At 71.3% G+C, this 56421-nt stretch carries 56 protein-coding genes and 1 pseudogene (2 of these 57 running past the window's edge); 34 read left to right on the top strand and 23 right to left on the bottom strand.

Annotated elements, in window-relative coordinates; translation table 11 throughout:
* A protein-coding gene (locus BM339_RS07380) for a HelD family protein (RefSeq protein ID WP_075020321.1) crosses the window boundary here: on the top strand, positions 1 to 653 show its end. It extends 1756 nt beyond the left edge of the window; the window shows 653 of its 2409 coding nt (coding positions 1757-2409); its start codon lies off the left edge, out of view; it ends in the stop codon at positions 651 to 653.
* Here BM339_RS07380 and BM339_RS07375 read toward each other — a convergent pair.
* Positions 650 to 1342 (bottom strand): FadR/GntR family transcriptional regulator, encoded by a 693-nt coding sequence (locus tag BM339_RS07375; RefSeq protein ID WP_075020320.1) that lies wholly within the window; start codon positions 1340 to 1342, stop codon positions 650 to 652. The two genes, BM339_RS07380 and BM339_RS07375, sit on opposite strands and share 4 nt — an antisense overlap.
* A 278-nt stretch (positions 1343 to 1620) precedes the next feature.
* On the opposite strand from BM339_RS07375, the gene leuA reads away from it, so the two are divergent.
* Positions 1621 to 3333: a 2-isopropylmalate synthase gene (leuA, locus tag BM339_RS07370; protein ID WP_143118333.1), complete on the top strand. Its 1713-nt coding sequence runs from the start codon at positions 1621 to 1623 to the stop codon at positions 3331 to 3333.
* Here the strand turns inward: leuA and BM339_RS07365 are convergent.
* Entirely contained in the window at positions 3330 to 3521 is a 192-nt protein-coding gene (locus BM339_RS07365) for a DUF4236 domain-containing protein (RefSeq protein WP_021596869.1), read from the bottom strand. The genes leuA and BM339_RS07365 overlap by 4 nt on opposite strands.
* A gap of 244 nt (positions 3522 to 3765) precedes the next feature.
* On the opposite strand from BM339_RS07365, the gene BM339_RS07360 reads away from it, so the two are divergent.
* Positions 3766 to 5706, top strand: a complete 1941-nt coding sequence (locus BM339_RS07360) for a Xaa-Pro dipeptidyl-peptidase (protein WP_143118312.1) — start codon at positions 3766 to 3768, stop codon at positions 5704 to 5706.
* 66 nt (positions 5707 to 5772) lie between these two features.
* Here BM339_RS07360 and BM339_RS07355 read toward each other — a convergent pair whose 3' ends face one another.
* Together BM339_RS07355 and BM339_RS07350 are read right to left on the bottom strand one after the other, a co-directional pair.
* Positions 5773 to 6543 (bottom strand): MBL fold metallo-hydrolase, encoded by a 771-nt coding sequence (locus BM339_RS07355; protein WP_075020318.1) that lies wholly within the window; start codon positions 6541 to 6543, stop codon positions 5773 to 5775.
* 63 nt (positions 6544 to 6606) lie between these two features.
* Complete coding sequence (locus BM339_RS07350) at positions 6607 to 7689, bottom strand: DNA polymerase domain-containing protein (protein WP_021596872.1); 1083 nt, start codon at positions 7687 to 7689, stop codon at positions 6607 to 6609.
* Positions 7690 to 7739: 50 nt separating this feature from the next.
* On the opposite strand from BM339_RS07350, the gene msrB reads away from it, so the two are divergent.
* On the top strand, positions 7740 to 8141 hold the full coding sequence (gene msrB, locus BM339_RS07345; RefSeq protein WP_075020317.1) for a peptide-methionine (R)-S-oxide reductase MsrB: 402 nt from the start codon (positions 7740 to 7742) through the stop codon (positions 8139 to 8141).
* Positions 8024 to 8785: a TIGR04222 domain-containing membrane protein gene (locus tag BM339_RS07340; protein ID WP_337959900.1), complete on the top strand. Its 762-nt coding sequence runs from the start codon at positions 8024 to 8026 to the stop codon at positions 8783 to 8785. Before msrB ends, BM339_RS07340 begins: the two co-directional genes overlap by 118 nt.
* Here the strand turns inward: BM339_RS07340 and BM339_RS07335 are convergent.
* The 3 genes from BM339_RS07335 to hemG are packed head-to-tail and all read right to left on the bottom strand — an operon-like array spanning position 8782 to position 11541.
* On the bottom strand, positions 8782 to 9357 hold the full coding sequence (locus BM339_RS07335; RefSeq protein ID WP_143118311.1) for a hypothetical protein: 576 nt from the start codon (positions 9355 to 9357) through the stop codon (positions 8782 to 8784). The genes BM339_RS07340 and BM339_RS07335 overlap by 4 nt on opposite strands.
* Before the next feature lie 56 nt (positions 9358 to 9413).
* Positions 9414 to 10112, bottom strand: a complete 699-nt coding sequence (gene hemQ / locus BM339_RS07330) for a hydrogen peroxide-dependent heme synthase (protein ID WP_021596876.1) — start codon at positions 10110 to 10112, stop codon at positions 9414 to 9416.
* Positions 10069 to 11541: a protoporphyrinogen oxidase gene (gene hemG / locus BM339_RS07325; RefSeq protein WP_083597386.1), complete on the bottom strand. Its 1473-nt coding sequence runs from the start codon at positions 11539 to 11541 to the stop codon at positions 10069 to 10071. The genes hemQ and hemG overlap by 44 nt, the downstream gene beginning before the upstream one ends.
* A 198-nt stretch (positions 11542 to 11739) precedes the next feature.
* Here hemG and BM339_RS07320 point away from each other — a divergent pair, with 198 nt between their 5' ends.
* Positions 11740 to 12753, top strand: a complete 1014-nt coding sequence (locus BM339_RS07320) for a DUF4349 domain-containing protein (RefSeq protein WP_075020313.1) — start codon at positions 11740 to 11742, stop codon at positions 12751 to 12753.
* Between the two features lie 23 nt (positions 12754 to 12776).
* Here the strand turns inward: BM339_RS07320 and hemE are convergent, their stop codons facing one another.
* On the bottom strand, positions 12777 to 13799 hold the full coding sequence (gene hemE / locus BM339_RS07315; protein WP_033334241.1) for a uroporphyrinogen decarboxylase: 1023 nt from the start codon (positions 13797 to 13799) through the stop codon (positions 12777 to 12779).
* A gap of 255 nt (positions 13800 to 14054) precedes the next feature.
* On the opposite strand from hemE, the gene BM339_RS48490 reads away from it, so the two are divergent.
* From BM339_RS48490 to efeU, 4 genes are all read left to right on the top strand, one after another.
* Positions 14055 to 14234: a hypothetical protein gene (locus tag BM339_RS48490; protein WP_021600137.1), complete on the top strand. Its 180-nt coding sequence runs from the start codon at positions 14055 to 14057 to the stop codon at positions 14232 to 14234.
* Positions 14235 to 14388: 154 nt separating this feature from the next.
* On the top strand, positions 14389 to 14955 hold the full coding sequence (locus BM339_RS07305) for a DUF3000 domain-containing protein (protein ID WP_021600136.1): 567 nt from the start codon (positions 14389 to 14391) through the stop codon (positions 14953 to 14955).
* Positions 14956 to 15139: 184 nt separating this feature from the next.
* Positions 15140 to 16378, top strand: a complete 1239-nt coding sequence (locus BM339_RS07300; protein ID WP_033334242.1) for a ribonuclease D — start codon at positions 15140 to 15142, stop codon at positions 16376 to 16378.
* Between the two features lie 120 nt (positions 16379 to 16498).
* Positions 16499 to 17356, top strand: coding sequence for an iron uptake transporter permease EfeU (gene efeU, locus BM339_RS07295; protein WP_021597514.1), 858 nt, complete (start codon positions 16499 to 16501; stop codon positions 17354 to 17356).
* Between the two features lie 10 nt (positions 17357 to 17366).
* Here efeU and BM339_RS07290 read toward each other — a convergent pair whose 3' ends face one another.
* The 7 genes from BM339_RS07290 to BM339_RS07260 all read right to left on the bottom strand — a co-directional run bounded on the left by BM339_RS07290 (position 17367) and on the right by BM339_RS07260 (position 24279).
* Positions 17367 to 17729, bottom strand: a complete 363-nt coding sequence (locus BM339_RS07290) for a hypothetical protein (RefSeq protein WP_021597515.1) — start codon at positions 17727 to 17729, stop codon at positions 17367 to 17369.
* Positions 17730 to 17808: 79 nt separating this feature from the next.
* A complete protein-coding gene (locus BM339_RS07285; RefSeq protein WP_075020312.1) occupies positions 17809 to 18993 on the bottom strand; it encodes an ABC transporter permease in 1185 nt (394 codons plus the stop codon).
* Positions 18990 to 19685 carry an ABC transporter ATP-binding protein gene (locus BM339_RS07280; protein WP_075020311.1) on the bottom strand — a complete coding sequence of 232 codons (696 nt, stop codon included), beginning with the start codon at positions 19683 to 19685 and terminating at the stop codon, positions 18990 to 18992. The genes BM339_RS07285 and BM339_RS07280 overlap by 4 nt, the downstream gene beginning before the upstream one ends.
* Complete coding sequence (locus BM339_RS07275) at positions 19682 to 20722, bottom strand: peptidoglycan-binding protein (protein ID WP_083597384.1); 1041 nt, start codon at positions 20720 to 20722, stop codon at positions 19682 to 19684. Before BM339_RS07275 ends, BM339_RS07280 begins: the two co-directional genes overlap by 4 nt.
* Positions 20719 to 21228, bottom strand: coding sequence for a hypothetical protein (locus BM339_RS48485; protein WP_075020309.1), 510 nt, complete (start codon positions 21226 to 21228; stop codon positions 20719 to 20721). Before BM339_RS48485 ends, BM339_RS07275 begins: the two co-directional genes overlap by 4 nt.
* A gap of 232 nt (positions 21229 to 21460) precedes the next feature.
* Positions 21461 to 22294 carry a serine/threonine-protein kinase gene (locus BM339_RS07265; protein ID WP_083597491.1) on the bottom strand — a complete coding sequence of 278 codons (834 nt, stop codon included), beginning with the start codon at positions 22292 to 22294 and terminating at the stop codon, positions 21461 to 21463.
* Entirely contained in the window at positions 22294 to 24279 is a 1986-nt protein-coding gene (locus BM339_RS07260) for a cation:proton antiporter (protein ID WP_075020308.1), read from the bottom strand. Before BM339_RS07260 ends, BM339_RS07265 begins: the two co-directional genes overlap by 1 nt.
* Positions 24280 to 24601: 322 nt before the next feature.
* Between BM339_RS07260 and BM339_RS07255 the strand changes: the two genes are divergently transcribed.
* The 6 genes from BM339_RS07255 to BM339_RS07230 all read left to right on the top strand — a co-directional run bounded on the left by BM339_RS07255 (position 24602) and on the right by BM339_RS07230 (position 29219).
* Positions 24602 to 24802: a hypothetical protein gene (locus tag BM339_RS07255; protein ID WP_075020307.1), complete on the top strand. Its 201-nt coding sequence runs from the start codon at positions 24602 to 24604 to the stop codon at positions 24800 to 24802.
* 126 nt (positions 24803 to 24928) lie between these two features.
* Complete coding sequence (locus tag BM339_RS07250) at positions 24929 to 25828, top strand: NHL repeat-containing protein (protein ID WP_075020306.1); 900 nt, start codon at positions 24929 to 24931, stop codon at positions 25826 to 25828.
* An 86-nt stretch (positions 25829 to 25914) separates the two neighbouring features.
* Positions 25915 to 26721 (top strand): hypothetical protein, encoded by an 807-nt coding sequence (locus tag BM339_RS07245; RefSeq protein WP_075020305.1) that lies wholly within the window; start codon positions 25915 to 25917, stop codon positions 26719 to 26721.
* Between the two features lie 14 nt (positions 26722 to 26735).
* Positions 26736 to 27353 carry a TMEM175 family protein gene (locus BM339_RS07240; RefSeq protein ID WP_075020304.1) on the top strand — a complete coding sequence of 206 codons (618 nt, stop codon included), beginning with the start codon at positions 26736 to 26738 and terminating at the stop codon, positions 27351 to 27353.
* 25 nt (positions 27354 to 27378) lie between these two features.
* Positions 27379 to 28041, top strand: coding sequence for a response regulator transcription factor (locus tag BM339_RS07235; protein WP_024936711.1), 663 nt, complete (start codon positions 27379 to 27381; stop codon positions 28039 to 28041).
* Positions 28038 to 29219 carry a sensor histidine kinase gene (locus tag BM339_RS07230; RefSeq protein WP_235206594.1) on the top strand — a complete coding sequence of 394 codons (1182 nt, stop codon included), beginning with the start codon at positions 28038 to 28040 and terminating at the stop codon, positions 29217 to 29219. Before BM339_RS07235 ends, BM339_RS07230 begins: the two co-directional genes overlap by 4 nt.
* On the opposite strand, the gene BM339_RS07225 is transcribed toward BM339_RS07230, so the two are convergent.
* On the bottom strand, positions 29216 to 31021 hold the full coding sequence (locus BM339_RS07225; RefSeq protein ID WP_075020303.1) for an AMP-binding protein: 1806 nt from the start codon (positions 31019 to 31021) through the stop codon (positions 29216 to 29218). The genes BM339_RS07230 and BM339_RS07225 overlap by 4 nt on opposite strands.
* A 171-nt stretch (positions 31022 to 31192) precedes the next feature.
* On the opposite strand from BM339_RS07225, the gene BM339_RS07220 reads away from it, so the two are divergent.
* The 5 genes from BM339_RS07220 to BM339_RS07200 all read left to right on the top strand — a co-directional run bounded on the left by BM339_RS07220 (position 31193) and on the right by BM339_RS07200 (position 38072).
* Positions 31193 to 32431 carry a thiolase family protein gene (locus BM339_RS07220; protein ID WP_075020302.1) on the top strand — a complete coding sequence of 413 codons (1239 nt, stop codon included), beginning with the start codon at positions 31193 to 31195 and terminating at the stop codon, positions 32429 to 32431.
* A gap of 47 nt (positions 32432 to 32478) precedes the next feature.
* Positions 32479 to 34566 carry a 3-hydroxyacyl-CoA dehydrogenase NAD-binding domain-containing protein gene (locus BM339_RS07215; protein WP_075020301.1) on the top strand — a complete coding sequence of 696 codons (2088 nt, stop codon included), beginning with the start codon at positions 32479 to 32481 and terminating at the stop codon, positions 34564 to 34566.
* A 169-nt stretch (positions 34567 to 34735) separates the two neighbouring features.
* Positions 34736 to 36220 (top strand): amino acid permease, encoded by a 1485-nt coding sequence (locus BM339_RS07210; protein WP_075020300.1) that lies wholly within the window; start codon positions 34736 to 34738, stop codon positions 36218 to 36220.
* Between the two features lie 60 nt (positions 36221 to 36280).
* Entirely contained in the window at positions 36281 to 37636 is a 1356-nt protein-coding gene (locus BM339_RS07205; protein WP_075020299.1) for an FAD-dependent oxidoreductase, read from the top strand.
* 70 nt (positions 37637 to 37706) lie between these two features.
* Positions 37707 to 38072 (top strand): hypothetical protein, encoded by a 366-nt coding sequence (locus tag BM339_RS07200; RefSeq protein WP_021598810.1) that lies wholly within the window; start codon positions 37707 to 37709, stop codon positions 38070 to 38072.
* A gap of 31 nt (positions 38073 to 38103) precedes the next feature.
* Here BM339_RS07200 and dxs read toward each other — a convergent pair whose 3' ends face one another.
* The gene (gene dxs, locus BM339_RS07195) at positions 38104 to 40020 is read right to left on the bottom strand and encodes a 1-deoxy-D-xylulose-5-phosphate synthase (protein ID WP_075020298.1); all 1917 of its coding nucleotides are present in this window, start codon (positions 40018 to 40020) and stop codon (positions 38104 to 38106) included.
* 149 nt (positions 40021 to 40169) lie between these two features.
* Here dxs and idi point away from each other — a divergent pair, with 149 nt between their 5' ends.
* The 5 genes from idi to BM339_RS07170 all read left to right on the top strand — a co-directional run bounded on the left by idi (position 40170) and on the right by BM339_RS07170 (position 44700).
* The gene (gene idi / locus BM339_RS07190) at positions 40170 to 40748 is read left to right on the top strand and encodes an isopentenyl-diphosphate Delta-isomerase (RefSeq protein ID WP_024936648.1); all 579 of its coding nucleotides are present in this window, start codon (positions 40170 to 40172) and stop codon (positions 40746 to 40748) included.
* Positions 40749 to 40901: 153 nt separating this feature from the next.
* Positions 40902 to 42206, top strand: coding sequence for an ABC transporter substrate-binding protein (locus BM339_RS07185; protein WP_235206586.1), 1305 nt, complete (start codon positions 40902 to 40904; stop codon positions 42204 to 42206).
* Complete coding sequence (locus BM339_RS07180) at positions 42203 to 43111, top strand: carbohydrate ABC transporter permease (RefSeq protein ID WP_021596224.1); 909 nt, start codon at positions 42203 to 42205, stop codon at positions 43109 to 43111. The genes BM339_RS07185 and BM339_RS07180 overlap by 4 nt, the downstream gene beginning before the upstream one ends.
* Positions 43108 to 44028, top strand: coding sequence for a carbohydrate ABC transporter permease (locus tag BM339_RS07175; protein WP_021596223.1), 921 nt, complete (start codon positions 43108 to 43110; stop codon positions 44026 to 44028). Before BM339_RS07180 ends, BM339_RS07175 begins: the two co-directional genes overlap by 4 nt.
* 249 nt (positions 44029 to 44277) lie before the next feature.
* Positions 44278 to 44700, top strand: coding sequence for an ASCH domain-containing protein (locus BM339_RS07170; RefSeq protein WP_235206587.1), 423 nt, complete (start codon positions 44278 to 44280; stop codon positions 44698 to 44700).
* Positions 44701 to 44802: 102 nt separating this feature from the next.
* Here BM339_RS07170 and mug read toward each other — a convergent pair whose 3' ends face one another.
* Together mug and BM339_RS07160 are read right to left on the bottom strand one after the other, a co-directional pair.
* Positions 44803 to 45351, bottom strand: coding sequence for a G/U mismatch-specific DNA glycosylase (mug, locus tag BM339_RS07165; protein WP_021596221.1), 549 nt, complete (start codon positions 45349 to 45351; stop codon positions 44803 to 44805).
* Positions 45351 to 46070 (bottom strand): sulfite exporter TauE/SafE family protein, encoded by a 720-nt coding sequence (locus BM339_RS07160; protein WP_021596220.1) that lies wholly within the window; start codon positions 46068 to 46070, stop codon positions 45351 to 45353. Before BM339_RS07160 ends, mug begins: the two co-directional genes overlap by 1 nt.
* A 95-nt stretch (positions 46071 to 46165) precedes the next feature.
* Here BM339_RS07160 and BM339_RS07155 point away from each other — a divergent pair, with 95 nt between their 5' ends.
* Positions 46166 to 46786 (top strand): LysE family translocator, encoded by a 621-nt coding sequence (locus tag BM339_RS07155; RefSeq protein WP_075020297.1) that lies wholly within the window; start codon positions 46166 to 46168, stop codon positions 46784 to 46786.
* A gap of 15 nt (positions 46787 to 46801) precedes the next feature.
* On the opposite strand, the gene BM339_RS07150 is transcribed toward BM339_RS07155, so the two are convergent.
* From BM339_RS07150 to BM339_RS07140, 3 genes are all read right to left on the bottom strand, one after another.
* The gene (locus BM339_RS07150; RefSeq protein ID WP_083597379.1) at positions 46802 to 47293 is read right to left on the bottom strand and encodes an aldo/keto reductase; all 492 of its coding nucleotides are present in this window, start codon (positions 47291 to 47293) and stop codon (positions 46802 to 46804) included.
* On the bottom strand, positions 47226 to 49991 hold the full coding sequence (locus BM339_RS07145; RefSeq protein ID WP_075020596.1) for an aconitate hydratase: 2766 nt from the start codon (positions 49989 to 49991) through the stop codon (positions 47226 to 47228). The genes BM339_RS07150 and BM339_RS07145 overlap by 68 nt, the downstream gene beginning before the upstream one ends.
* Positions 49992 to 50227: 236 nt before the next feature.
* Complete coding sequence (locus tag BM339_RS07140) at positions 50228 to 50629, bottom strand: acyl-CoA thioesterase (RefSeq protein WP_021596216.1); 402 nt, start codon at positions 50627 to 50629, stop codon at positions 50228 to 50230.
* A gap of 641 nt (positions 50630 to 51270) precedes the next feature.
* Between BM339_RS07140 and BM339_RS07135 the strand changes: the two genes are divergently transcribed.
* From BM339_RS07135 to BM339_RS49655, 4 genes and pseudogenes are all read left to right on the top strand, one after another.
* On the top strand, positions 51271 to 52974 hold the full coding sequence (locus BM339_RS07135) for a KOW domain-containing RNA-binding protein (RefSeq protein ID WP_075020296.1): 1704 nt from the start codon (positions 51271 to 51273) through the stop codon (positions 52972 to 52974).
* A gap of 91 nt (positions 52975 to 53065) precedes the next feature.
* On the top strand, positions 53066 to 53236 hold the full coding sequence (locus tag BM339_RS52820) for a hypothetical protein (protein WP_177287639.1): 171 nt from the start codon (positions 53066 to 53068) through the stop codon (positions 53234 to 53236).
* A pseudogene (locus BM339_RS51175) lies at positions 53221 to 53548 on the top strand (transposase); the annotation flags it as partial. The gene BM339_RS52820 and the pseudogene BM339_RS51175, both read left to right, overlap by 16 nt.
* 32 nt (positions 53549 to 53580) lie before the next feature.
* Positions 53581 to 53769, top strand: coding sequence for a hypothetical protein (locus BM339_RS49655; protein ID WP_177287638.1), 189 nt, complete (start codon positions 53581 to 53583; stop codon positions 53767 to 53769).
* A 66-nt stretch (positions 53770 to 53835) separates the two neighbouring features.
* On the opposite strand, the gene BM339_RS07125 is transcribed toward BM339_RS49655, so the two are convergent.
* Positions 53836 to 55038 (bottom strand): HNH endonuclease signature motif containing protein, encoded by a 1203-nt coding sequence (locus tag BM339_RS07125; RefSeq protein WP_075020294.1) that lies wholly within the window; start codon positions 55036 to 55038, stop codon positions 53836 to 53838.
* On the opposite strand from BM339_RS07125, the gene BM339_RS49650 reads away from it, so the two are divergent.
* The 3 genes from BM339_RS49650 to BM339_RS07115 form a co-directional block, all read left to right on the top strand.
* On the top strand, positions 55015 to 55335 hold the full coding sequence (locus tag BM339_RS49650; protein WP_177287637.1) for a hypothetical protein: 321 nt from the start codon (positions 55015 to 55017) through the stop codon (positions 55333 to 55335). The genes BM339_RS07125 and BM339_RS49650 overlap by 24 nt on opposite strands.
* A gap of 125 nt (positions 55336 to 55460) precedes the next feature.
* Entirely contained in the window at positions 55461 to 55952 is a 492-nt protein-coding gene (locus BM339_RS07120) for a hypothetical protein (protein ID WP_075020293.1), read from the top strand.
* Positions 55953 to 56350: 398 nt separating this feature from the next.
* A protein-coding gene (locus BM339_RS07115; protein ID WP_143118310.1) for a hypothetical protein crosses the window boundary here: on the top strand, positions 56351 to 56421 show its beginning. It continues 682 nt past the right edge of the window; only the first 71 of its 753 coding nucleotides appear in the window; it begins with the start codon at positions 56351 to 56353; the stop codon falls past the right edge of the window.

Genomic DNA, 56421 nt, shown 5'->3' with positions numbered 1-56421 from the left:
CCTGGCGCACGGTGATGCGCCGCGTCCCGACCCGCTCCCTCACCGTCGTCGGCGACATCGCCCAGACCGGCAGCGCCGCGGGCGCCTCGTCCTGGGGCCAGATGCTCGACCGCTACGTGCCGGGCCGCTGGCGCGAGCAGCGCCTCCTGGTCAACTACCGCACCCCGGCCGCCATCATGCGGGTCGCCGCCGACGTCCTCGCCGCCGTCGCCCCCGACCAGACCCCGCCCGAACCCGTGCGCGACGACGGCCCGCCGCCCGCCGCGCTCGCGCTGCCGGTCGCCGAGCTACCGTCCCTCGTCCGCTCGGAACTGTCTTTGGTCACGGGCGGCGAGGACATCGGCGGAGCCTTCAAGGAGGGCCGCCTCGCCGTCATCACCTCGGCGGCCCGGCACGCCGCCGCGCTGGACGCCCTCCCGGACGCCGCCGCCGGCGCCACCCCGGAGGCCCTCGACTCTCCCGCCGTCGTGCTGACCACCGAGGAGGCCAAGGGCCTGGAGTTCGACTCGGTGATCGTCGTCGACCCGTCCGGCATCCTCACCGAGTCACCGAAGGGCGGCCAGGACCTCTACGTCGCCATGACCCGCGCCACCCGCCGACTGACCATCGTCCACGACCACGACCTCCCACCCCTCCTGTCAGCCCTGGCCTAACCGCGCTGGATGGCTGCGAGGGTGCGGTGGAGTTCGGTTGTGATGATCTGGCCGGCGGCGGCGGGGTCGCGGGTGCGGATGGCCTCTACCAGGGCGGCGTGGGCGGCCCGGCCGTGGGCGGTGTCGGAGGTGGGGACGTCGACGAGGGCGACCAGGTCGAGGAGGCCGTCGCGCAGGACGGGGACGAACTCGGCGAACAGGTCGGCGAGCACGGGGTTGTGCGCGGCGGCGATCACCGCGGTGTGCAGGGCGATGTCGGCGTCGATGAAGGGTTCGAGGGACGGGCCCGCGAAGGCCTCGTCGCGGGCGGCCAGGGCCGTGTCGAGGGCGGTCAGGTCGGCGTCCGTGCGGCGGGCGGCGGCGAGCTCGGCGGCCCGGACCTCCAGCATCGTGCGGATCTCGTAGATGTCGGCGACGGAGGCGCGGCGGAGCCGGGCGGGCCAGTCCTCGTCCGGCTCGGTCGCGACGACGAAGACGCCGGCGCCCTGGCGGGCCTGGACGAGCCCGGCGCCGGCGAGGGCGCGCAGCGCCTCGCGGACGGTGGAGCGGCCCACGCCGAGTTCCCTGGCGAGCGTCGTCTCGCCGGGGAGCCGCGTCCCGACCGGCCACGAACCGCCGGTGATCTGGTCGCGGAGGCGCTGGGCGGCCTGCTCGACGAGCGGGCTGGGGCGGAGCGGGCCGAGCGGCATGCGGGTTCCTCCGGGACGGTGACGGTCCCAGCCTAGCTTCACCTCAGCTTGTCTGAGGAGCTGAGGTGTGGTTGGGTGGCCGCCATGTCGTGGCGGGTTCTTCTTCTCGGTCGCCGCGGCGGGGCCTGATCCGGACCGGCACCCCGCCGCGGGGTCCGGTGCTGCCGGTCGTCCGGCGATGTAAAGGACAGAGCCCCATGAACTTCTCCACTTTGCGCACCCCGTCCGGCCCGGTGGCGGACGGCGCGCCCTTCTGGAACCCGCAGCGCGGCAGCTCGATGCCGTTCCACCGGTACCGGTCGGTGCACGAGCGCGTGCCGTCGCCCGTGCCGAACATCGAGCGCACCTGGCCGTCGCGGCGCATCGAGAGCGCGCCGCTGTGGGTGCCGGTCGATCTGCGGGACGGCAACCAGGCGCTGGCCGAGCCGATGGACACGCCCCGCAAGCGCCGCATGTTCGACCTCTTCGTGGCGATGGGCTTCAAGGAGATCGAGGTCGGCTACCCGTCGGCCAGCCAGACCGACTTCGACTTCGTCCGCCACCTGGCGGAGGCGGGCGTTCCGGACGATGTGACCCCGGTCGTCTTCACGCCCGCGCGGCGCGAGCTGATCGAGCGGACGTTCGCCTCCATCGAGGGGCTGCCCCGGGCGGTCGTCCACCTGTACACGGCGACGGGCCCGGTGTGGCGGGACGTCGTGCTCGGCTCCGGCAGGGAGGGCGTGCGGCGGCTGATCCTGGACGGGGCGGCGGATGTGGCGCGCCTCGCCCGGCCAGGCGTGCGTTTCGAGTTCTCGCCCGAGACGTTCAACGTCACCGAGCCGGACTACGCGTTGGAGGTCTGCGACGCGGTCACCGGGCTGTGGGACGCCTCGCCCGACCGCCCGGTGATCCTGAACCTGCCGGCGACGGTGGAGATCGCCACGCCGAACGTGTACGCCGACCAGATCGAGTACATGCACCGCAACCTCGCCCGGCGGAACGCGGTGATCCTTTCGGTCCACCCGCACAACGACCGCGGGACGGGCGTCGCCTGCGCGGAGCTGGCGCTGCTCGCGGGCGCGCAGCGGATCGAGGGCTGCCTGTTCGGCAACGGCGAGCGGACCGGGAACGTCGACCTGGTCACGCTCGCGCTGAACCTGCACGCGCAGGGCGTCGACCCGCGGATCGACTTCTCCGACATCGACGAGATCCGCCGGACGGTCGAGTACTGCAACCGGCTGCCCGTCCACGAGCGGCACCCGTACGGCGGCGACCTGGTCTACACGGCCTTCTCGGGGACGCACCAGGACGCGATCGGCAAGGGCATGGCCCGCCACGTCCGGCGCGCGGAGGAACAGGGCATGCCGCCGGAGCGGCTGCCGTGGGACGTCCCGTACCTGCCGATCGACCCCGCCGACGTCGGGCGCGGGTACGAGGCGGTCATCCGGGTCAACAGCCAGTCGGGGAAGGGCGGGATCTCCTACCTGCTGCGGACCGGGTACGGGCTGGACCTGCCGCGCCGCCTGCGGATCGAGTTCTCCCAGGTCGTCCAGCGGGCGACGGACGGCAGCGGCGAGGAGATCACCGCGGCCGATCTGTGGGACCTGTTCCGCGCCGAGTACCTCGACCGGTCCGGGCCGGTCTCGGTGGCGGGATGGCGGACGTCCCACGCCGATCCTCGTGCGGAGGGACGCCCTTCACAGGGGACAGGCCCGGCGCGGCACGACTTCACCGGTGTCATCGCCGTCGACGGGGACGAGCGCGAGTGCACCGGCTCCGGCAACGGCCCCCTGGACGCCCTCACCGGCGCGCTGGCCGCGGCCGGGATCAAGGTGGACGTGCTGCACCACGCCGAGCACTCGACCGAGGCCGGTCCCGACGCCAAGGCCGCCGCCTACGCCGAGTGCCGGGTGGACGGTGTGACGGCGTGGGGCGCGGGCCTAGACACGTCGGTGCTCACCGCGTCGGTGGAGGCCGTCCTGTCGGCGGTGAACCGCGCGAAGCGCGGCTAGCGGCGCCGGCCGAGGGGGCGGCGCCAGGACAGGCCCGTCCCGGGGATGCGGAACGTCATGTGCCGGCGCCCGTCCGCGGAGCGGGTGTAGCGGGCGCCGCGCGTCCCGACGCTGTGCCCGACCCCCTTCTTGGACAGGTTGATCCGGAACGGTCCCTTGCGGAGTGATTTTCGATAGCTCCAACCCATAAAGGCGGGGGTGCCCGGCAGGCACGCCGGGCATCCCTCCCCGCCGTCACGGACGGACCGAGATCAGGGTTACGGACGGACCGTGAGGCGCAACGGCAGGACGTGACCAAATCCGGTCCGAGTTCGTCGTGCGCCGCCCTTTACCCCGCGCCGCCGGGCGAGGAACCTGTGGCCCGACGGAGATCATTTTCATGACCGGAGGTGCGGGTTGGCCAGGCGATCCCTGAGACGAACCCGGCGGACGATGACGGTGGCCGTGCTGACGGGCGTCGCGCTCGCCGGCACCGGCGGCGGCGCGACGGCGCTGGCCCGGACGTCCCCCAAGATCGTGGTGAAGGACGGCGTGACCCAGCCGGTCTTCTCCTACAAGGACGCGATCCGCGAGCACGTCTACGTCGAGTCCGGCGTGGACAGCGACGGGGACGGCAGGAAGGACCGCGTCAACGTCGACATCATCCGGCCCAAGGAGACCGAGAACGGCCTCAAGGTCCCGGTGATCATGGACGAGAGCCCGTACTACGACAACGCCGGGCGCGGCAACGAGAGCGAGCTCAAGACCTACGACGCGAACGGGAACCCGGTGAAGTTCCCGCTCTACTACGACAACTACTTCGTGCCGCGCGGGTACGCGTTCCTCGCCGTGGACATGGTGGGGACGACCCGCTCCGACGGCTGCCCCGTCAGCGGCGGCCCGAGCGACGTCCTCGGCGGCAAGGCCGTGGTCGACTGGCTCAACGGGCGCGCGAAGGCCTACCGGCCGGACGGCAGCCCGGTGAAGGCGACGTGGACGACCGGCCGCACCGGCATGATCGGCAAGTCCTACGACGGGACGCTCGCCAACGGCGTCGCGGCGACCGGCGTGGAGGGGCTGGAGACGATCGTCCCGATCGCGGCGATCAGCAGCTGGTACCAGTACAGCCGCATGAACGGCGTGAAGTACTGGACGGACGAGCAGCCGTGGCTCGCCGACTACGTCGACACCGACCCGCCCGCCAAGTGCGCCGCCGCGAACGCCGGCCTCGACGAGGGCGAGGACGACGCGACCGGCAACTACAACGCCTACTGGAAGACCGCCGACTACCGGAACGGGACGATCGCCGACGCCCGCAAGGTCCGCGCCAGCATCTTCGCCTACCACGGCGTCAACGACCTGAACGTGAAGGACGACCACTTCGCGCTCTGGTGGGAGGCCCTCGCGAAGCGGGGCGTCCAGCGCAAGGTGTGGCTGTCGCAGCGCGGCCACGTCGACCCGTTCGACATCCGGCGGGACGCGTGGGTGCGCACCCTGCACCGGTGGTTCGACCACGAGCTGCAGAAGATCCCCAACGGCGTCATGCGGGAGCCGCGCGCCGACATCGAGGTCGGGCCCGACCAGTGGATCACCCAGCGCGACTGGCCGTCCCGGGACGCGCGGAACATCGTCCTGCGGCCGGGCGCGGACGGCTCGCTCGGCCTGAAGCCCGCGGCCGGGGGCGCGACCGCCGCGTTCACCGACGCGGCCGGCCCGCAGGGCGGCGGCTTCCCGGAGAGCGCGATGGTCGCCGACCCGACGACCGCGCAGCCGTACCGGGCCGCGTTCGTCTCCTCCCCGCTGCCGAAGACCGGGCGCCTGTCGGGCACCCCGGCGGCGCGGCTGCGGATCAAGCTGGACAAGCCGACGACGAACGTCACCGCGCTGCTCGTCGACTACGGCGAGGACACCCGCGTGAACTACCTCGGCGCCGGCTCCGGCATCCGGACGCTCGACACCGAGGACTGCCACGGTGAGAGCACCCCGTCCGACGACGCCTGCTACAAGCAGACGGAGGTCACGACGGTCGCCTCCCCCGCCAACGTCATCGCCCGCGGCTGGCTGGACGCCCAGAACGACCGGTCGCTGAGCCGGCCCCGGCCGCTGCAGCCGGGCCGCTACTACACCGTCGACTGGGAGACTCTCAGCCAGGAGTACGTGCTGAAGAAGGGCCACCGCCTGGCCCTCGTCCTCGCCGGGACGGACGCCGACTACAACACCGAGACGCCCACGGGCGCCCGGGTGACGGTGGATCTGCGCGGAAGCTCCGTCAGCATCCCGGTCGTCGCCGCCGAGGAGGACGTGAACACCCTGGTCGCCCCGCCGCGGACGAGCACGACGTGGCGCGGGCCGTCCAAGGTCGACCTGCCCGTCCAGGAGCGCAAGCTCTACTGACCCGACCATCTCCGCCGACCGTCCTTGAGGCCCGCCGCCCCCGAGCCGGCGGGCCTCAAGCACGTCCTAGAGGGCGATGCCCTCGCCCGGGTCGAGGAGGTGGAGGCGGTCGGTGAGCCCCGCCTTGTCGAAGGCGGGCGGGATCGTGTCGCGGCCCTCGGAGAAGTGCGTCCAGCCTTCGAAGTGCAGCGGGACGACCCGGGCGGCGCCCAGGATCGCGGCGGCCTCGGCCGCGCCCTCACTGGTCAGCGTCAGGTGGGCGTCGCCGACGAGCGGTGTCCGCGCTCCGCCGGCGAAGAGCACGGCGACGTCGATCGGGGCGAACCGCTCGGCGATGGCCCGGACGACGTCGAGCGACGCGTTGTCGCCGCTGACGTAGGTGGTCGGCACGCCTTCGCCGGACAGCACGAACCCGGTGACCGGGCCGGTGAGGTGCTCGGTGCCGTCCGGGCCGTGCCGGGCCGGGACGCCGGTGACGCGGAGGGTTCCGCCGTCAGGTCGCGGCAGGTCGGCGTGCTCCCAGTTCGGCAGGGCGCGGGCGGTGCCGCCGAGGCGTCCGGCGGCGGTCTCCGTCGTCAGCGTCAGCGGGACGTCCGCCAGGTACGCCCGGCCGGCCGTGTCCAGGTTGTCCGGGTGCTGGTCGTGCGAGAGCAGCACCGCGTCGACCGCGCCGATCTCGTCCGGGCCCACGACCGCGCCGATGGTCTTGGTCAGCTTCCGGGACCCGATCGGGTAGTCGCCGGGCGCGTCGAACGTCGGGTCGACGACGAGCCGCACGCCTCCGATCTCCAGGATCGCGCTCGGGCCACCGAGATACCGGACGTTCAACGAGGACATGCTCCCGCCTTCGACTCGACCTTCCGCACGACGGTTCAAGCGAGGCGCGGCGGCGGATATTCCCTACTGGTTGTCGGTGTCCTTGCTGGGCTGGACGCGCTTGGGCTCGCCGGGCATCTTCGGGTAGTTCGGCGGGTACGGCATGTCGCCGAGGCCGTGGTCCTTCTCGTCGCGGTCGGCCAGCTCCAGGAGGCCCTCCAGGGAGAAGGACTCCTCGTCGATGGACGCGTGGAGGTCGCCGATCTCGGCGAACCGGGCCGGCATCGTGGCGATCGTGAAGTCGTGCGGGTCGGCGTCGGCCAGCTCGTCCCAGGTCACGGGCGCGGAGACCGGGGCGTGCGGGGCCGGGCGGACGCTGTAGGCCGACGCGATCGTCCTGTCGCGGGCGTTCTGGTTGAAATCTATGAAAATCTGCTCGCCCCGCTCCTCCTTCCACCACCTGGTGGTGACCTCGGCGGGCGCGCGGCGCTCCACCTCGCGGCCGAAGGCGAGGGCGGCGCGGCGGACCTCGGTGAACGTCCAGCGGGGCTCGATGCGGACGTAGATGTGCACGCCGCCCTTGCCGGACGTCTTGACGTAGCCGGTGTAGCCCAGCTCCGCCAGCAGGTCGCGGGCCGGGCCGAGCGCCACCCGGACGGCGTCGGAGAAGCCGGTGCCGGGCTGCGGGTCGAGGTCGATGCGCAGCTCGTCCGGGTGGTCGACATCGCCCTTGCGGACGGGCCACGGGTGGAACGTCAGCGTGCCGAGGTTCGCCGCCCAGGCGATCACGGCGACCTCGGTCGGGCAGACCTCGTCGGCGGAGCGCCCGCTCGGGAACGCGATCCGGGCCGTCCGCACCCAGTCGGGCGCGCCCTTCGGGATGCGCTTCTGGTAGAACGCGTCGGACTTGCCGGCGCCCATGCCGGCCTGGCCGCGGGCGTAGTCCTCCCGGGTGGCCATCCTGGCGCCCTCGAAGACTCCGGCGGGCCAGCGTTCCAGCGTCGTCGGGCGGTCGCGCGTGGCGCGCAGGATGCCGTCCCCGACGGCCACGTAATACTCCACGAGCTGCCGCTTGGTGTACCCGTGCTCGGGGAAGTAGACCTTGTCGGGATTGGTCACCTTGACGAGCCGATCCCCGACCGGGATCTCGATGAAGGGCGAGGCCATGCCTGCACGCTAACCCACCGGTCGGACACGGTGCCGGGTACGGTCGGGGTATGGAGAAGATCCGCAAGAGCGAGGACGAGTGGCGGGCGCGACTGAGCCCCGAGGAGTTCCACGTGCTGCGCGAAGCGGGCACCGAGAAGCCCTTCACCGGCGAGTACACCGACACCAAGACGGTCGGCGTGTACCGGTGCCGCGCCTGCGGAACCGAGCTGTTCCGGTCGGAGACCAAGTTCGAGAGCCACTGCGGCTGGCCCTCGTTCTACGCCCCGTCCGGCTCCGACGCGGTCACGCTCATCGAGGACCGCTCGCTCGGCATGGTCCGCACGGAGGTGCGGTGCGCCGTGTGCGACTCGCATCTGGGCCACGTCTTCCACGGCGAGGGCTACGACACCCCCACCGACGACCGCTACTGCATCAACTCGATCTCGCTCACCCTCGAACCCGCCGAATAGGCCAACCGGAGCGGGCGCGCGGGCGTCCTCATGGGCGACGGCACGCCGTCCGGAGGGCGCCCATGGAAGAGATCGACCCCTACGAGATGGCGTACCTGTGCGGAGGGCCGAGACGGGTCGTCGAGACCGCGATCTTCGTCCTGTACCGGCAGCGCCGCGTCCGGGTCTCCCGAGGAACGCACCGGATCGACGTGGTGGCGCGCGAAGCGGACGACCCCGTGCAGGAGGCGGTGCTCCGGGAGATCCCGGACGTGGGACGGCTGCTCGGACAGGTGATCGCGGCGGCCGCGGAGTCGCCCGAGATCCGGCCGATCGCGGTGAGGCTGCTCGAGGACGGCCTGCTGCGCCGCGGCCTGCGCCGGCGGACCCGCCGGGGCGTGATGCTCCGCCACTGGTTCACCAGGCACGGAGCGGGCGAGCCGTCCCCCGTCCTCCGAGTCGCCATGATGGGCCCGGCCGGGATCGAGGAGGCCAGGATGCGGGAGATCCTGCAGAGCGACGACCCGGAGCCGATCAGCCTCCCCGGAGGGGTCCCCGGCGGCCGGACGCGCGGCCGGGGACTGGGCCTGGGCGGCGGTGGTGGGTCCGACTCAGAGCACGACGGCTGGGGTTCCGGGGGCGAAACCGGGGGCGGAGGCGACTAGCGGGTCTCGCCGACCTCGCAGTCGTCCTTGTCGCTCTGCTTGTTGGCGAGGACGACGCTGCCGTTGTCGTCGCTCTTGCCGTGGACGAAGACGCGGGGCTCGTCGTCGCCGCCGTCCTCCAGGAACTGGGTCGTCCACTCGCAGAGGTCGAGAGCGGGCCTGGAGTTCTCGTCCTCCTCGCCCAGGTCGGTGTAGACGCGGACGAAGGTGCCGCTGCGCCTGACGTCGGTGACGTGCTTGACGACCTTCTTGTCCGGGTCCTTGGTCTCGAAGTACGGCACCGCGTCGGTGATCTCGTCGGGGTCCCCGACGGCCTCGGCGCTCTCGTGCGGGGACGGCGTGGATCCGGTGCGGGCGGCGACGGTGGCGCGGGAGCCCGGCTCCGAACCGCCGGGCAGCAACAGGAAGCCGGCGACCGCGGCCACCGCGACGACCGCGGTCGCCCCACCGGCGGCGAGCCGTCGCCACCGCGACTTCCGCAGCGCCCTGACCAGCCGGTTCCAGTGGATCGCGAGCTTGGACGGCGGCTTGGCGTGCCGTCCGCGGGAGTGCTTGGCGGGAGACTCGGTCACGGACGGCACTTTACTGCGGATTCGCCCCATCATCCGCCGGGTTGGGGTGATCGGCGTCAGGCGAGGCCGGCGACCAGCTCGGCGACCGGCTTGCGGCGCCCGGTGTAGAACGGCACCTCCTCGCGGGTGTGCAGGCGCGCCTTCGCGCCGCGCAGGTGCCGCATCAGGTCGACGATGCGGTGCAGCTCGTCGGCCTCGAACGCCAGCATCCACTCGTAGTCGCCGAGCGCGAACGCCGACACCGTGTTGGCCCGGACGTCGGGGTAGTCGCGCGCCATCTTGCCGTGCTCGGCGAGCATGGCGCGCCGCTCCTCGTCCGGCAGCAGGTACCACTCGTAGGAGCGGACGAACGGGTACACGCAGACGTAGCCGCGCGGCTCCTCGTCGGCGAGGAACGCGGGGATGTGGCTCTTGTTGAACTCCGCGGGGCGGTGCAGCGCCATCTGCGACCACACCGGCTCGCTCGCGCGGCCGAGGGCCGTCCGGCGGAACCGGGTGTAGACCTCCTGGAGGTCCTCGGACGTGGGCGCGTGCCACCAGAACATGTAGTCGGCGTCCGCGCGCAACCCGGCGACGTCGTAGGCGCCGCGGGTGGTCACGTCCTTTTGGGCCGCCTGGTCGAGCAGGTCCTGCACCTCGGCCGCGTCCCTGTCACCGACCGTGCCGGGCTGGGCGACCCGGAAGACCGACCACATGGTGTAGCGGATGACGTTATTGAGTTCGCGTGCCTTCGGCTTGCCCGCCGGCTCGGTCATGATCTTCTCCTTCTCGACTGCGCAGGTCGTCCAGCACCCGGGTCGCCGCCGCCCGCGCCGAGGCGATGCACGCGGGGATGCCGAGGCCGTCGTAGGCGGCGCCCGCGACGGCCAGCCCCGGCGCCGCGGCGACCGCGACCCGGACCTTGGCCACGCGGTCGGCGTGGCCCACGTTGTACTGCGGGAGGCCGCCGCCCCACCGGGTCACCCGGCTCTCCACGGGCAGCTCGGTGACGCCGCAGGTCGCGGCGAGCTCGGCCATGGCCGAGGCGACCAGCTCCTCGTCGGAGCGCTGGAGGGTGCGCTCCTCACCGAACCGCCCGACGGAGCAGCGGACCGCGACGACGCCGGGGTCGCGCTCGCGCAGGTGAGGCCATTTCACCGAGCTGAACGTGACGGCCTTGACCCCCCGGCCGCCGCTCTCCGGGTCGCTCTCCACGCCCGGGACGAGGTAGCCGCTCCCCTTCGGGAGCCGCGGGAACGCGGTGGCCCGGTAGACGAGCGTGACGATCGCCATGCTCGCGTACTCGATGCCGGCCAGCTCCCGCGCGGCGGCGGGCACGTCGTGCTCCAGCAGCCGGGCCGCGGGGGCCGCCGGGACCGCGATCACCACGGCGTCGGCGTCGAGGTGCTCGGGGGCGCGGGTCGGGCCGACGGTGAGCCGCCAGCCGTGCTCGCGGCGGCGGAGCTCGCGGACCATCGCGCCGGTCCGGACCGTCCCGCCGGCCTCCTCGACGTCGCCGGCCACCAGGTGCGGGAGCGTGCCGAGCCCGCCCGGCAGGGTCGCGAAGACGGGGCCGGAGTCCTTCGGCGCGGCGTCCCGGATGCCCTGGACGGCGTGCACCAGCGAGCGGTGGCTGCGCGCGGCGGCGGCGACCGCGGGCAGGGTGGAGTCGAACGACAGCAGCTCGGTGCGTCCCGCGTAGACGCCGCCGAGCAGCGGCTCGACGAGGCGGTCGACGACCTCGCGGCCGAGGCGGGCGCCGATGTAGTCCGCGACGGACACGTCCGCGCCGCGCGGCGTCTCGGGCAGGACCAGGTCGAGCGGGACGCGCGCCAGCCCGGCCGGCGACAGCACCTGGGAGGCGGCGAGGGCCTTCAGGTCGGACGGGACGCCCATCACCTGCCCGGCCGGGATCGGCCGCAGCGACCCGCGGCTGACGATCGCCGAGGACGTGGTGCCGGGGTTCACCAGGTCGCCGGAGCGGCCGAGGTCGCGCACCAGGTCGAGGCCCTCGGGACGGCGGGCGAGCATCGACTCGGCGCCCTCGTCCACCGGGATCCCGGCGATCTCGCTGACCCGCAGCTTGCCGCCGATCCGGGGGGAGCCCTCCAGCACGGTCACCCGCACACCGCCCCGGGCGAGCATGCGCGCGGCGGCGAGGCCCGCGATGCCGCCCCCGACGACGACGGCATGGGACGTGGACATGCCTCCAGCCTTCCAGACGCCCCCCGGAACCGCGCACCGGGGCGCCCGGAGCGGCGGGCGTCGCATCCGGGGCCCGGACCTGGACCGACGCCGGCGCGAGCGCCGGGAGCCGGGCCGTGATCCGCGCGTGCCCTCATCGTTCCCGCATCGCGATCCGCCTGCCGGAACGGTGATGTGCGTCACCCCCGTCCAAGCCCCATGCGGATCGTCAGGAACATCACCTGTGCACTGGTCGTCCTGCTGCTCGCCGGGGTCCTGGCGGGGTGCTCGGGCGGCGGAGACGACTCATCGGGGGCGTCCTCCGAGGCGGTCGACCGCGGCGGCGCCCGCGCGCCGGCCGCGACGAGCGGGGCGGGCAGGCAGCAGTCCGGCGAGGCCGGGGGCGGGTCTGGGAGCGGGAGCCGGGCGGCGCCGCCCCTGCCCTCCGGGCGCGAGGTCGTCCACTCGGCGCAGCTGCGGGTCCGGGCGGGCGACGTGGAGAGCGCCGCCACCAAGGCCAAGCAGATGGTCACGACGGCGGGCGGCTACGTCGAGCAGGAGTCGACGTCCAGCGACCCCGCCCGCTCGGAGATCGCGCTGAAGATCCCGACCGACCGGTACACCGACGTCCTGAACCAGCTGAGCACGCAGCTCGGCACCAAGCTCTCGCTCAGCCAGCAGGCCGAGGACGTCACCGGCGAGGTCGCCGACGTGGAGGCCCGGGTGCGGTCGGCGAAGGCCGCGCTGGAGTCGTTCCGCAAGCTGCTCGACCGCGCGAACTCGGTCAGCGAGATCATCAACATCGAGGAGGAGATCGCCGAGCGCGAGTCCGATCTGGAGTCGCTGCAGGCGCGCCACAAGTCGCTCACGCACCGCACGGCGTTCGCGACCGTGACCGTGACGCTCGTGACCAAGCCCGCGCCGCCCGAGAAGAAGGAGGAGCCCCGCGGCGGCTTCATCGGCGGCCTGGAGAACGGCTGGGGCGCGTTCACCGCCTTCGTGGGCGGCCTGGCCACCGTGCTGGGCTGGCTGCTGCCGTTCCTCGTCACGGCCGCCGTCCTCGGCATCCCCGTGCTGGCGTTCCGGCACCGGCTGCGCGACCGCTTCTCCGGCTGGGGCTCGGCCGGCGCGCCCTCCCCGGCACCGGAACCCGAGAAGGCCGCCGTCGGCGCCGGCGAAGGGGCGCCGCCGGAGCGCCCGGCGGGGCCTGCCGGACCGCCGCCGCCCGCCTGACGCGCGGACCCGGCCGCGCGGCCTCAGTCCTGCCGCGCGGCCTCGGCGCTCGCCTCGTGGACGAGGTCCGCGAGGCGGGCCAGCACGTCCGGGTCCGTGGACGGCAGGACGCCGTGGCCCAGGTTGAAGATGTGCCCTTCGGCGGTGCGGCCGCGGGCCAGCACGTCGCGGGCCCGGTGCTCGACGGTCTCCCACGGGGCGAACAGGATCGCCGGGTCGAGGTTGCCCTGCAGGGCCTTGCCCGGCTCGACGCGGCTCACGGCCTCGTCCAGCGGGACCCGCCAGTCGACGCCGACGACGTCCGCCCCGGCCTCGCCCATCGGGCCGAGCAGCTCGCCCGTCCCGACGCCGAAGTGGATGCGCGGGACGCCGAGCGGCTCGATCTCGGCGAAGATGCGGCGGGTGTGCGGCAGGACGGACTCGCGGTAGTCCTGCGCGGCGACGGCGCCCGCCCACGAGTCGAAGACCTGCACCGCGCTCGCGCCGGCCGCGATCTGCAGCTTGAGGAAGTCGATCGTGAGGTCGGCGAGGCGGCCCAGGAGGCCGGACCACAGCTCCGGCTCGCCGTACATCATGGCCTTGGTGCGCTCTTGGTTCTTGGACGGGCCGCCCTCGATCAGGTACGAGGCGAGCGTGAACGGGCCGCCGGCGAACCCGATCAGCGGGGTGTCCCCGAGCTCGCCGACCAGACCCTCGACGGCCTCCGTCACGTACGGGACGTCGCCGGGGTCGAGCCGGCGCAGCGCGTCCAGATCGGCCGGGGTGCGGACCGGGTCGGCGATGACCGGCCCGACGCCCGGCTTGATGTCGAGGTCGACCCCGATCGCCTTGAGCGGGACCATGATGTCGCTGTAGAAGATCGCCGCGTCCACCGCGTACCGGCGCACCGGCTGCATGGTGATCTCCACGATCATGTCCGGCCGGGTGCACGACTCCAGCATCGGGACGCCCTCGCGCACCCGCAGGTACTCCGGCAGGGAGCGGCCCGCCTGGCGCATGAACCACACCGGTGTGTGCGGCACGGGCCGCCGCCGGCAGGCCAGCAGGAAGGGGCTGTCCGCGAGGCCGCCGCTGCCGGGCGGGTTCGCGGAGTCGTCGTTCGGGCGGGTGGCGTCAGCGGTCACGGGGTGATGGTCCCACGAAACACGTTGCCAAGGCACAGGAGTGACGCCTGCGACGGCATGAACTTCCGGACACGCCGAGCGAAGTCCCGCATTCTGTCACCGGCGCGTGCGAACGTGATGCGTGTCATAGCCGAGGGAGGTTCCCCCTTGTACTGCTCCACCTGCGGTGATGAACGTGTGTTCGAGCAGCCGCCGTGTCCGGACGGTCATGGCGAGGAGTGCCCCGAACGGGCCTGCGCCGACTGCGGCACGGCCATCCTGGTCGGCCTGCCGCCGGTGATCGCCCCGGCCCCCGTCCGGGTGGCCGGCGCCGGACGGGCGCGGGACCGCGCCACCACCGTGCGGGCCGTGGCCTGACCGGCCCCGCCCCCGAGACGAAACCACCTGTGCCGTGCCTTTCTCCCCTCCGCGTCCCCCCGTCGCCGCCTGCGGCGGCACCCCGTCCCGGCCCCACCGGCCCGAGCCGGTCCCACGCAACCCGTCACTCCCCCGCGATCAGGCCGGTCCACCCATGAACCCACCTGCCTTCCAGCGGGCCGCCGACACGCTGCGCGAGATCCTCGACGGCCCCGCCCTCCGGCCGGAGCTCGACCTGGAGGACATGCCCGCCCCGCAGCGCCTCGCGCCGTACGCGGCGGCGATGTCCGGCAGCGTCTACCGCGACGACGACACCGAGGTCGCCACCGGGCGGCTGATCGTGCTGTACGACCCGGAGGGCCGGTCCGGCTGGACGAACGGGTTCCGCGTCGTCGCCTACATCCGCGCCGACCTGGAGCCCGACATCGCCGCCGACGAGCTGATCGGCTCCGTCGCGTGGGACTGGCTGCTGGAGGCGCTGGAGCCCGCCGGCTACGCCGGCGTCTCCGGCACGGTCACCCGCGCGGTGTCGGAGAGCTTCGGCGACAAGCGCGGCGAGCCGTCCACGACGGAGCTGGAGCTGCGCGCCTCCTGGTCGCCGGCCGGCGACGATCTCACCGGTCACGTACTGGCCTGGTGCGAGGTGATGTGCACCACGGCGGGGCTGCCGCCGACCGGTGTCGCGGCCCTGCCGGACCGCCCGGGCGGCGGGGGCGGCTGAGCGACGTACGGTAGGGGGCGTGAGCACAGCGTCCGAGACCGAGGCGGCGGGGGAGAACACGGAAGCAGTGGGAGTGTCCGATACGCGCGCGACCGGCCCCGAGACGGGCGCCGGTGCGGAGAAGACGGCGGAGGCGGCGGAAGCCGGGAGCGTTCCAGGCCCGGCCCGGACGGAACCGGGCCCGGTGGGCGCGGAGGCCGGCACCGGTCCCCCCGCCGTCCCGTTGCTGGAGCCGCGCGAGGGCGTCCCCCCGGTGCTCACGTCGGCGGCCGATCTGGAACGTGTCATCGCGGCGTTCGCCGCGGGCACCGGCCCGGTCGCGGTCGACGCCGAGCGGGCGTCCGGCTACCGGTACGGGCAGCGCGCCTACCTGATCCAGCTGCGCCGCGCGGGCGCCGGCAGCGTGCTGATCGACCCGATCGCGCTGCCCGACCTGTCCGGGCTGGACGCGGCGCTCGCCGACGCCGAGATGGTGCTGCACGCCGCCAACCAGGACCTTCCCTGCCTGGCCGAGGTCGGTCTCGTGCCGCGGCGGCTGTTCGACACCGAGCTGGCCGGGCGGCTGCTCGGCTACCCGCGGGTCGGGCTCGGCTCGATGGTCGAGAACGTGCTGGGCTACCTGCTGGAGAAGGGGCACTCCGCGGCCGACTGGTCGACGCGCCCGCTCCCGGAGGACTGGCTGCGCTACGCCGCGCTCGACGTCGAGCTGCTGGTCGAGCTGCGCGACGCGCTGCGGGAGGAGCTGGAGGCCGCGGGCAAGCTGGAGTGGGCGCTGGAGGAGTTCGCCGCGATCCTGACCACGCCGCCGAAGCCGCCGCGTCCCGACCCGTGGCGCCGCACGTCGGGCATCCACCGGGTGCGCAACCGGCGGGCGCTCGCCACCGTCCGGGAGGTGTGGGAGGCGCGCGACAAGATCGCCCGCGAGCGGGACCTGTCCCCCGGCCGGGTGCTGCAGGACGCCGCGATCATCGAGCTGGCGCAGAAGGCCCCGAAGACCCCCGCCGAGCTGCAGTCCCTGCCGACGATGCGGGGCCGCGGCGCCCGCCGGCACCAGTCGGCCTGGCTGCGCGCCGTCGCCCGCGCCCGCGACCTCTCCGACCGGGCGCTGCCCGAGTCCAACCTGCCCGGCGACGGTCCGCCGCCCGCGCACCGCTGGGCCGACCGCGACCCGGAGGCCGCCAAGCGGCTCACCGCCGCCCGCGCCGTCGTCGCCGCGCTCGCCGACGAGCATTCGATGCCGTCGGAGAACCTGGTGCAGCCCGACTACGTCCGCCGGCTGGCGTGGACGCCGCCCGCCGAGTCGTCGGCGTCCGCGATCGGTGCCGCGCTGCGCGAGCTCGGCGCCCGCGGCTGGCAGGTCGGGCTCACCGCCCAGCCCCTGGCCAAGGCCTTCCTCCGCCTCGAGACCAAGGGCGAACTCTGATTTCTGGAGCGCCCGGCCGTGATGGCGGTCGAGTGGCCGGTTCGCGAGGGGTGGGCGCGGAGTTCGGACGGGGTTAGGTTAGGTTTGCCTAAACGTCTGTGACCTTCGAGGAGTGCGGCGATGCTACTGGGCAACTTCCTCATCGGCCTGCGCGAAGGGCTCGAGGCCGCCCTGGTCGTGAGCATCCTGATCGCGTATCTGGTGAAGACCGGCAACCGCCGGGCCCTCGTCCCCGTCTGGACGGGCATCGCGATCGCCGTCGCCCTCTCGTTCGCGTTCGGCATCGCGCTGAGCGCCGCGTCGTCGGAGATGCAGTTCAAGACGCAGGAGCTGTTCGGCGGCATCCTGTCGATCATCGCCGTGGGCCTGGTGACCTGGATGGTCTTCTGGATGCGGCGCACCGCCCGGTTCATGAAGGCGGAACTGGAGGGCAGGCTGGAGGGCGCGCTGAACGTCGGGCCGCTCGCCCTCACCGCCGTCGCGTTCCTCGCCGTCGGGCGCGAGGGCCTGGAGACCGCGCTGTTCCTGTGGACGAACATCTCCAACTCGTCCGGCGGGTCCGCCCAGCCGATCACCGGCGCGCTCCTCGGCCTCGCCGTCGCCGTCGTGCTCGGCTACCTGCTCTACCGGGGCGGCCTCAAGATCAATCTCAGGCGGTTCTTCACCTGGACGGGCGCCGCGCTCATCGTCGTCGCCGCGGGCGTGTTCGGGTACGGCTTCCACGACCTGCAGGAGGCCGAGGTGTTCCCGGGCTTGCACGCCGTCGCGCTGGAGCCGCACCTGTTCTTCGCCGAGTTCGGCGACGCCGGCGACTGGATGCAGACGGTCTTCCAGGGCGTCCTGAACGTCACCCCGCAGATCACGTGGCTCCAGCTGGTCATGTGGGCGGCCTACCTGGTGCCGGTGATGTTCTTGTTCCTGCGCGGCCCGTCGGCGTCCAGGCCCGCCGCCACGACCGCCGAGCCCGCCGCGACGTGACCCTCCGGAGTCACAGGTCGGGCAGGGGGTCGCGGGGAAGGCTGTCGCGGGCGAAGATCTCGGTGTCCGCCGCGTTGACGACCGGGACGTACTCGTCGTCCACCTCGAACACGGCGCCGGCGAACTCGAACGACGCGCCGGCCCCGGTCTCCACCGGCCCGATGCGGGTGCCGCGCGGGTAGCTGCCCCAGATGGTCTTCGGGGTGCTGCGGCTCAGCGAGCCGGTGGAGATCACCGCGACCTGCTCGTCGGTGACGACGAAGATGAAGCCCGCCCCTCCGCCGTAGGCCATCGCGGGGAAGATGTAGCGGATCTCCCCGTCGATCCCGAGGAACTCCCGGCAGCGCTCACGGAGCGGACGTGGCACCGGCATGGCGGATCGGGCACCTCCCCGGGGGGCGATCGTCGTCGGTGTGACAATCATGCCCCGGGACGCCGGAGCGTGACCAGACTCAGGCCGCCGCCAGCGCCGCGGTCGGCGGGAGCCGCGCCGCGCGCATCGCCGGATACAGGCCCGCGACCGTCCCGATCGCCAGGGTCGCGGCGAGGGCGCCGCCGAGCGCCCATGCGGGCACGACCGGCGGCCAGCCCTTCCACAGCGCGAACCCGGTGGTCACCGCCGCCCCCAGGACGACCCCGGCCGCGCCGCCGAACGCCGACAGCAGCAGCGACTCGGCGAGGAACTGCACCCGCACCTGGCCGCGGGTCGCGCCGAGGGACCGGCGCAGCCCGATCTCGCGGCGCCGCTCCAGCACCGAGATCACCATGGTGTTGGCGACCCCGACCCCGCCGACCAGCAGCGCGACGGCGCCGAGCCCGAGCAGCAGCCCGGTGAACGCCCCGGCCGCGGCGGCCTTGGCCTCCAGCGCGTCCGAGGGGCGGCTGACCTCGACCTCCTCGGGATGCTCGGGGTTGACCGTCCGGGCGAGGACGTCCCGGACGTCGTTGACCGACGCGTCCGTGGACCGCTCGTAGATCGTCGTCGGGTGCCCGCCGAAGCCGAGGTAGCGCTCCGCCGCGTCCCACCCGACGAGGGCGGAGCGGTCGATCTCCGGAGCCAGCTCGGCGGGACGCAGGACGCCGAGGACGACGAACCACCGGCCGCCGATCCACACCTGGCCGCCCGCCCGGTCCAGCCCGAGCCGCCGCGCCGCCTCCGAGCCGAGGACGACGCCGGGATAGCGTCCCGTGCCCGCGTCGATGCCGCGGCCGCTCGCGGTCTCCACACCGAGCGTGCCGAGCAGGTCGGTGGTGGCGGCCTGCACGGAGATGCCCTGCGTGACCTCGTCCGGAATCCGGTCGGTGCGGCGGACGGTCGCGCCGGTAGCGCCGACCGCGGTGACCGGCCCGATGCGGCGCACCATCTCCGGCGCCGTCTCGGGCAGCTCCGCCGTCTCGCCGAACAGCGTGTCGCCCGGCTTGGCCGTCAGCAGGTTCGTGCCGAGCCGGTCCAGCCTGCGCAGCAGGTCCTCCTTGCTGGACGACGAGATCCCGATGACGGCGACCATCGTGGCGATCCCGATCGCGATGCCGAGCGCCGACAGCACCACCCGCGCCGGCCGGGCCCGGAGCCCGCCGAGCCCGACGCGCACGATGTCGCCGGCACCGAGCCGCGCCGGTGCGAGCCCGGCCCTCATCGGCTGCCCACCCCCGCTCGCTCGTCGGCGACGACGAGGCCGTCCCGAAGCCTGATCCGGCGCGGCGCGCGGGAGGCGACCTCCAGGTCGTGGGTGATGATCGCGACGGTGGTGCCGGCGCGGTTCAGCTCGTCCAGCAGCGCCAGCACCTCGGCGCCCGCGGCGGTGTCGAGGTTGCCGGTCGGCTCGTCCGCGAGGAGCAGGTCCGGCTCCCCCACGACGGCCCGCGCGACCGCGACCCGCTGCTGCTCGCCGCCCGACAGCTGGTGCGGCCGGTGCGCGGTCCGCTCCCCCAGCCCGACGCGCTCCAGGGCCGCCCGCGCCCGCTCCCTGCGCTCCTTCAGCGGAACCCCGCTGTAGAGCAGGCCGTCGGCGACGTTGTCGAGCGCGCTGACCCCGGCGGCCAGGTGGAACTGCTGGAACACGAACCCGATGTGCCGTGCCCGCAGCGCCGACAGCTCCCGGTCGCCGAGGCCGGCGACCTCGTGCCCGGCGACCCGCACCACGCCCCCGGAGGGCCGGTCCAGCGTCCCGATCATGTGCAGCATCGTCGACTTGCCGGACCCGGACGGCCCGACGATCGCGGCCAGCTCCCCCGGCGCGATCACCAGGTCGACGCCCCGCAACGCCGCGACACCTCCCGCGTACTCCTTGGTCACCCCGGCCAGCTCGACGATTCCGTGCGCGCTCATCCGGCCGGCACCCCGACCTTCACGCCCTCGCGGATGCCGGCCCCGCTGATCTCGACGCGCCCCCCGCCGAACGCCCCGGCCTCCACGGGCACCAGGCGCCGCCCGGCGGCGTCGACGACCTCGACCCCGAACCCGCCCTCGCGCAGCGCCAGCAGCGCCTCCACCGGCACCGACAGGACCTCCTTCCTCCGCTCGCTCTCCAGCTCCACGGTGACGGGCGCCTCGTCCAGGCGCCCCGTCCCGCCGCCGATCGAGATGTCGACATCGACCGTGGTCTTCTTCTCCTGGCCCGACCCGGTGGACTCGGCGACGCCGCCCACGTCGGTGATCTTCCCCTTGACGGTCTTGCCGCCGGGCAGCTCCACCGACACCGCCGCGCCCTTCTTCGCGAGGTCCTGCTTGTCGGCGTCGAGATCGACGTGGACGACCCGCTTCGTCCCGGCGACCGTCAAGACTGGCTGCCCTTGGGCGATCCGCTTCCCCTCCGGCGCCTTGACCTCCCGAACCCGCACGGCTCCACCCAGGAAAGCCACCTGGCTCCCGTCGACCCGTCCCGTCTCATCGAGGCCCCGGTCGTCCTGCCACTCCCTGACCGCCGTCTCGGTCGCCCCGGTGAACTCGTCGTCCACGGTCATGCCGCCGTAGCCGAGCGCCTTCAGGTTCTCTTCGAGCTGCCGGACGTCGCGCCCCGAGTCTCCGTTCCCGAGCACGCGGTACATGGGGCTACCGCCGTACATCAACGTGACCGGCCGCCCCGCCACCTTGAGCAGCGTCCCGCCCCGCTTGACCGTCCGCCCCGGCTCCGGCGCCCACGTCACGACCCCGGACCCACCCGCCCACACCTCACGGGAGTCGCCATAAGTGAGCGTCCCGTCGACCTTCTCGGTATCAACGAGATCACCCCGACTCACCGCGGCGGTGGCCAGCGGGGGCGCGTGCCCGGCCGCCGCCTCACCCCCGTCCAGCGTCCAGGCCAGGGCACCACCCCCGCCCACGACCACGACGGCGACACCGCCCGCGACCACGACCCGCCTCACCTCCCGGCCCCCGGCAGGAGCTCCCCGCACGCCTCCCGCGCCTTGTCGATCTTGCTCCGGTCGACCTTCCCCGTGGGGAGCTTGATCTGCCCGTCCGGCCCGGGGTCCGGGACGTCCACCCCGTTCTCGCGCATGCACTGCGCGAACTTGACGTACTGGTCGCGCACCTTCGGATCCTTGAGGTCGGGCATCTTCCCGCCCGCCTGCAGCCACTGCCGGCACTTGTCCAGCGCCGCCTCCAGCTTCTTCCGGTCGCCGCCCTTCCCCAGCCGCATCGGCTCGTCGCCGCCGGGATCGGGCACGTCGACCCCGTTCTCCCGCATGCACTGCGCGAACTTCAGCTCCGCGTCCTCCGGCGCGAGCGACCCGCTGGGCGAAGCCGAAGCAGACGCCTTGCCCGCCGTCCCCCCGACACTCGCGACCCCGCCCGCGTCGTCACCACCACACGCCGCAAGCCCCAACACCAGCGGCACCACCAGCCCGGCGGCCCACACCCGAATCCCCATCTCATCCTCTCCGCCAGAGCCCCTGCCCCAGCGAAAAGCCATAAGACCCCCAAGAGGGTTAAACCCGCATTAGCCGCACGTTCTGCTGTGCCATCGGGGCAGGTCCGAGGTCGTGCGCTCTTACGGCGAGGGCGCGGCGCTGCCGAATCGTTATGCCTTCGGTGGGGTTGAGTGGATCGTCGCCGTGCCCATTACGTCGCCGTCGTGTTGGATGACCGGTTTGCGGGCCTGCTCAGGATCTTTTCTGATTTCCGGCCGCCGAATTCTCACCTGACGAAGCATGCGCGAGCGCTTCGAGACGGGCGGCCATCTCGGCGGCGCTCGATCGCTTGTCCGGCTCATCGAAGCAGGTACGGAGCAGCCCGGCGATTTCCGGATCGATGCCTTCCGCGAGGAGGGGTTGAGAGCTGAGCACCATACGCAGAGCGAGTAGCGGATCGTGGATCGGCAGCCTGCTGTACAGCCCTTTGCCTGACAGCAGCCAGTGCGCCGTGGCGCCCAGCGACCAGACGTCGGCGGCGGGTGAGGGTTCCTCTCCGCCCAGCACGGACGGGTCGACGAACTCCATTGAGGGCAGCGTGCCCATTCTGGTCAGCTCGGTTCTGGGAGACAGGGGTCGCACCAGTCCGAGATCCGCCAGTTTCCCGCCCTCGCCGGTGAGCAGGATGTTCTCGGGCTTGATGTCGCAATGCACCAGCCCGGCATCGTGCAGGTCCTGCACGGCTCGGGCGGCGTGGGCCAGGGCCATGAGAAGCCGACGTCGCCGCTGGAGTCCTTGGGGCGCCCGAAGCGATCGAGCTGCGGGCAGGAACTCCATGGAGTAGTAGAAGTTTCCGGATTCGTGGCCTGCGTCGTAGAGCGTGACCAGGTAGCGGGATCGCACGGTGGCGAAGGCGTTTAGCTCGCCGGTGGCTTGGCGGTAGGCATCCTCACCGGCGCCGACCACCTTGACGGTCACGTACCGGGCGTCTACCGGAAGCCATGTGGGTCGCCGGGCCATGAAGAACTCTCCGTGTGAGCCCTTCCCCAGCGGCCGGACGAAGTCGTACGCGGCGATTCCCCGCATCACCGCCCCCCACTTTCGGACCCGGCGGACGCCGTCACGAGAGACGACCATTCGATCGGCTCGGTGCGAGGCCCGGGATGCACCAGCAGGTGGGCGTCGGCGGTGTCCGGTCCGTCCATGGCCACCAGCGGCGTACCGTCGGGACGCGCCGCACTGGTATGGACGCCGATCCCGAGTCTGGCCAGTCGGTCGGCCAGCGCACTGGCGCGCCGGCCGCCGACCACCGTCAGTGCCCGGCCCGCCGCCAGCCGAAGGGCCATCTCGACGGCGACCTCGCCGCCCCGCTCGTACAGGACCGCGATCTCGCCCGCCACGCTGGTGGCGATGTCCGGCCGCATCGTGGTGATCAGGAGGGCGGGCATCTTCTCCTTGAAGATCGAGTATCCGGGCTGGGTGGGCGAGACCACCACCACGTCGGCCTCAGCCTTGGCGGCCAGCAGCGGCAGTTCGGCGGCCATGTCGCCGGAGAACCGGCTGACCACCCGGACCGGCAGGTCGTCGCCGCGGATCTCGGCGGCCAGCGACTCCATCTCGCTGAGCGCCGCGATGATGTCCGCCAGCTCACCCTGTAGACCGAAGCTCGATTCCAGACGTTCGGTCGGATAGTCCCGTATGTGGGCCAAGATCACCTCGGACCGCCCGGAGGCGGGGACGCGGGCCGCGCTCAGGGCCACGTCACGGGCCAGTTTCGCCAGCGCGGCGCCGTTCGCGGGGTCCTCCACCACCGCCAGCACCCGGTAGGCGGTGTGCTCGCCGAGGGCGGCTCCTTCGGCCTCGGCCCGGTCACGGGCGACCGCGCGATCCGGATAGACACGGCGCAGTAGCGGGCCGGTCATGGCGGTGGTGAGCAGGGCCACCACCACCATCAAGGAGTACAACTCCTTGTCGAGTATTCCCTTCTCCAATCCCACGCTGAGGATCACGATCTCGGTGAGCCCATGAGTGTTCATAAGCGTGGCCAGCGCCGCGGACTGACGTTGGGGCACCCGCCGCAGCCGTGCCCCGGCGTAAGCACCGCCGAGCTTGCCGAGGACCGCGACGGTGAGGATGGCCGCCAGCGTGCCGGCGCTCGAGACCTCCAGCGCGGACAGATCCACCGCCAGCCCCGAGACGACGAAGAACATCGGCAGCAGCATGAGCACGGTGATTTGTTCGAGCCGCGCAAGAATCTCCTGGTTGAGTCGTTCGGCGCCTTCGCGCGGCATCACGGCGCCGAACAAGAACGCTCCGAAAATGAAATGTACATGCATTGATTCGGTGGCCAAGGCGGAGCAGAACAGCCCGAGAAGAACCAGGGTCAGTATGCCGGGAGTGAGGCGTCCGGCACGTTCGTAGACGGGAATCAGCCGCCGTAGCTGCGGCCGGACGACCACGAACATGAAAATGCCGAATGGAACCACCATCACGGACTGCCAGGCGCTGGAGCCGCTGGCGCCGATGATGATGGTCAGCGCGGTCCAAATCATGACGTCGGCGATCGCCGCCGAGGCCAGCGCCAGGGCACCGAGCCGGGTACGTTGCATGCCACGGTCGGTGATGATCCTGGCCAGCACGGGAAAGGCGGTCGCCGATATGGCGGTGCCGAAGAAGAGCACGAAGGAGAGGGTCTCCCCCCGTGCGTGGTCGTCGGCCAGCCCCAGCGCCAGCAGGCATCCCAGGCCGAGCGGTAGCGTCATCGAGCCGAGCGCCACGCTCGCCGCGGCGCGCCCCTGGCCACGTACCAGTTTCTGGTCGAGTTCCATTCCGACCACGAGCATGAAGAGCACCAGGCCCACGTCGGCGAGCGCCTCCAGTGCCGGGCGGACGTCGGTGGGGAACAAGCCGTCACCGATCAGATGGCCGAATACGGTGGGCCCGAGAAGGATCCCGGCGAGGATTTCGCCGATGACGGGCGGCTGGCCGATCAGCCGCGCTCCGGCTCCCAACAGCCGGGCCAGTGCCAGCACGATGACGAGATCAAGCAAGAGAACGTCGACGCGGAGCAATGAGGCCAACCTCCAGAAGGTGTGACTCTCGGCGCATGATCGAGAGATAACTCTGCTATCAGTGCTGCTGAATGCCTTCTGACCTTCGACGCGTTGTCAATGTGGATCAGCCCGGCCAGCGATATCTGCCGGTTCTGTCGTACGCGCTTTCTGGGCAGTCCGACTGTCCACCGACGCGGAGCGGTCGCTCCCGCGTGCCAGTACGTATCGTTCGCGGCGACCGTGCTTCGTCAAGTAACAGGCGCCATCGAATCCACATCTATCCGGCCGAGCGCGGTTCTGGTTTCTGGCCGCCATAGCAGCTTCCGCCCGCCTGCGAAACGTGGCCTATCTCACCGCGCGGATGGGCCGGCTTGGATTCCAATGGCCGTGGCCGACCACCTCGTTTGGGATCACTACGGCGCTCGCCCTGGTGTGCAGCCGCCGTCCGGTCTCTCGGCGCCACCTCGCCGAGAAGTGCGGCATCGACCGCCGCAAGGCGCAGCAGATCATTACCAACGTGGAGCAACTCGTCCAAACTTGAACCAGAAGGGCCCCAGCGACGTTCCATCCGGAAAGCGTTTGCCGACTGGTGTCGGCCTGATCCCGGTTCGCCCGCGTTGACAGCTGGGTCTGGCACGAGGGCGACCGGCGGGAGAGGTTGAGGGGCATGTGGTCTCGGATTCTCATCACCGCGCTGACCGTTGGACTGCTCGCGCCCGTGGGGGCGTCGGCGGACGCCGCGCCCAGGCGGGCGCCCGATCGGATCGCGCTTCCGGCCGGGTTCCAGCCCGAGGGGATCGCGACCGGGCCCGGGCCCGTGGCGTTCTTCGGGTCGCGGGCCACGGGAGCGATTTACCGCGCCGACCTGCGCACCGGAAAGGGCAAGGTCATCAGCGCCGGGCCGGGCACCCCGTCGCTCGGCATGAAGACCCTCGGGAGCAGGCTGTTCGTCGCGGGCGGGTCAGGTGGGGACGCGCGCGTCGTCGATACGCGGAGCGGGGCGGTGCTGAAGTCGTACACGCTCACGACCCAGCCGTCCTTCGTCAATGATGTCGCCCTCAGCCGTGATGGTGCGTGGTTCACCGATTCGACCAATCCCGTTCTCTACCGGATTCCTGCGAGAGGGCGAGGCGGGGTGAAGACACTGCCGCTGAGCGGGGACATCGTCTACGGCGAGGGCATCAACGCCAACGGGATCGTCGCCGGCCGGGACGGGCGGACGCTGCTGATCGTCCAGTCCAACACCGGAAAGCTGTTCCGGGTCGATTCCCGTACCGGTGTCGCCAAGGAGGTCGATCTGCACGGGGAGTCGCTGGTGAACGGCGACGGGCTGCTGCTGGAGGGAAGCACCCTCTATGCCGTGCAGAACCGGCTGAACAGCGTGGCAGTGGTGCGGCTGAACAGGCGCGCCACGGAAGGACGGGTCGTCAAGCGCATTGCCGATCCCCGTTTCGACATCCCGACGACGATCGCGCGTTCCGGTTCGCGGCTCTACCTTCCGAACGCGCGGTTCAGCACGCCGCCCACTCCGGAGACGCCGTACGACGTCATCGCGATCCGGCCCTAGTCTTCGTGGCCGGGTGACAAAACGGCCTCGCGAAGTGTGGGGTCGTTGCGGATTACACACCGTGCACGAGCGGTCATACTCCCGTCGTGCCCAGCCCAAGCACGCCGCCGCTGAACGAGGACTTCCGGCTGGTCGAAGCGCTCCGGAAACAGCGTCCCGGGGCGGTCGGCCAGGTCTACAACGTGTACGGGCCCGAGCTCGTCGAGTATGCGGAGGACTTGCTCGGTGACCGCGCGCGGGCCGTCGAGGCCGTCCGGGAGGCGCTTCTCGCCCTCCCGGACGCCGGCGTGCCCGATGCCGGGACGTTCCGCGACCGGCTGTACGAGCTGGTCCGCGACCGGTGCCGCGCCGAACCGCGGCGCGGGTGGCTGGTAGTGATCGGCGGTGCGGCGGCGTCCGTCGCGCTGACCGGGAGCCTGCTCGTCCTGTTCGAGTCGACGCAGCGGGCGCCCCGGCCCTCGGCGGCGCCGCCGGCCGCGATGACGACGCCCGCCTCCCCCACTGCCGCTCCGACGAAGCCCGCGGCGGAGAAGGAGCAGAAGAAGAAGCCGAAGAAGGCCGTCAATCCGACGAAGAAGCGCAAAACGCCTGGGCGCCTGTCGGTGGACGACGCGGCCTGCCGCGGCGTGCGCGCGGCCGGGCTGCCGGCGCGGTGCGTCGTCCGGCTCACCGCCGTCGGCGGGCGGGTGAGGTGGTCGGTGTCGTCGGTGCGGGACCGGGCCGGGCGCATCAGCGCGGGCGGCGGCGGGACGCTCGAGTCGGGGCGTTCGGCGTCGGTGGCGGTGACCGTCCGCCCGACGGTGCTGTGCTACATCGGCGGACGCGGGAGCGGGACGGTCTCGTTCTCCCCCGGAGGCACCGCGGCGGTCACGTATACCTGCTGGTGGCGCTAGTACGATCACGATCGATGACGTCGCGAGTGATCTCCCGGGACCCGGATCGGCTGGTCCTGTTCACCGACGCCGTCGTGGCCATCGCCGTGACGGTGCTCGTGCTGCCGCTCGTCGACGTGGTGACCCAGACGGCGGAGGCGCGCCGCCCGTCGAGCGAGGTGATCACCGAGCACGACGCGCAGGTGTACGGCTTCCTGCTCAGCTTCGTCGTGATCCTCCGGCTCTGGTTCGACCACCACCGGATCTTCGAGCGCATCTCCGCCTACTCCAAGCCGCTGATGGGGTGGAACGCGGCCTGGCTGCTCTCCGTCGTGATCCTCCCGTTCCCGACGGAGATGGTCGGCGCCTACTCCTCGGACGACCGCTTCACGGCCGTGCTGTACCTCGGCACCATCCTCGCCGCCACGGTGTGCCAGACGGCGCTCACGGTGATCCCCTATCGCGATCCCGAGGTGGCGTCGGAGACCGATCCGCCGACGATCGAGGCGGTCCGTTCGGGGCTCTCCGCGACGCTCGTCGTCGCCGTGGCGTTCGCCCTGGCGTGGACCGTGCCAAGTTTCTCCTACTACGCGCTCCTGCTGCTGGCACTGGACCGCTTCCTGAACAGGATCTGGCGGCTTATCGGGGTTTAACCCCTGGGGGTGCATGCTCGGCGGCATGCGTGTACTGATCGTCGAGGACGAGCGGGTGCTCGCGGACACGATCGCCGAGGGGCTCCGCGAGGAGGCCATGGCCGTGGACGTGGTGTACGACGGCGACGATGCGCTGGAGCGGGCGTCGTACAACGAGTACGACGTGGTGGTTTTGGACCGGGACCTGCCGACCGTCCACGGCGACGACGTGTGCCGGGAGCTGGTGGGGCGGCGCGGCGGTGCGCGGATCCTGATGCTGACCGCGGCCGGGGACGTCGACGACCGGGTGGACGGGCTGTCGCTCGGCGCCGACGACTATCTGCCGAAGCCGTTCGTGTTCAGCGAGCTGGTGGCGCGGGTGCGGGCGCTGGCGCGCCGGTCGGGGCCGCCGGTGCCGCCCGTCCTGGAGCGGCGGGGCATAAGGCTCGACCCGCACCGGCGGCGGGTCGCGCGGGACGGCCGGGAGGTGCGGCTGACGAACAAGGAGTTCGCCGTGCTGGAGGAGCTGCTGCGGGCGGAGGGCGGCGTGGTGAGCGCCGAGCGGCTGCTGGAGCGGGCGTGGGACGAGCACATCGACCCGTTCAGCAACATCGTCCGGGTCACGATGGCGACGCTGCGCCGCAAGCTCGGCCAGCCGCCGGTGATCGAGACGGTGACGGGGTCCGGGTACCGGTTGGAGGCACGATGAACAGGCTGAGCGTCAGGACGCGGCTGACCCTGGTGTACGGGGGGCTGTTCCTGGTCACGTCGGCGGCGCTGGTCGCGGTGACGTACCTGCTGACCGTCCGGACGATGGACGACCGGTTCCCGGCGAGCCAGAGCGTGGACGCGGCGACGATCGCGCGGCTGCGGGAGATGGCGCTCGGGGGCGACGTCAGCGAGCTGATGAGGCTGAAGGCCGACGCCGACGAGCGGGTCGCCCAGCAGAAGCGCGATGTTCTCGAACAGCTCCTGCAGAGCTCGCTGGTGACCATGCTGGTCCTCGGGGTGCTCGCCATCGTGATCGGGTACGTGGTCGCGGGGCGGATGCTGCGTCCCCTGCACAAGGTGACCGCGACGGCGCGGCAGCTGTCGGAGAGCAACCTGCACGAGCGGATCGCGCTGGAGGGCCCGCAGGACGAGATCAAGGACCTGGCCGACACGTTCGACGGGATGCTGGACCGGCTGAACCGCGCGTTCGACGCCCAGCGCCGGTTCGTCGCGAACGCCACGCACGAGCTGCGCACGCCGCTGACCATCAACCGGACGGTGCTGGAGGTGGCGCTCGCGAGCCGCAAGAGCCCGCCGGAGACCAAGGCGCTCGCGGACGTCCTGCTCGGCAACACCGCCCGGCACGAGCGGCTGATCGAGGGGCTGCTGCTGCTCGCGCGGTCGGAGCGGGAGCTCGGCACCCGGGTCGGGACCCCGCTGCCGGACGTGGTCCGCAGCGCGCTCGACCATCTCGAAGGGCGGGCGGAGGAGGCGTCGGTGGACGTCGAGGCGAGGCTGGGCCCGGCCGAGGTGGTGGGCGATCCCGTGCTGCTGGAGCGCTGCGCGGTGAACCTGCTGGAGAACGCCGTGAAGTACAACGTGCGGGACGGGCGGGTCTGGGTCCGCACGGGCGTCCGGGACGGCGCGGCGTTCCTGCAGGTGGTCAACACCGGACGGCCCGTCCCGTCCTACGAGGTCGCGTCGATCTTCGAGCCGTTCCGGCGGCTGCGCGCCGACCGGACGGGGTCCAAGGACGGCGCGGGCCTCGGCCTGTCGATCGTGCGGGCGGTGGTCGGGGCGCACGGCGGCACGATCGAGACCGTCCCGCGGCCGCGCGGCGGCCTGTCGATCACCGTGCGGCTGCCCGCGGCCGCGCGGCCCGCCCTCGCCGCCTAGCCGGCCCGGCCGGCGCCGAGGGGCCAGGGCGGCGGCTGCGGCCACTGGACGCGGCCCTCGGGCTCGGGCCGGCCGGGGCGCGCGGACAGCCAGCGGTGCACGACCTTGCCGGTCGCGTTGCGGGGCAGCTCGGGGATGAAGTACACGTCGCGCGGCACCGCGTACCGGGCGACCTGCGCGTGCACGTACGCGCGGACGGCGTCGGCGTCCAGCCGCGTGCCGGGCCGCAGGACGACGTAGGCGGCGAGCCGCTGCCCCCACTCGTCGTCGGCGACCCCGGTGACCGCGACCTCGTGGATCTCCGGGAGCCGCAGCAGCGCGTCCTCGACGTCGCGGGGGACGATGTTCTCGCCGCCGGACACGACCATGCCGTCGCTCCGCCCGTCCACGAACAGCAGGCCGCGGTGGTCGATGTGCCCGAGGTCGCCGGTGGACAGCAGGCCGTCGCGGACCTCCATCGGCTCGCCGCCGGTGTAGCCCTCGAACAGCAGCTCGTTGGCGGCGAAGATGTGGCCGCGGATGGAGCGGCCGAGCGGGCGGCCCTGGTCGTCCAGGATCGACAGCTTGGTGTTGCGCGGCGGGCGGCCGGCGGTGCGCGGGTCGAGCCGCAGGTCGCGCGGGGTGGCGATGGACACCCAGGACGCCTCGGTGGAGCCGTAGACGTTGTAGAGCCGGTCGCCGAAGGCGTCCATGAACCGGGTGGCGAGGTCGCCGGGCAGCGCGGCGCCGCTGAGCGCCGCGATCCGCAGCGACGACGTGTCGTACATGCCGCGGACCTCGGGGGCCAGTTCGAGGACGCGCTGCAGCATGACCGGCACGGCGAACACGGTGACGTCGCGGTGGGAGGAGACGGCCCGCAGCGTCTGCTCGGGGTCGAACCGGCGGTGCAGGACGACGGGGGCTCGCAGCGCCCACGCCATCTGCATCGCGGCGTACCCCCAGGTGTGGAACAGCGGCGCCTCGACGATCATCGTCTGGCGGGAGCGCAGCGGGATCCGGGACGTCATCGAGGCCAGCGGCCACAGGCCGGGGCGGGGCGGGCGGCGGGCGCCCTTGGGCCGGCCGGTGGTGCCCGAGCTGAGCATGATCGTCCGGCTCTGGATCTGCGGGGGCTCGGCGACCGCGCCGTCCGGCGGCACCGAGCGGATGACCTCCTCGATGCTCGGCCCTGGGTCGGCCGGGCCGGGGTCGAGCGGGGGCCGGGGGGCGGGCGGCAGCGTCTCGGTGGCGACGGGCGCGGCGAGCGGCATCGCGGGCCGCGGGCCCGGACGGTGGTCGGCCCACAGCACGGTCCGGCGCAGCGCGATCGGGACGTTCGCCAGCAGGGGCGCGAACTCGGCGTCGGCGACGATGAGGGCGGGACGCAGCTCGCCGAGGACGGCGCGGATCTGGCCCGCTCCGAAACCGGTGTTGAGCAGCACGACCTCGGCGCCGCGCCGGGAGCACGCGACGAGCGTCAGGGCCATGCCGCGGTGGTTGCGGCACAGGACGCCGACCCGCGGGCGCGGGCCGTGCAGGGGGAGCCCGGCGGCGAGGCGGGCGCCGCGCTCGTCCAGTTCGGCGAAGGTGAGGACGCCCTCGTCGTCGATCAGCGCGGGGCGGGACGGGGAGCGGGCGGCGGACGAGGCGACCAGCCCGGCGAGCGTGGTGCCCCAGCGCCGCAGCGTGCTCAGCTGGCGGACCAGCCGGCGGGGGCCGCCGCCGAACAGCAGGCCGGTGCGCAGCAGGAGGGCGGTGAGATCGCGGATATGCCCGATCCGCCGGCGTATCCCCGGCCGGTAGGCGGGCCTCGCGTGCGTCACCGTACCCCTCCTCCGGTGATTTCGAGCCACGTTACCCATCAGTCATGGACCGAACAAGGGCGCCTGCGGGCGCCGGACTCCCGTCAGTGGCTACTGACGAGTAGTATGTGGAGTTACCAGCGAGTAGCATCGCTGGACCGTCATCGAGCCCATCGCAGGGAGGACGATCCCGTGCCTCGCACCGCACGCGACGTCGTGTTCGTCGACGGCGTCCGCACGCCGTTCGGCAAGGCGGGCCCCAAGGGCCTGTACGCGCAGACCCGCGCCGACGACATGGTCGTCCGCGCCATCCGCGAGCTGATGCGCCGCAACCCGTCCCTCCCGCCCGAGCGGGTGGACGAGGTGGCCATCGCCGCCACCACCCAGACCGGCGACCAGGGCCTGACCATCGGGCGGTCCGCCGCCGTGCTGGCCGGGCTGCCGAAGAGCGTCCCGGGCTACGCGATCGACCGGATGTGCGCGGGCGCGATGACCGCCGTGACCACGTCCGGCGCCGGCATCTCGTTCGGCTCCTACGACGTCGTCATCGCGGGCGGCGTGGAGCACATGGGACGGCACCCGATGGGCGAGGGCGTCGACCCGAACCCGCGGTTCCTCGCCGACAAGCTGGTCGATCCGTCCGCGTTGGTCATGGGCTCGACGGCGGAGAACCTGCACGACCGGTTCCCCGGCATCACCAAGGACCGCGCGGACGCCTACGCCGTCCGCAGCCAGCGGAAGGTCGCCGCCGCCTACGCCGCCGGGAAGATCCAGCCCGACCTCGTGCCGACCGCGATCCGCTCCGCCGACCGGGGGGCGGCGGGGCGCAGCCAAGGGGGCGAAGCACTGGGCTGGGGGCTCGCCACCGAGGACGAGCCGCCGCGGCCCGGCACCACGCTGGACGACCTCGCGAAGCTGAAGACGCCGTTCCGCGTGCACGGGAACGTCACGGCCGGGAACGCCGCGGGCCTGAACGACGGCGCCACCGCCTGCCTGCTGGCCGCCGAGGACGTCGCCCGCGACCTCGGCCTCACGCCGAGGATGCGCCTGGTCGACTTCTCGTTCGCCGGGGTGGAGCCCGAGGTCATGGGCGTCGGGCCCGTCCCGGCCACCGAGCGGTTGCTCGCCCGCAACGCGCTGACCATGGACGACATCGGCCTGATCGAGATCAACGAGGCGTTCGCCGTGCAGGTGCTCGCGTTCCTGGAGCACTTCAAGATCGCCGACGACGACGCGCGGGTGAACCCGTGGGGCGGCGCGATCGCGCTCGGGCATCCGCTGGCCTCCTCCGGCGTCCGGCTCATGAACCAGCTCGCCCGCCTGTTCGAGGAGCGCCCGGACGTCCGGTACGGGCTGACCACGATGTGCGTGGGCATGGGCATGGGCGGGACCGTCCTCTGGGAGAACGTGAACTGGGAGGGCACCAAATGAGCGACGGAGTCGTTCGGGGGGTCCGGGGGACCGCCCCCGGAAAGCAAATGAGTGGGCTGGGAGAACTGTTCGCGGACGAGGTCGTCACGCACGCGTACGTCCGTGACGTCACGCTTCCCTACGGCGCGGGGACGCTCGCGCTCATCACGCTCGACAACGGGCACGACCACACCAGGCCGAACACGTTCGGCCCGAACGGGCTCGCCGAGCTGGACGCCGCGATCGACACGGTCGCCGGACGCGACGACATCGCCGCGGTGGGCGTCACCGGGAAGCCGTTCATCTTCGCCGTCGGCGCCGACCTCAAGGGCGTCCCGCTGGTCCGGAGGCGCGAGGACGCCGCCGCGATCGGCAGGCTGGGCCACGACGTGTTCCGGCGGCTCGGCGAGCTGGTCGTCCCGTCGTTCGCCTACTACAACGGCGCGGCGATGGGCGGCGGCGTCGAGATCGGGCTGCACTGCACCTACCGGACGATCTCGGCCGGCGTCCCGGCGTTCGCGCTGCCCGAGACGTTCCTCGGGCTGGTGCCCGGCTGGGGCGGGACGTACCTGCTGCCGAACCTGATCGGCGCGGAGAAGGCGCTCACGGTCGTCATCGACAACCCGCTCGCGCAGAACCGGATGCTGAAGGGCGGGCAGGCGTTCGAGCTGGGCATCGCCGACGCGATCTTCGACTCGGCCGACTTCCTGGAGGAGTCGCTCGCCTGGACGGCCCGCGTGTTGAACGGCGAGATCACCGTCCGCCGGCCCGAGGTCGACCGGGGCAAGGCGTGGGACGACGCCGTCGCGATGGCGCGCTGGAACGTCGACGGCAAGCTGCACGGCGCCGCGCCGTCCTACACGCGCGCCCTGGACTTGATCGGCGCCGCCAAGGACCGCACCCGCGACGAGGGCTTCGCCGCCGAGGACGAGGCCCTGGCCGACCTCATCATGAGCGACGAGCTGCGGGCCGGCCTGTACGCGTTCGACCTGACCCAGAAGCGCGCGAAGAAGCCCGCCGGGGCGCCGGACAAGGCCCTCGCCCGGCCGGTCACCAAGGTCGGCGTGGTGGGCGCGGGCCTGATGGCCTCGCAGCTCGCGCTGCTGTTCGCGCGCCGCCTGGAGGTGCCGGTCGTGCTGACCGACCTCGACCAGGAACGCCTGGACAGGGGCGTCGGCTACGCGCACGGCGAGATCGACAAGCTGCTGGGCAAGGGCCGCGTCTCCCCCGACAAGGCCAACCGCCTCAAGGCGCTCATCTCCGGTTCGCTGACCAAGGACGCGTTCGCCGACGCCGACTTCGTCATCGAGGCCGTGTTCGAGGAGATGTCGGTCAAGCAGAAGGTGTTCGCCGAGGTCGAGGAGTACGTCTCGGCCGACTGCGTCCTCGCGACCAACACCTCGTCGCTGTCGGTCGGCGAGATGGCGTCGCAGCTGAGGCACCCCGAGCGCGTCGTCGGGTTCCACTTCTTCAACCCGGTCGCCGTCCTGCCGCTGCTGGAGATCGTCCGGGGCGAGCGGACCGATGACGCGGCGCTCGCCACCGCGTTCGCGACCGGCAAGGCGCTGAAGAAGTCGTGCGTGCTGGTCAAGGACGCCCCGGCGTTCGTCGTCAACCGCGTCCTGCTGCGCCTGCTCGCCGAGATCGTCAGGACGGTGGACGAGGGCACGCCGATCGAGGTGGCCGAGCGCGCCGCCGCCCCGCTGGGCCTGCCGATGCCGCCGTTCGTGCTGATGGGGCTCGTCGGCCCGGCGATCGCGCTGCACGTCAACGAGACCCTGCACGCCGCGTTCCCGGACCGGTTCCCGCTGTCGGACGACCTCGCGAAGATGGTCGCGGCCGGCAAGGGCGGCGTGTACCTGCCCGACTTCACCCTCGACCCCGAGGTCGTGGAGATCTTCGCGGGCGGGACGAGCCCGTCCAGCGAGGAGCAGGTCCTGGACCGGGCGCTCGCCGCGCTCGCCGACGAGATCCGCATCATGCTGGACGAGGGCGTCGTCGCGGCCCCCGAGGACATCGACCTGTGCATGATCCTCGGCGCCGGCTGGCCGTTCCACCTCGGCGGCATCACCCCGTACCTGGACAGGTCGGGCGTCGCGGAGAAGGTGACCGGCCGCCGCTTCCTGGAGCCGGGGGTCGCCTCCCTTCCCGCCTGACCCCGCCCGCTCCCCCGCGAAAGAGGCGTTCCGCGCACCGCCGGAACGCCTCTTTCCCGGCATTTCCCCAGGTCATGGACGGGACGGCGTTTCGGCTGATCATAAGACGCGCACATATGGGCATACGGCGACGGGACGAATGCCACCGCGACGCGAGGGGGCGCCGAGGATGAACCTGCTGCGCACGAAGTCGGTCGAGCAGTCGATCCAGGACACCGAGGAGCCCGCGCACCGGCTCCGGCGGGCACTGTCCGCGCTCGACCTCACCGTCTTCGGCGTCGGCGTCATCATCGGCACCGGCATCTTCGTCCTCACCGGGCAGGTCGCCAAGGACAAGGCCGGTCCGGCGGTCGCCCTGTCGTTCATCCTCGCCGCCGTGGTCTGCGGGCTCGCGGCGCTCTGCTACGCCGAGTTCGCCTCGACCGTCCCGGTCGCCGGCTCGGCCTACACGTTCTCCTACGCCACGCTCGGCGAGTTCCCCGCCTGGATCATCGGCTGGGACCTCATCCTGGAGATGGCGCTCGGCGCGGCGGTCGTGTCGGTCGGCTGGTCGGGGTACTTCGCCGCGCTGCTGGACGACATCGGCATCACGGTGCCCGACGCCATCGCCGCGCCGCCCGGCGAGGGCGGGACGGTCAACGTCCCCGCCATCGTCCTCGTGCTGCTGGTCACCGGGCTGCTCGTGCTCGGCGTCAAGATCTCCTCGCGGGTCAACGCGGTGGTCGTCGCGATCAAGGTCGCCGTGGTGCTGCTGGTGATCTTCGCCGGGCTGTTCTTCATCACCGGCGCCAACTACGACCCGTTCATCCCGCCGTCCGAGCCGACCCCGGACGTGGAGGGCCTCAAGGCGCCGCTGGTCCAGGTGATCTTCGGGAGCGCTCCGGTCAGCTTCGGCTGGCCCGGCATCTTCGCCGCCGTCGCCATCGTGTTCTTCGCCTACATCGGGTTCGACGTCGTGGCGACCGCCGCCGAGGAGGCGCGCCGCCCGCAGCGGGACCTGCCGATCGGGCTCATCGGCTCCCTCATCATCACGGCCGTCCTGTACGCGGCGGTGGCCACCGTCGTCGCGGGAATGCAGAACTACAAGGAGCTGAGCGACGAGGCGCCGCTGGCCGACGCGTTCAAGGCGGTCGGCCACCCCGTCTTCTCGACGTTCATCAGCGTAGGCGCCGTCATCGGCCTCACCACCGTCGTGCTGATCCTGCTGCTCGGGCAGAGCCGCATCTTCTTCGCCATGGGACGGGACGGCCTGCTGCCGCGCTGGCTGTCGGTCGTCCACCCGCGGTTCGGCACCCCGTACCGCTCGACGGTCATCATGGGCGTGGTCGTCGCGGTGCTCGCCGGGTTCATCCCGCTGGCCGAGCTCGCCGAGCTGGTCAACATCGGCACCCTGTTCGCGTTCCTCGTCGTCTCCATCGGCGTCATGATCCTGCGCAAGACCCGCCCCGACCTGCCGCGCGCCTTCCGCACGCCCTGGGTCCCGGTCATCCCGATCCTGTCGGTGCTCGCCTGCCTGTTCGTGATGATCAACCTCCCGGTGGAGACGTGGCTGCGGTTCCTGGCCTGGATGGGCATCGGCATCGTCATCTACGCCGCCTACGGCTACCGGCGGAGCCGGCTGGGCCGCGAAGGGCCCGTCGCCTACAAGTCCTGACGCCGCCCGACCCACCCGTGAGGGGGGTCACGGTGTCCTTTTGACCGGCGGGTGGGCACAATGACCCGCATGGCTTCTCCAGCGCGCGTCGCGGTGATCGGGTCCGGCCCGGCGGGGATCTACGCCGCCGAAGCACTCGTCAAGCAGACCGGCGGGGACGTCCGGGTGGACGTGTTCGACCGGCTGCCGACCCCCTACGGACTGGTCCGCTACGGCGTCGCGCCCGACCACAAGTCGATCAAGTCGATCGCCCGGTACCTGCAGCGGGTGCTGGAGAACCCGGGCGTCCGGTTCTTCGGCTGCGTCGAGCTCGGCCGCGACCTCACCCGCGCCGACCTGCTGGACTGCTACGACGCCGTCGTCTACTCCACCGGCGCGATGGTCGACCGGCACATGCGCATCCCGGGCGAGGACCTGCCCGGCAGCATCGCCGCCACCGACTTCGTCAACTGGTACTGCGGGCACCCCGACGCCGCCGACCACGAGTTCGACCTGTCCGTGGAGGAGGTCGCGGTGATCGGCGTCGGGAACGTCGCCGTGGACGTGGTCCGGATCCTCGCCAAGACGGCCGGCGAGCTGCGCGAGACCGACGTCCCCGAGCAGGTCATCGAGGCGCTGTCGCGGAGCCGGGTCAGGCGCGTGCACATGATCGGGCGGCGCGGCCCGGCGCAGGCGAAGTTCACCACCAAGGAGGCCCGCGAGCTCGGCGAGCTGCCGAACGCGACCATCCACGTCGACCCCGCCGACATGGACCTCGACCCGGCGAGCGCCGAGCTGGCCGAGAACGACCGGCACGTCCGCGGCAACATCAAGGTCCTGAACGGCTGGACGGGCGAGCCGGCCGCCGGCCGCCCCCGCCACATCGACGTGCGGTTCTGGCGCGCCCCCGCCGAGATCCTCGGCACCGACCGGGTCGAGGGCCTGCGGCTGGAGCGGACCCGGCTGGACGAGTCGGGCCGCGTCACCGGCACCGGCGAGTTCGAGACGCTCCCCGTCGGCATGGTGCTGCGGTCGGTCGGCTACCAGAGCGTTCCGCTGGAGGGCGTCCCGTTCGACGAGCGCTCCTTCGTCGTCCCGAACGAGGGCGGGCGGATCACCGGCCCGGACGGCGCGCCCGTCCCCCGCGAGTACGTCGCGGGCTGGATCAAGCGCGGGCCGACGGGCGTCGTCGGGACCAACAAGTCCGACGCCGCCGAGACCGTCCGCAACCTCCTGGACGATCTCGCCGGAACCGAGACCGCGCCGAAGCACACGATCGAGGAGCTGCTGGAGTCGCGGGGCCTGCGCGTCGTCACCTACGACGACTGGCTCAAGCTGGACGCCGCCGAGATCGCGCTCGGCGAGAGCCTCGACCGCGGCGAGCGGGTCAAGCTGGCGCGCTGGGAGGCGATGACGTCCGCCTGCCGCGGCGAGTGATTGGTCCTCTGTAAAGATCCCGCCGAGAAACTAGTGACGGACATGTGACGCGGGCGCTACGGTGCGGCGTGTGACCGGCGGTCCAGAACTGTACGGGTTCCCTCCACCCGAGACGGTCCCCGACCTCAGGTGGCTGGGCCCCGACTACGTGTCCGTACTCGTGTACGACCTGACCCAGGGACTCCTGCGCCAGGATCCGCGCACGTCCGTCATGGGCGTGCGGTGCGAGGGCGAGCCCAGGCTCGACCCCTCGGTCGACCCCACGGGCGTCATCCGCGCGCACGACGCCTGCTTCCCGCTCCAGGTCTACGTCCAGGACGGCGCCGGGCGCCCCTGGTGCCTGCGCGGGCGATGGACGTACTCGGGACGCGAGCTCGGCACGTCCGCCGCGTCCATCACCCACTTCTGGCAGCTGCTCTCGGCCGAGGGCGCCTGACCCGTGGACGCCTGACCCGCGGGCGCCCGGCTCAGTCGGACGTCGCGGGCGCGTGCGTCTCCGTCGCGGTGATGCGGGAAACGTACTCGGTGAGGTCGCGGGCGAGGGCCTGCGGGGTGAGGCCGATGTCGGAGAGGATCTCGCCCCGGGACGCGTGGTCGAGGAACTCCTGCGGGATGCCGAACGTGCGGAGCGGGGCGTCCACCCCGGCGTCGCGCAGCAGCCGGGCCACGGCGTCGCCGACGGCGCCGGTGCGGCCGTTGTCCTCGGCGACGGCGACCATCGCATGCTCGCGGGCGAGGTCGAGCAGCGCCGGGTCGAGCGGCTTCACCCAGCGCGGGTCGACGACCGTGACGCCGATGCCCTGCGCGGCGACCAGCTCGGCCGCCTCGACCGCGGGGGTCGCCATCGAGCCCGCCGCGACCAGCAGGACGCGGGTGCCGTTGGAGCCGTCGTGACGGGCCAGCACGTCCATCTCGCCGGCCTTGCCGATCGCCTCGATGTCCTCGGCGGCGGGGCCCTTCGGGTAGCGGATCGCGGTGGGGCCGTCGGAGACCGCGACGCACTCGCGCAGCAGCTCGCGCAGCCGGGCGCCGTCGCGCGGGACGGCGATCCGCATGCCCGGGACGAGCTGCAGGATCGACATGTCCCACATGCCGTTGTGGCTGGCGCCGTCGTCGCCGGTCACGCCGGAGCGGTCCAAGGCGAACGTGACCGGCTGCCGGTGCAGCGCGGTGTCCATGAGGACCTGGTCGAACGCGCGGTTGAGGAACGTCGCGTACACGGCCACGACCGGGTGCATGCCGGCCATCGCGAGGCCCGTCGCGGACGTGACGGCGTGCTGCTCGGCGATGCCGACGTCGAAGATGCGGTCCGGGAACGCCTCGGCGAACGGCGCGAGCCCGGTCGGGTAGAGCATCGCCGCGGTGATGCCGACGACGTCGCGGCGCTCCCGCCCGATCGCGACCATCTCCTCGCCGAACACCTTCGTCCAGGCGGGGCCGCCCTTCTTGGTGACGAACTTGCCGGTGGCGGGGTCGAACGCGCCGCCGCCGTGCATGCAGTCCTCGGTGTCGTTCTCGGCCGGGGCGTAGCCGCGCCCCTTGGTGGTGATGCAGTGCACGATGACCGGACGGCCGAACCCGCGGGCCCGGCGCAGGGCGCGCTCGACGGCGTCCGCGTCGTGGCCGTCGATCGGACCGACGTACTTCATGCCGAGGTCCTCGAACATGGCCTGCGGCTGGAGGACGTCCTTGAGGCCCTTCTTGATGCCGTGCAGCGCCTCGTAGGTGAGATTCCCCACCACCGGGGCGCGCGGCACCGTCTTCTTGATGAGGTCGAGCGCGTTCTCGTAGCCCTGGGTGACGCGCAGGTCGGCCAGGTGGGAGGCCAGGCCGCCGATGGTCGGCGAGTACGACCGGCCGTTGTCGTTCACGACGATGATGACGGGACGGTCGACGCCGGCCGCGATGTTGTTCAGCGCCTCCCAGCACATGCCGCCGGTCAGCGCGCCGTCACCGACGACCGCGACGACGGCCCGGTCGTCCTCGCCGCGCAGCTGGAAAGCCTTGGCGAACCCGTCGGCGTACGACAGCGCGGTGGAGGCGTGCGAGTTCTCGATGATGTCGTGCTCGGACTCGGCCCGGCTCGGGTACCCCGACAGGCCGCCGCGCTTGCGCAGCAGGTCGAAGTCGTGGCGGCCGGTGAGCATCTTGTGCACGTAGGCCTGGTGGCCGGTGTCGAAGAGGATCTTGTCGTGCGGCGAGTCGAAGACCCGGTGCAGCGCGATCGTCAGTTCGACCGCGCCCAGGTTGGGCCCCAGGTGCCCGCCGGTCTTGGAGACCGCCTGGACGAGGAACTCGCGGATCTCCTCCGCGAGCCGAGACAGTTGAGCGGCGTCCAGTCGTTTGAGGTCATCGGGACCTGTGATCGACTCCAGCAGGCTCACTCGTTTTCAACTCCTCCGTTGGAGACCGGGCTCCCCCGGCTCGGGCCGTTCCGAGTTTAATCCCGGTTCGCCCGCGACGCGCCGAAGGCCGTCCGCGCAGCGTGCGGGAAACGACATCCTCACCGTGCGTGATGGGGTAGGAAATGAGCATGGGCGTCGAAGAGATTGTGCTGCTCAACGCGGACGATGAGGCGATCGGGACCGCGCCGAAGAGTGATAGTCACCATAAAGACACGCCGTACCACCTGGCTTTCTCCTGCTATGTCACGGATACGGAGGGTCGCGTCCTGATCACGCAGCGCGCCCTGCGCAAGCGGACGTTCCCGGGCGTCTGGACGGGCAGCTGCTGCGGCCATCCCGGCCCCGGCGAGAAGCTCCGCGACGCCGTGCTGCGCCGGCTCCGCGACGAGCTGGGCATCCCCGAGGCGTCCCTCACGTCCGTCCTGCCCGGGTTCAAGTACCGGGCCGTCGCCGCCGACGGGACCGTCGAGCACGAGCGCTGCCCCGTGGTGCGCGCCACCGTCCCCGCGAACGGGGCCCTCGTCCCGGACCCCGAGGAGGTCGAGCACGCCGAGTGGTGGACGTGGGAGCGCTGCCTGGAGCTCGCCGGGCGGCCCGAGTCGTCGCCGTGGTACCGGCTCCAGCTCGCCGAGCTGGCACCGCTGGGCGCGCCGCGGGACTGGCCGGACGCCGGGCGGGCCGGGCTGCCGCCCGCGCTCGGCTGGTAGCCGGCCGGGCCGAACCCCGCTCGGCCGCAGCCGCCCGGCCGCCGGACGATCGGAACCCCGCATCACCGAAAGATCACATTGCGCCGCCCGGTGTTGACCGCCGCGCACGTCCGAGCGGACGCTTGGTCCGCGGGGTATCCGAAGGGACGAACGATGCGTATACGTGTTCCCCGGCGCCGCTGGACGGTCTTCGCGGCCGTTGCCATGACCGGCGCGCTGGCCATGTCGGGCTGCGGCGGCGACGGCGGCGAGGGGTCGGACGACAAATCCCAGGTCGAGGTCTTCTCCTGGTGGACCGGGCCCGGCGAGGCCGACGGGCTCGCCGCGATGCAGGCCGACTTCGAGAAGAAGAACCCCGGCACCAAGTTCGTCAACGCGGCCATCGCCGGCGGATCGGGCACGCAGGCCCAGGCCGTCCTCGCGAGCCGCCTGCAGAACCGCAAGCCGCCGGACTCCTTCCAGGGCCACGCGGGCGCCGAGCTGCTCGACTACATCAAGGCCGGGCAGATCGAGCCGCTGGACTCCTTCTACGAGGAGAACAACCTCAAGTCGGTGTACCCCCAGCAGCTCCTCGACCAGATCAGCTACAAGGGGAAGATCTACTCGGTGCCGGTGAACATCCACCGGTCGAACGTGCTCTGGTACAACCCGGACATCCTGAAGGACGCCGGGGTCGACGGGCCGCCGAAGACGATCGCCGAGTTCATCACCGCGCTGAAGGCCGTCAAGGACAAGACGAAGAAGGTCCCGCTGTCGCTCGGCGCGCAGTGGACGGCCGACCACCTGCTGGAGAACGTCCTGCTGGGCGACCTCGGCACCGACGGCTACAACGCGCTGTGGAAGCCGGGCGCCGACTGGAGCAGCCCGCAGGTCACCAAGGCGCTGAACGACTTCGCCGAGATCATGAAGTACACGACGCTGGAGGCCGCGTCCACCGACTGGCAGGGCGCCGCGAAGGCCGTCGTGGACGACAAGGCCGCGTTCAACATCATGGGCGACTGGGCGTACGGGTACTTCACCGGCAGCGCGCCCAACGGGCTCGGCAAGAAGCTCGACACCGACTTCAAGTACGCGCCGTCGCCCGGCACGGACGGCACCTACATGTGGCTGTCGGACAGCTTCACGCTGCCCAAGAACGCACCCCACCGCGGCGGTGCCATCGCGTGGCTGAAGGAGGTGTCCAGCAAGGAAGGGCAGGACCTCTTCAACCCGAAGAAGGGCTCGGTCCCCGCGCGCAAGGACGCCGACAAGTCCCTCTACAAGGGCTACCTCCAGTACGCGTTCGAGCAGTGGAACAAGCCGGACATCAAGCTGGCGGGCTCGTTCTGGCACGGCGTCAACGCCAGTAAGAAGCAGCACACCGACATCGACACGGCGGTGGGCCTCTTCCTTCAGAACAAGGACGTCGGCAAGCTGCAGCAGGGACTGGTCAACGCGGCCAAGAACAGCGGACAGTGAGGTTTCCCGGTTCTGGATGGGTCCGTAGGCGCAAGTGGCTCCCAGGGCTGCTGCTGGTCTCGCCGTCCATCGTCGCGATCGGCTTGTTCGTCTACGGGCTCATCTTCTGGAATACGCGCGTCGCACTGAGCGGCAAGCACGACGAGGTCTCCGAGTACGGGTTCGACAAGGGCAAGAACTTCGTCGACCTGTGGGACCAGCCCAGCTGGCCCGGCGCGGTCAGGCACGCCCTGCTGTTCACGGCGGTGTTCGTGATCGGCGCCCTGGTGCTCGGCGCCTTCCTGGCCTTCCTGATGGACAAGGGCATCAGGGGTGAGGCGTCCTTCCGCGTCATCTACCTGTTCCCGATGGCGGTGTCGTTCATCGCCAGCGGCGTCGTGTGGCGCTGGCTGATGAACCCGGCGCCGCCGCAGCGCGCGGTCGGCTTCAACCAGCTGTTCGACAAGCTGGGCCTGGGCGGGCTGTCGAACAGCTGGTGGCAGGACCCGGACTGGGGCATGGCGGCGATGGCGCTGCCGGCGATCTGGCAGATGTCCGGATACGTCATGGCCCTGTACCTGGCCGGGTTCCGCAGCGTCCCCGAGGACCTGCGTGAGGCGGCCCGGGTGGACGGCGCGTCGGAGTGGAAGGTGTACCGGTACGTGGTGTTCCCGCAGCTCCGCCCGGTGACGCTGTCCGCGCTGATCATCCTCGGGCACATCTCGCTGAAGGTGTTCGACCTGATCATGGCGATCGCGGGCAAGCAGATCATCACCTACGTCCCGGCCGTCGCCACCTATGTCGAGATCTTCGACCGGCACGACCCCGCCAACGGCGCCACCATCGCGACGTACATGCTGGTCGCGGTGGCCGTCCTGGTGATCCCCTACCTGGTCTGGTCGGTACGTACGGAGCGGACGCGATGACGCACGTGGAGGCACCCCCGGCGCCGCTGTGGCGCCGGGTGACGAGCGGCCTGCGCGGCCGGAGGGACGGCGGCGGGGCGAAGCCGCCGGGCGGGTCCTCCCCCGCCTGGCGGGCCGTGAAGCTGGTCATCCTGCTGGCGTTCGTCCTGCTGTTCCTGATCCCGGTGTACGTGCTGGTGGTCACGAGCTTCAAGCCGCTGAGCGAGGCGGACCCGAGCAGCGCGTGGAGCCTGCCGGGAAGCTGGAGCGTGTCCGGCTGGAGCGCCGCGTGGGACACGCTGAGACCGGGCCTGGAGAACAGCGTCAAGATCGCCGTCTCCGGGTCGCTGATCTCGGCCGTGCTCGGCTCGCTGAACGGCTACGTGCTGTCGAAGTGGCGGTTCCCGGGCGCGGACGTCGTGTTCACGCTGTTCCTGTTCGGCATGTTCATCCCGTACCAGGCGGTCATGATCCCGCTGGCCGGGCTGCTGACCGACATGGAGCTGGTGGGGACGATCCGCGGCCTCGTGCTCGCCCACGTCGTGTACGGCATCCCGATCTGCACGCTGATCTTCCGGAACTACTACGTGACGATCCCGGACGAGCTGATCGAGGCGGCCCGCGTCGACGGCGCCGGGATGCTCCGCACGTACTGGTCGGTCGTGCTGCCCGTGTCGGCGCCGGCGTTCGCGGTGACGCTGATCTGGCAGTTCACCTCGATGTGGAACGACTTCCTGTTCGCGGTGTTCCTCGGCGCGCCCGACAGCTGGCCCGTCACGGTGATGCTGAACAACACGGCCGGTTCGGGCGCGGTGGCCGTCCAGTACAACCAGCAGATGGCGTCCGCGCTGCTGGCGTCCCTGCCGACGCTGCTGGTCTACCTGCTGCTCGGGAGGTTCTTCATGCGCGGCCTGATGGCCGGCGCTCTGAAGGGGTGAAAATCACACCGGACCGTCAACCGCACATCGATCTCAGACGTCACATGGATGATCAGACGAGTTCCGCGTGGGGGCCGGTACCCCCATGACGGACAACGACACGTTTCGCCCCGCCCGTTGGCAATTCCGGCAGGATGCGCCTAGCCTCTCGGGCATCGTCGTCCAGCCCGCCGGCATCCCCGCCGGCGGGTTCGGCGATCCCCCGGCGACGGAGGCGGGGCGAACACCGGAGGTGAGCGCGTGCAGGCGATGAGTGTTCAGCAGCCCTGGGCCTTCGCGATCGCGCGTGGGGGCAAGACCGTCTCCAACCAGGCGCTGCCGACCGCCTACCGCGGGCCGCTCCTCATCCACGCCTCGATGCGCGTCGACCTGAAGGCGTGCGACTCCCCGCTGATCCAGGCCGCCGGCTGGGATCCGCGCGACCCGCTCGCCACGATCGGCGCCGTCATCGCCGTCGCCGACCTCGGCCACGTCTGCTCGGCGGCCGTGCAGAACGCGTCCTGCGACTGCGGGCCCTGGGCGGCGCCCGGCGCGCACCACTGGCACCTGTCGGGCGTCCGGGCCCTGCCGCGCCCCATCGTGGCCGTGGGCCGCCAGGAGCTCTGGCAGCCGCACCCCAACCTGGTCGCCGAGGTGAACGCGATGTTCGCCGCCGCCCTCAACCGGCTCTGAGCGCCTCCGCCGCTTCGCGGAGGCGGCGGAACTCGGCGGCCATCCCGTCGAGCGTCCACGATGCGTTCAGGCCGCTTAGCGAACTGGGTGCAGCACCACAGCTCAGCCCGCGGCAACCCGCAGACGAGCGAACTCCTCAGCAATCTGCCCAAGCGTCCACGATGCGTTCAGGCCGCTCGGGTTGGGCAGCACCCACAGCCTGGCCGGGCCGAAGGTCTCGTCCTGGGGTCCGATCCGCGTCCGGGGGCGGCCGAAGGCGGTGCGGTAGGCGGTGACGCCGGCGACAGCCAGGTAGGACGGGCGGTGCCGTTCGACGAGCGCTTCGAGGCGGCGCCCGCCCTCGCGCAGTTCGGCGGCCGTCAGCTCGTCGGCACGGGCCGTGGTGCGGTGCGCCAGGTTGGTGATTCCCAGGCCGTAGCCGGGCAGGAGATCCTGCTCGGACGGGTCGAGCAGGCGGTCGGTGAAGCCGGACCGGTGCAGCGCGGGCCAGAAGCGGTTCCCCGGACGGGCGAAGTGGTGGCCCGTCGCCCCCGAGTAGAGGCCGGGGTTGATGCCGCTGAACAGGACGCGGAGCGTCCCGCCGTCCGGAGGCAGGACGTCGGGGATGACGCGGTCGCGGGCGGCCTCCAGGTCGGCCTTCGTGGGGCGCATCAGACCAGATTACGGACGATCAGCGTCACCGCGGACGCGCCGACGACGAGGAGGAGCGCCACGCGGAGGCGTCCGGCGTCGAGGTGGCGGCGCAGCGGTCCGGCGGCCGCGAACCCGGCGAGGACGAACGGGAGGAGCTCCAGCCCCGCGACGACCTGCCGCCCCGGGAGACGTCCCGCGAGGGCGAGCGTGCCGAGGGAGAGCAGCGCGCCCGCGATGAAGAAGACCGCCAGCGTGGCGCGGACGCGGGGGCCGCTCTCGTGCTGGTAGAGCAGCGCGACCGGCGGGCCGCCGATGCCGGACGCGGTGCCGGTCGCGCCGGACACGACCCCGGCGGTGGCGAGCGTCCGGCGGTTGCGCGGCACCTCGCGGGTCCACGCGGTCAGGGCGAGCGCGGCGAGGACGACGACGCCGATCACGATGCCGAGGACGCGCTCCGGGGCGGCCGCCACCAGCCACACGCCGAGCGGCGTCCCGGCGAGCCGGCCGCCGAACGCCCAGCCGAAGCCGCGCAGGTCGGCGTGCCCGCCCTCCTGGAGAAGGGTGGCGACGGGCAGGACGAGCGCGACCGTGAGGATCGCCCCGGGCATCAGCGAGGGGAACAGCATCGCCACGATCGGCGTCGCGACCAGCCCGACGCCGAGGCCGACGCTGCTCTGCACGATCGCGCCGGCCAGCGCGGCCAGCCCGCCGACCAGGAGGAAGTCGAGATGGGGCACGCCGCGCGACGCTACATCCCCACCTATCCGGTCTGAATGCCCACCATCGGGCGGGCGCGCACCGCCCCGCCGAAGGTGCCTGGCAGAATGCACGCGTGCTCACCGCCTGCCTCGCCTTCGCCGCCGCGGCCGCCCTCGTCACGATCACTCCCGGCCTCGACACGATGCTCGTCCTGCGCGCCACCGTGACGGGCGGGCGCCGGGCGGGCGGCCTCGCCGCGGCGGGCGTCGCGTCCGGCTGCCTCTGCTGGGCGCTGGCGAGCGCGGCCGGGCTCACCGCGCTGCTCGCCGCGTCCCGGGTCGCGTTCGACGTACTGCGCGCCGCCGGCGCCTGCTACCTGCTGTGGCTCGGCGCGCGGGCGCTCTGGAGGGCCCGCCGCGAGGCGACGTCCGCGATCGAGGCGCCGGACGCCGAGCTGTCCGGTCGCGCCGCGCTGCGCACGGGTTTCACCACCAACCTGCTCAACCCGAAGATCGGCGTCTTCTACATGAGCCTGCTCCCCCAGTTCGTCCCGGAGGGGGCGTCGATGTTCTGGACGAGCATGCTCTTCGCCGCGATCCACGCCCTCCAGGGTGTCCTGTGGTTCGCGCTGGTGGTGGGCGCCGCCGGCGCGGCCCGCCGCACCCTGGCCCGCCCGGCCGTCAAGCGCCGCGTCCAGCAGGTCACCGGCCTGGCGTTCATCGGCTTCGGCCTCCGCCTGGCCGTCGAACGCTGAGTCGCGCGGGTCAGGCTATGCGGACGCCGCGGTGAGGCGGTCGAGCTGGTCGCGGGTCAGGGTCGTCCGGGCTGCCTCGATGAGCGGCGGGAGTTGGTCGAGGGTCCGCGCGCTCGAAATGGGCGCGGCGACGGTCGGCTGGGCGGCGAGCCACGCGAGCGCCACGGTCGCGACGGCGGTGCCCTGCTCCTCGGCGACGAGGTCGAGCGCGGCCAGGACCCTGCGCCCGCGCTCGGTGTCCAGGTGCTTGCCGGCGCGACCGGCGCGCGCGCTGCGCACCGTCGTCCCGGGACGGTACTTGCCGGTCAGGAAGCCCGACGCGAGGCCGTAGTAGGGGACGGCGGCCAGCCCGAACCGTTCGGCGAGGTCGCGTGGGGTGAGGAAACGGCGACGGGCCGGCCCCCGTCCGGGGGAGCCGGCCCGTCGCCGTCGCCGCGGCCTACTTGCGGAGCAGGTTGCGGAGGACGTACTGGAGAATGCCGCCGTTGCGGTAGTAGTCCGCCTCACCTGGGGTGTCGATGCGGACGGTGGCGGTGAACTCCCTGCCGTCGGCCTTGACCGTGACCTCGTCCGGGACGCCGCCCTCGTTCAGCGCGGTGACGCCGGTGATGTCGAACGTCTCGGTGCCGGTGAGGCCGAGGGACTCGGCGGACTCGCCGTCCTTGAACTGCAGCGGCAGGACGCCGAGGCCGATCAGGTTGGAGCGGTGGATGCGCTCGTAGGACTGGGCGATGACGGCGCGGACGCCGAGCAGCGCGGTGCCCTTCGCCGCCCAGTCGCGGGACGAGCCGGAGCCGTACTCCTTGCCGGCGATGACCACGAGCGGGGTGCCCTGCGCGGCGTAGTTCTGCGCGGCGTCGTAGATGAACGCCTGCGGGGCACCGTCCTGGGTGAAGTCGCGGGTGTAGCCGCCCTCGACATCGTCCAGGAGCTGGTTGCGGAGCCGGATGTTGGCGAACGTCCCGCGGATCATGACCTCGTGGTTGCCGCGGCGCGAGCCGTAGGAGTTGAAGTCCTTGACCGCGACGCCGTTGTCCTGGAGGTACTGCGCGGCGGGGGTGCCCACCTTGATGGACCCGGCCGGGGAGATGTGGTCGGTGGTGACCGAGTCGCCCAGCTTCGCCAGGACGCGGGCGCCGTGGATGTCGGCGACCGGCTCCGGCTCGGCGCCCATGCCGTCGAAGTACGGGGCCTTGCGGACGTAGGTGGACGCGGCGTCCCACTCGAACAGGTCGCCGGTCGGGATGTCGAGGCCGGTCCAGCGCTCGTCGCCCTTGAAGACGTCGGCGTAGCTCTCGGCGAACATCTCCTGCCCGATGGACGACTCGACGATCGTGGCGACCTCGTCCGGCGCGGGCCAGATGTCGCGCAGGTGCACGGGCCCGTCCGCGCCCTCGGCGATCGGGTCGTTGAGGATGTCGACGTCCATCGTCCCGGCGAGCGCGTAGGCGATGACCAGCGGCGGCGACGCCAGGTAGTTCATCTTCACGTCGGGGCTGATGCGGCCCTCGAAGTTGCGGTTGCCGGACAGCACCGCGGTGACCGCCAGGTCGTTGTCGTTGACGGCCTGGGAGATCTCCGGCTGCAGCGGGCCGGTGTTGCCGATGCAGGTGGTGCAGCCGTACCCGACCAGGTTGAAGCCGATCTTGTCGAGGTACGGGGTGAGGCCGGCGCGCTCCAGGTAGTCGGTGACGACCTGGGATCCGGGCGCGAGCGACGTCTTGACCCACGGCTTGCGGGTCAGGCCCTTCTCGACCGCGTTCTTGGCCAGCAGCGCGGCCCCGACCATCACGTACGGGTTGGACGTGTTGGTGCAGGACGTGATCGCGGCGACGGCGACGTGCCCGTGGTCGATCTCGAACGTCGTCCCGTCCTCCAGCGTGACCGGGACGCGGTTGTGCGGGCGGCTCGCACCGTTCGTCCGGTGCTCGCGCGGCTTGTCGCCCTCGCCGCCGTGGCCGATCGCCGGGGAGTCCGACGCGGGGAACGACTCGTTGGACGCCTCGTCCGCCGGTCCCTGCACGCTGCTCGCGTAGTTCTGCACGTCCCGGCGCCAGGTCTCCTTGGCCTCCGACAGCGCGATGCGGTCCTGCGGGCGCTTCGGGCCAGCCAGCGAGGGGACGACCGTCGCGAGGTCCAGTTCCATGTACTCGGAGAACTCGGGCTCCACCGAGGGGTCGAGCCACAGGCCCTGCGCCTTGGCGTACGCCTCGACGAGCGCGATCTGCTCCTCGTCCCGTCCGGTGAGCCGCAGGTACGACAGGGTCTCGTCGTCGATGGGGAAGATCGCGCAGGTGGAGCCGAACTCGGGGCTCATGTTGCCGATCGTGGCGCGGTTGGCCAGCGGCAGCGCGTGCACGCCCTCGCCGTAGAACTCGACGAACTTGCCGACCACCCCGTGCTCGCGGAGCATCTCGGTGATGGTGAGCACCAGGTCCGTCGCCGTCGTCCCGGCGGGCAGCTCACCGGTCAGCTTGAAGCCGACCACGCGCGGGATGAGCATCGAGATCGGCTGGCCGAGCATCGCGGCCTCCGCCTCGATGCCGCCGACGCCCCACCCGAGCACGCCGATGCCGTTCTCCATCGTCGTGTGGGAGTCGGTGCCCACGCACGTGTCGGGGTAGGCCACGCCGTTCCGGTCGAACACCACGCGCGCGAGGTGCTCGATGTTCACCTGGTGCACGATGCCGGTGCCGGGCGGGACGACCTTGAACTCGTCGAACGCCGTCTGGCCCCACCGCAGGAACTGGTACCGCTCCCTGTTGCGCTCGTACTCCCGCTGGACGTTGCGCTCGAACGCGTCCGGCGAACCGAAGTAGTCGACGATCACCGAGTGGTCGATCACCATCTCGGCCGGCGCCAGCGGGTTGATCTTGGACGGGTCGCCGCCCAGGTCCCGCACCGCCTCGCGCATCGTCGCCAGGTCCACCACGCACGGCACGCCGGTGAAGTCCTGCATGATCACCCGGGCGGGGGTGAACTGGATCTCCTTGCTCGGCTGCGCCGTGGGGTCCCACTGGGCCAGCGCCTGGATGTGCTCGGCGGTGACGTTCGCGCCGTCCTCGGTGCGCAGCAGGTTCTCCAGCAGCACCTTCAGGCTGTACGGGAGACGGGCCGCGCCCTCGACGGCGTCCAGCCGGTAGATGTCGTACGACCTGTCGCCAACCTGCAGCTTGTCACGGCTGCCGAAGCTGTTCGCGGACACGGACTCCTCCTCAGTCGCCACCGCGCGTCCGGTCCGGGACATGAGCGCGCGGCGCTCGTCTTGTTTCCTCGATGGGCCCTCCACCCCGGGGGCCGCGGCGGTCGGCGCGCGGCGGGGCGGGTGCTCGTCCTCCTTGATCCTGCCCTAGTCGGCCTTCTCACCGGGAATCAGGCCCGCCTAACTTCCGCCGCTTTTCTCTCGACGTCAAGCTATCTCCACTTTATCTCGACATCGAGCTACTTGAGCGCCCGGCGGACCCGCTCGGGCACGGGCGACGGCTCGTACCCACCCGGCGTGACGCTGACCAGCACCAACTCCCCCACCCCAAGGGCACGGTCACCGACACTGAGCCCGATGCGGACATCGAACGAGGTGCGCCCCCACCGCGTGACCGCCGGCCGCAGGTCGACGACCTCGCGCACACGAGCCGGAGAGTCCCACTCCATACCGGCCTTCTTCACCGCGTAGTCGAACCCGTCGAGGTACTCCTCGCCGAGCGCGTGCTGGAGCCACATGTCCATGGCGTCGTCGATGTAGGCGAAGTAGTTGGCGTTGAACACCACCCCCTGCATGTCGCAGTCGGCGTACCGAACCCGAACGCGATGCACGAACCCGAAATCCCCATCCTTCTCACCCATGCGGCCACGCTAGCGCCGGACTCAGCGACGAAGCCTCGCCCACGCAACCATCCCTTCCTCGGTCGCCACCGCCGCCACACTGATCGAAATGAGATGGCGCCTAACCAGCGTCTCTGGCCACCCACCGTGGCTTGGAACTCGGCGGGAGCGGTTCTTTCTAAGGGACCAGTTGGTGCAGCCGGGATGGTTGCGCGTCACCTTCATGAGATCGCTAGCCTCATGGCATGGCGGTGGCCCGACCAGCCTGCGATCGTGGATGGCTTGCTCACTGCGCCCAACGAGCTGCGGGCGGCCGTGGCAGACGCATCACTTCTCGCCTAACGCTGCCCCCGCTGACCGAGCAGCAGGAAGGCGCGTTCGCCGCCCGGGACCTCATGCACCTACCGCAGGATGCGCGCACCGATGATGGCGGTCCGGGTTCTAGGGCACGCAGTGCGAGGTGGCCGGGCGCGAAGAAGGCACGGGCCGAGATCTCGAACGCCAAGGACAAGGACCACCTCACTTGGTGAGCAAGCGCCGCCGTCGGCAGCTTGAGAGATCGTGATCGACAGCTCGTGAATCTTGCTTACGCTCCGATCTTGTCGGTGATGATCTCTAACATGGGTCCGCCTTCAAGAAATCGTCGACATGGGGACCTGTTCATGGACCGCGCTCTCGTCAAGATCATTGATGGCCCGTTCGCCGACTTCGAGGGTGAGGTCGTCTCCGGCGACAGGGACAAGGTGCTGGTGCGGTTGACGATATTCGGCCGGGAAACAACGGTGGATATCCGCCGTGACCAGTTGGAGACCCCGATGGGGATCGAAGCACTGCGGCGGCTGGGAGAGCGAGACGAAGACATCGTCGCGCTGCTGCGGAGCCGGATCACTGAACAGCACGACGACTTGGCCAAGGTGCAAAGTTTCGATTTCTTCCTCAAACGAGTTGATAAACCGGAAGATGACCTGGTCGCGGAATGGGATGCCTACGTCACGTGCCGCGCCGAAGCGGAGATCCGTGCCGAGGGGCTGAAGGTGACCGCGCTGAAGCGGTTCGATGAGGAAGTGGCGTTCTTGCCGGCCGACGAGGCGGCCGCGCGCGTCGAGGGCGACCCTGAAAACTGGCTTCCCGCGGACGCCGTCAGGCAACGGCAGCGCTCGCAGTATCCAGATCCCGAAGGCTCCGACCCGGAGTCGCGGCTGCTGGCGGTGATCTCCGGAGAAGCTCCTCCTCCACCGTCGCCGATGGAGCAGGCCATGGAGCGGCGAATCCGTGCGCGGTCGGCTGCGGATATGCGGGATTACACGGTATGGAGGACCTCCGTCCGGCCTCCAGGACAGCACGCGCAAGCCCGGTCAGACGCTTTGGCCCAGGTAGAACGGGAACGGGCAGCGATCGAGGAGCGGTTCGCCCGGGACTGGGGCGTGGAGCTACCGGATTCGATCTTCCGGTTCTGGGCGTTCCTCCAAGCCTGCGGGCCGATCGAGCGGCAAGCTCTGGACGATCTGGAGCTGTGCCCCTTCGGGATCATGGACCTGTTCGACGCACCCGCGCACCGACCTCGTGACGGCATCGACGTGCGCGTGCACGGCCGCTACTACCGTGATCCGCCGGAGTTCCTCACGTTCATGCACGGCGGCACCGACGGGCTGCACTTCGGCCTGTGGTTCGACGACGGCCGCACCTGCGATGGAGTCACCGCCTATTACAACAATGACGGCGGCGGCGTGGGCCTCCCCAGCGGCACCCCACTCGAAGCCGTACGAGCGACCCTCGAAGTGCACTGGCACCACGTGAACGACCCGGCGTACATCGGCGAAGACGACGACACCAGGCCCTACGAAACGGAGCTGGCCGAAAGACGACACCGAATCCGGCTGCTCCGCGAATTCCTGATGACCTTCGAAACCGGCGACCATCCCGAGGAAGGCGAAGAGTACGACGATGCCACCAAGGTCTCCCAGGCGATCCTGGACCACGGACACCCGAACCGGATCCAGACCCTGGACGGCGGTGGCGCGCTCGTCCACGGCGAGACCGCCATCGACCGCAAGAGACAGAAACCCTACGACGACTACGAATTCTGCACGAACCTAAGAAGGGAGCTGACCGAAGACCCTGCCGCCCTCGAAACACACATTGCAGAGGCCCGCAGGCGCTGCGCCGCCGGGAACCCCGCCGACGCTCTCACTCTCGGCCGTGACCTGCACTGGATAAGCGGAGGCGATGCGAAGCTTGAACGCCACGCCAACGAACTTCTCGTCTCCGCCTACAACACCCTCGGCCGCCCCAACCTCGCCGCAATCGCCGGAGCCCACCACCGCCACCGCGGTCTCCCCCAAGTCGGCGTTCTTCGAGACCACTGAGCCCGGGGGTATCTCTTCTAGCGTGGAAATGATCTTGGTGGGTAGATGATCGACAGGGAGATCATCCATCGAATTCGGGGGATTCGAAGCCATGACCGTGATCGAGGGAGATGGGAGTGTCGCCCGGTCTGGGGCCGGTGCCGGTGGGATGGTGCCGATGCCGGCCGGGAGCCGGGATGTGCCGATCCGGGAACTGCTGAGCGATGAGGTGCTGGACCTGCTGGCCGAGCGTTCCCGCGACGAGGCGGGCAGCTGCGTGTGACCGGCGAGGGGTCGATGCTCGGCGAGCTGGTCAAGGCCGTCCTGGAGCGGGCGTTGGAGGGCGAGTTGACCGCGCACCTGGGGCTATGACAAGCACGACAATTCCGGCAATTCCCGCAACGGGCGTGGCAAGGGCAAAACGGTGCAGACCGGGGTCGGCCCCGTCCGGTTGTCGGTGCCGCGGGACCGGGCCGGGACGTTCGAGCCGGTGCTGGTGCCCAAGCGGGCCGCGCGCATCGCCGGCGGCCTGGACGACATGATCATCAGCCTGTATGCGCACGGCATGAGCGTGCGCGACATCCTGCACCACCTCAGGCCCGCGGGCACTTCCCCACCGACGACGCCGTGGTCAAGCTACTCTGGCTGGCCATCATCAACATCGAGGACAAACGCGCCCGCGAACGCGCCGTCAAACGCCACAACGGCGACGAGCACGCCTTCGCACCCGCACGCCTCGTCGAGGGACAACGCGCCGCCGGATGGCGCGAAGCACTCAACGAACTCGCCGAGGCCTATCCAGGACGCATCAGGTAAAGCCGACTTCACCGTCTACCTGCAAGGTCTTCCACACCTGAAGTGGCTCCGCATGCGCTGCGTGAATCACTGGCGGTCGGGGCGGACGATGTGCCAGGCGCCGGAGGGCGTGACCCAGATGAGCAGGCCGGGCCAGATTTGGAAGAGCTTCCAGTCGGGACGCTGCTTGAGCCTGTGGTGGCGTCTGCACAGGGGAGCCAGGTTGCAGCGGCAGGTGATGCCGGGCTGCCAGGGCACGGTGTGGTCGAGGTCGCAGCGGTGCGAAGGCTGGTTGCAGGTAGGGAAAACGCAGGTCGCGTGCCGCGCCTCGACCTCCCGGCGCATCCGGGCGGGCGGGCGATACCCGGGGCGTCCGTGAGTCAGCTCCTCGCCTTGGCAGGCCAGGTCACGAGCAGCGGCAAGTCGGTGGTGAATGCGCTGCGCGGCCCGTCCGACGGCCAGTTGCCTGCCTTGGGGACGAACCCTTCCGCGTGCTTCGACAAGAAGCTCATCGGCGATGTTCGCGAGTGACGCCAACTCCGCATCGACCCTGGCGCGGTCGGTATCGCCACCGCCTTCGCAACACTCGTGGCCACTCCTGTGACCGGCAAGGGCCTCCCCCGCTCCGGCAGCCTGCGTGCCGACTGCGTACGCCTTGGTGAGGAGGTCGCGGGTGGCGTCGGGAAGCTGGACGCCTTGTAGGAGTCGGGTGGCCAGGTCTACACGAATGGCGTTGAGAGTACGCGTATCACCGTCGGTCTTGAGACCGTGAGCGACAGCAGTGATCTTGTTGTAGATCGCGTGAGCATCTTCGACGGCCAGATCGCACAGCGCCAGGTCGGCCGTTCCGGACGGGTTCTCCCACAACTCCATCCGTCGCCTACGCACCGCCTCCCGCTTGCGTTCTTCGATCGACTCGGGTGCCAGCCGTTGCGCGATGCGCTTGATGCGACGGCGCAATTGCCCCGTGGTTTGGTCGGACGCCCTCTCCAGTGCAGCGGCCTCGACCAGTTCGGTGGCGTGATCGGGAAGGTCGTCGGTAACGTCGCAGATAACGCGGGCTCGGGCCAGGTCGATCCGCCCGGCTTCGAGTGCCGCGCCGGTCGCGGCCAGCGGCCCGGTGAGACGTTCGGCCAAGTGCACCAAAGTGGCGGCGGAGTGGCTGGTGATCGTTAGAGCCGCAGCGACCTCTTCGGTGACCGACTCTTGCGCGGACAGAATTCGATAGTCGAGATCCCCGACATCCTCCGCTGCGGTGCGACGTCGGTGAAGCTCGGCGATGGCGGCCAATTCCGAGGCCTGCGCCCACGAGGCATGGCGGCGAGCCGCTTGAGCGACCTCAAGAAGTTCATCTTCACTGAGGTCACCAAGACGCTCTCTTCGCTCAGGAAGCCGGGCGGCAGGCAGGGCCGACGCCCGCACTCCACCTCCACGCCTCTGATCGGCAATTACAACGGGCATCGACAACATTTTCACCCCCACCCTGAACTCTTTCAATTCTACGCCACGATTCCATCAACAGGGCTTGACAATAAAGGACATGCCACGCCAACATCACATCTTTCTTTGACTTTCTTTAATCGATGACTCGCGACCAAGTCAAGAGAAAGCACTTTCGTAGCGCACACTGGCCCTCCAATGGCAAGTAGGGCGGTGGCCGCCTGTATACTTCGGCACCTGGCAAGATCACGCTATTACTGGAGTTCCAGGAAATGGGATACACCCATTACTACAGGTACGCGCCTTCCGACCCGGCGCTCCGTAGCGCGTGGCCGCGCATTGTCGCCGACGCCCGCCGCATCGTGGAACGCGTAGGGGCCGGCGGTATCGTCGTCAACGACATCCCCGATGACCTTCCGCCCGTGACCGATGAGCGCATCCTGTTCACCGGCAGCGTCGCAGACGAACTCGATGGCGAACCGCTCGAAATACGCCCCACGGCCGATCACCCGCAGCCCTTCCAGTATGACCCGCCGAGGAGCATCCGGACCTTCTGCAAGACTAACCGTCACCCCTATGACCTGGCGGTATGCGCAGTGCTGCTGCGCTGCCACATGCTTGCTCCCGAGGCGTTCTACATCGACAGCGACGGCGAATGGGCCAACGGCGCCACGAAACCACCCCCTTTGGGCCTGAGCCCTCGCGCCCTGGTCGCAGAACTCTTCGGAGACGTCCCGACCGCCAACCCCTTCACCCCGACCTGACCAAACAATCCACTCAGCAACGCTAAGGCTCACGACTTACTGATGTCTGGCCGCGCGAAGCGCGGCAAAGACAGGATCACGCACCAACCCGACACGCTAAATCCCGACCTCAACCCAGCGACCTCAACCAACGTGACAGCAACCGGCAACAAGACAAGCGAGCGCACCCACCTACGGAAGGCACTTCAGCCGTCCACAGACCGGCATCACACGAAACCGATAAGAGAGGCCCCAGCCGCGCGACCACCTCGACGGGCTGGGCCGCTCGCCGGGAAGCACCGCGATCGGAGAGCCGATGCGCGTGAGCTACCCGCCGCGCAGGGGGCGCGGTTGGCGAAGTAGTCCAGCGTGGAGAAAATGTCGAAGTTGGCCGTGGATAGAGCAACAAGGGGCGGGACATGGGTGTCGATTGGGTGCAGATGCGGCAACGCCCGGGAATCTCCGCAGCATCGTTCGACGAGGCGATCCG

This window comes from Actinomadura madurae, from assembly GCF_900115095.1.
Taxonomy (GTDB): domain Bacteria; phylum Actinomycetota; class Actinomycetes; order Streptosporangiales; family Streptosporangiaceae; genus Spirillospora; species Spirillospora madurae.
This window is presented reverse-complemented; position numbering and strand designations above follow the sequence as displayed.

Bases quoted from the DNA above. Each gene is read 5' to 3' on its own strand.
- msrB (WP_075020317.1), top strand. From the start codon at position 7,740: ATGGAGAAGATCCGCAAGAGCGAGGACGAGTGGCGGGCGCGACTGAGC.
- mug (WP_021596221.1), bottom strand. From the start codon at position 45,351: ATGCGCCCCACGAAGGCCGACCTGGAGGCCGCCCGCGACCGCGTCATC.
- BM339_RS07350 (WP_021596872.1), bottom strand. From the start codon at position 7,689: ATGGCCTCGCCCTTCATCGAGATCCCGGTCGGGGATCGGCTCGTCAAG.
- BM339_RS07265 (WP_083597491.1), bottom strand. From the start codon at position 22,294: ATGCGGGGAATCGCCGCGTACGACTTCGTCCGGCCGCTGGGGAAGGGC.
- BM339_RS07305 (WP_021600136.1), top strand. From the start codon at position 14,389: ATGAACCCACCTGCCTTCCAGCGGGCCGCCGACACGCTGCGCGAGATC.
- BM339_RS07285 (WP_075020312.1), bottom strand. From the start codon at position 18,993: ATGAGGGCCGGGCTCGCACCGGCGCGGCTCGGTGCCGGCGACATCGTG.
- BM339_RS07250 (WP_075020306.1), top strand. From the start codon at position 24,929: ATGTGGTCTCGGATTCTCATCACCGCGCTGACCGTTGGACTGCTCGCG.
- BM339_RS07210 (WP_075020300.1), top strand. From the start codon at position 34,736: ATGAACCTGCTGCGCACGAAGTCGGTCGAGCAGTCGATCCAGGACACC.
- BM339_RS07140 (WP_021596216.1), bottom strand. From the start codon at position 50,629: ATGGGTGAGAAGGATGGGGATTTCGGGTTCGTGCATCGCGTTCGGGTT.
- hemQ (WP_021596876.1), bottom strand. From the start codon at position 10,112: ATGACCGAGCCGGCGGGCAAGCCGAAGGCACGCGAACTCAATAACGTC.
- BM339_RS07365 (WP_021596869.1), bottom strand. From the start codon at position 3,521: ATGGGTTGGAGCTATCGAAAATCACTCCGCAAGGGACCGTTCCGGATC.
- BM339_RS07120 (WP_075020293.1), top strand. From the start codon at position 55,461: ATGGGATACACCCATTACTACAGGTACGCGCCTTCCGACCCGGCGCTC.
- BM339_RS52820 (WP_177287639.1), top strand. From the start codon at position 53,066: ATGACCGTGATCGAGGGAGATGGGAGTGTCGCCCGGTCTGGGGCCGGT.
- BM339_RS07205 (WP_075020299.1), top strand. From the start codon at position 36,281: ATGACCCGCATGGCTTCTCCAGCGCGCGTCGCGGTGATCGGGTCCGGC.
- efeU (WP_021597514.1), top strand. From the start codon at position 16,499: ATGCTACTGGGCAACTTCCTCATCGGCCTGCGCGAAGGGCTCGAGGCC.
- BM339_RS07185 (WP_235206586.1), top strand. From the start codon at position 40,902: ATGCGTATACGTGTTCCCCGGCGCCGCTGGACGGTCTTCGCGGCCGTT.
- BM339_RS07235 (WP_024936711.1), top strand. From the start codon at position 27,379: ATGCGTGTACTGATCGTCGAGGACGAGCGGGTGCTCGCGGACACGATC.
- BM339_RS07280 (WP_075020311.1), bottom strand. From the start codon at position 19,685: ATGAGCGCGCACGGAATCGTCGAGCTGGCCGGGGTGACCAAGGAGTAC.
- BM339_RS07355 (WP_075020318.1), bottom strand. From the start codon at position 6,543: ATGTCCTCGTTGAACGTCCGGTATCTCGGTGGCCCGAGCGCGATCCTG.
- BM339_RS07170 (WP_235206587.1), top strand. From the start codon at position 44,278: ATGAGTGTTCAGCAGCCCTGGGCCTTCGCGATCGCGCGTGGGGGCAAG.
- leuA (WP_143118333.1), top strand. From the start codon at position 1,621: ATGCCGTTCCACCGGTACCGGTCGGTGCACGAGCGCGTGCCGTCGCCC.
- idi (WP_024936648.1), top strand. From the start codon at position 40,170: ATGGGCGTCGAAGAGATTGTGCTGCTCAACGCGGACGATGAGGCGATC.
- hemG (WP_083597386.1), bottom strand. From the start codon at position 11,541: ATGTCCACGTCCCATGCCGTCGTCGTCGGGGGCGGCATCGCGGGCCTC.
- BM339_RS07175 (WP_021596223.1), top strand. From the start codon at position 43,108: ATGACGCACGTGGAGGCACCCCCGGCGCCGCTGTGGCGCCGGGTGACG.
- BM339_RS07375 (WP_075020320.1), bottom strand. From the start codon at position 1,342: ATGCCGCTCGGCCCGCTCCGCCCCAGCCCGCTCGTCGAGCAGGCCGCC.
- BM339_RS07290 (WP_021597515.1), bottom strand. From the start codon at position 17,729: ATGCCGGTGCCACGTCCGCTCCGTGAGCGCTGCCGGGAGTTCCTCGGG.
- BM339_RS07135 (WP_075020296.1), top strand. From the start codon at position 51,271: ATGGACCGCGCTCTCGTCAAGATCATTGATGGCCCGTTCGCCGACTTC.
- BM339_RS07240 (WP_075020304.1), top strand. From the start codon at position 26,736: ATGACGTCGCGAGTGATCTCCCGGGACCCGGATCGGCTGGTCCTGTTC.
- BM339_RS07230 (WP_235206594.1), top strand. From the start codon at position 28,038: ATGAACAGGCTGAGCGTCAGGACGCGGCTGACCCTGGTGTACGGGGGG.
- BM339_RS07320 (WP_075020313.1), top strand. From the start codon at position 11,740: ATGCGGATCGTCAGGAACATCACCTGTGCACTGGTCGTCCTGCTGCTC.
- BM339_RS07360 (WP_143118312.1), top strand. From the start codon at position 3,766: ATGACGGTGGCCGTGCTGACGGGCGTCGCGCTCGCCGGCACCGGCGGC.
- BM339_RS48485 (WP_075020309.1), bottom strand. From the start codon at position 21,228: ATGGGGATTCGGGTGTGGGCCGCCGGGCTGGTGGTGCCGCTGGTGTTG.
- BM339_RS07215 (WP_075020301.1), top strand. From the start codon at position 32,479: ATGAGTGGGCTGGGAGAACTGTTCGCGGACGAGGTCGTCACGCACGCG.